This window comes from Streptomyces thermoalcalitolerans, assembly GCF_039525155.1.
Classification (GTDB): Bacteria; Actinomycetota; Actinomycetes; order Streptomycetales; family Streptomycetaceae; genus Streptomyces; species Streptomyces thermovulgaris.
Genome location: NZ_BAAAHG010000025.1, coordinates 1 through 57,179, shown reverse-complemented (window position 1 = coordinate 57,179; position 57,179 = coordinate 1). Strand labels below are relative to the sequence as shown.

At 71.5% G+C, this 57,179-nt stretch carries 51 protein-coding genes and 1 pseudogene (1 of these 52 running past the window's edge); 38 read left to right on the top strand and 14 right to left on the bottom strand.

Features of this window, described 5'->3' with window-relative positions; genetic code table 11:
• The 9 genes from lepB (ABD224_RS16260) to ABD224_RS16220 all read left to right on the top strand — a co-directional run.
• Window positions 1–598: the 3' portion of a signal peptidase I gene (lepB, locus tag ABD224_RS16260; protein WP_344050308.1), read on the top strand. The gene continues 413 nt to the left of window position 1, outside the view; only the last 598 of its 1,011 coding nucleotides appear in the window; its start codon lies off the left edge, out of view; its stop codon occupies window positions 596–598.
• Window positions 599–752: 154 nt separating this feature from the next.
• Window positions 753–1,544 (top strand): signal peptidase I, encoded by a 792-nt coding sequence (gene lepB, locus ABD224_RS16255; RefSeq protein WP_344050307.1) that lies wholly within the window; start codon window positions 753–755, stop codon window positions 1,542–1,544.
• Window positions 1,534–2,046 carry an NUDIX hydrolase gene (locus tag ABD224_RS16250; RefSeq protein WP_344050306.1) on the top strand — a complete coding sequence of 171 codons (513 nt, stop codon included), beginning with the start codon at window positions 1,534–1,536 and terminating at the stop codon, window positions 2,044–2,046. The genes lepB (ABD224_RS16255) and ABD224_RS16250 overlap by 11 nt, the downstream gene beginning before the upstream one ends.
• Before the next feature lie 56 nt (window positions 2,047–2,102).
• Window positions 2,103–2,411 carry a DUF2469 domain-containing protein gene (locus tag ABD224_RS16245; RefSeq protein ID WP_067395620.1) on the top strand — a complete coding sequence of 103 codons (309 nt, stop codon included), beginning with the start codon at window positions 2,103–2,105 and terminating at the stop codon, window positions 2,409–2,411.
• A 100-nt stretch (window positions 2,412–2,511) separates the two neighbouring features.
• On the top strand, window positions 2,512–2,913 hold the full coding sequence (locus ABD224_RS16240) for a YraN family protein (RefSeq protein WP_344050305.1): 402 nt from the start codon (window positions 2,512–2,514) through the stop codon (window positions 2,911–2,913).
• Window positions 2,913–4,523 carry a YifB family Mg chelatase-like AAA ATPase gene (locus ABD224_RS16235; protein ID WP_344050304.1) on the top strand — a complete coding sequence of 537 codons (1,611 nt, stop codon included), beginning with the start codon at window positions 2,913–2,915 and terminating at the stop codon, window positions 4,521–4,523. The genes ABD224_RS16240 and ABD224_RS16235 overlap by 1 nt, the downstream gene beginning before the upstream one ends.
• A complete protein-coding gene (dprA, locus tag ABD224_RS16230; protein ID WP_344050303.1) occupies window positions 4,520–5,680 on the top strand; it encodes a DNA-processing protein DprA in 1,161 nt (386 codons plus the stop codon). The genes ABD224_RS16235 and dprA overlap by 4 nt, the downstream gene beginning before the upstream one ends.
• Before the next feature lie 263 nt (window positions 5,681–5,943).
• Window positions 5,944–6,786, top strand: coding sequence for an RNA polymerase sigma factor WhiG (whiG, locus tag ABD224_RS16225; protein ID WP_344050302.1), 843 nt, complete (start codon window positions 5,944–5,946; stop codon window positions 6,784–6,786).
• A 75-nt stretch (window positions 6,787–6,861) separates the two neighbouring features.
• A complete protein-coding gene (locus tag ABD224_RS16220) occupies window positions 6,862–7,419 on the top strand; it encodes a TetR/AcrR family transcriptional regulator (RefSeq protein WP_344050329.1) in 558 nt (185 codons plus the stop codon).
• Between the two features lie 155 nt (window positions 7,420–7,574).
• Here the strand turns inward: ABD224_RS16220 and ABD224_RS16215 are convergent, their stop codons facing one another.
• Entirely contained in the window at window positions 7,575–8,255 is a 681-nt protein-coding gene (locus tag ABD224_RS16215; protein ID WP_344050327.1) for a murein hydrolase activator EnvC family protein, read from the bottom strand.
• 278 nt (window positions 8,256–8,533) lie between these two features.
• Here ABD224_RS16215 and rpsB point away from each other — a divergent pair, with 278 nt between their 5' ends.
• The 6 genes from rpsB (at window position 8,534) to ABD224_RS16185 (ending at window position 13,577) form a co-directional block, all read left to right on the top strand.
• Window positions 8,534–9,391 (top strand): 30S ribosomal protein S2, encoded by an 858-nt coding sequence (gene rpsB, locus ABD224_RS16210; protein WP_344050301.1) that lies wholly within the window; start codon window positions 8,534–8,536, stop codon window positions 9,389–9,391.
• 165 nt (window positions 9,392–9,556) lie between these two features.
• The gene (tsf, locus tag ABD224_RS16205) at window positions 9,557–10,393 is read left to right on the top strand and encodes a translation elongation factor Ts (protein ID WP_344050300.1); all 837 of its coding nucleotides are present in this window, start codon (window positions 9,557–9,559) and stop codon (window positions 10,391–10,393) included.
• Between the two features lie 205 nt (window positions 10,394–10,598).
• The gene (gene pyrH / locus ABD224_RS16200) at window positions 10,599–11,357 is read left to right on the top strand and encodes a UMP kinase (protein ID WP_344050299.1); all 759 of its coding nucleotides are present in this window, start codon (window positions 10,599–10,601) and stop codon (window positions 11,355–11,357) included.
• Between the two features lie 192 nt (window positions 11,358–11,549).
• On the top strand, window positions 11,550–12,107 hold the full coding sequence (gene frr, locus ABD224_RS16195; protein WP_067395824.1) for a ribosome recycling factor: 558 nt from the start codon (window positions 11,550–11,552) through the stop codon (window positions 12,105–12,107).
• A complete protein-coding gene (locus ABD224_RS16190; RefSeq protein WP_344050298.1) occupies window positions 12,107–13,297 on the top strand; it encodes a phosphatidate cytidylyltransferase in 1,191 nt (396 codons plus the stop codon). The genes frr and ABD224_RS16190 overlap by 1 nt, the downstream gene beginning before the upstream one ends.
• Window positions 13,298–13,400: 103 nt before the next feature.
• On the top strand, window positions 13,401–13,577 hold the full coding sequence (locus ABD224_RS16185) for a hypothetical protein (protein WP_344050297.1): 177 nt from the start codon (window positions 13,401–13,403) through the stop codon (window positions 13,575–13,577).
• A 345-nt stretch (window positions 13,578–13,922) separates the two neighbouring features.
• Here the strand turns inward: ABD224_RS16185 and ABD224_RS16180 are convergent, their stop codons facing one another.
• Window positions 13,923–14,081, bottom strand: coding sequence for a hypothetical protein (locus ABD224_RS16180; protein WP_344050296.1), 159 nt, complete (start codon window positions 14,079–14,081; stop codon window positions 13,923–13,925).
• A gap of 462 nt (window positions 14,082–14,543) precedes the next feature.
• A pseudogene (locus tag ABD224_RS16175) lies at window positions 14,544–15,062 on the bottom strand (HAD domain-containing protein).
• A gap of 172 nt (window positions 15,063–15,234) precedes the next feature.
• Between ABD224_RS16175 and rlmN the strand changes: the two are divergent.
• From rlmN to ABD224_RS16150, 5 genes are all read left to right on the top strand, one after another.
• Window positions 15,235–16,341, top strand: a complete 1,107-nt coding sequence (rlmN, locus tag ABD224_RS16170) for a dual-specificity RNA methyltransferase RlmN (protein ID WP_344050294.1) — start codon at window positions 15,235–15,237, stop codon at window positions 16,339–16,341.
• 244 nt (window positions 16,342–16,585) lie between these two features.
• Complete coding sequence (locus ABD224_RS16165; protein WP_425580985.1) at window positions 16,586–17,644, top strand: thiamine ABC transporter substrate-binding protein; 1,059 nt, start codon at window positions 16,586–16,588, stop codon at window positions 17,642–17,644.
• Between the two features lie 44 nt (window positions 17,645–17,688).
• On the top strand, window positions 17,689–19,362 hold the full coding sequence (locus tag ABD224_RS16160; RefSeq protein ID WP_344050292.1) for an ABC transporter permease: 1,674 nt from the start codon (window positions 17,689–17,691) through the stop codon (window positions 19,360–19,362).
• A complete protein-coding gene (locus ABD224_RS16155; RefSeq protein WP_344050291.1) occupies window positions 19,363–20,382 on the top strand; it encodes an ABC transporter ATP-binding protein in 1,020 nt (339 codons plus the stop codon).
• Between the two features lie 214 nt (window positions 20,383–20,596).
• Complete coding sequence (locus ABD224_RS16150) at window positions 20,597–21,394, top strand: maleylpyruvate isomerase family mycothiol-dependent enzyme (RefSeq protein WP_344050290.1); 798 nt, start codon at window positions 20,597–20,599, stop codon at window positions 21,392–21,394.
• 59 nt (window positions 21,395–21,453) lie between these two features.
• Here ABD224_RS16150 and ABD224_RS16145 read toward each other — a convergent pair whose 3' ends face one another.
• The 6 genes from ABD224_RS16145 to ABD224_RS16120 form a co-directional block, all read right to left on the bottom strand.
• Entirely contained in the window at window positions 21,454–22,197 is a 744-nt protein-coding gene (locus ABD224_RS16145) for an LAETG motif-containing sortase-dependent surface protein (RefSeq protein ID WP_344050289.1), read from the bottom strand.
• 234 nt (window positions 22,198–22,431) lie between these two features.
• Window positions 22,432–22,839, bottom strand: coding sequence for a VOC family protein (locus ABD224_RS16140; protein ID WP_344050288.1), 408 nt, complete (start codon window positions 22,837–22,839; stop codon window positions 22,432–22,434).
• Window positions 22,840–22,971: 132 nt separating this feature from the next.
• The gene (locus ABD224_RS16135) at window positions 22,972–24,396 is read right to left on the bottom strand and encodes a hypothetical protein (protein WP_344050287.1); all 1,425 of its coding nucleotides are present in this window, start codon (window positions 24,394–24,396) and stop codon (window positions 22,972–22,974) included.
• Window positions 24,378–25,121, bottom strand: coding sequence for an ABC transporter ATP-binding protein (locus ABD224_RS16130; RefSeq protein WP_344050286.1), 744 nt, complete (start codon window positions 25,119–25,121; stop codon window positions 24,378–24,380). Before ABD224_RS16130 ends, ABD224_RS16135 begins: the two co-directional genes overlap by 19 nt.
• 294 nt (window positions 25,122–25,415) lie before the next feature.
• The gene (locus ABD224_RS16125; protein WP_344050285.1) at window positions 25,416–26,795 is read right to left on the bottom strand and encodes an aspartate aminotransferase family protein; all 1,380 of its coding nucleotides are present in this window, start codon (window positions 26,793–26,795) and stop codon (window positions 25,416–25,418) included.
• Window positions 26,780–27,292 (bottom strand): Lrp/AsnC family transcriptional regulator, encoded by a 513-nt coding sequence (locus ABD224_RS16120; protein WP_344050284.1) that lies wholly within the window; start codon window positions 27,290–27,292, stop codon window positions 26,780–26,782. The genes ABD224_RS16125 and ABD224_RS16120 overlap by 16 nt, the downstream gene beginning before the upstream one ends.
• Window positions 27,293–27,463: 171 nt before the next feature.
• Between ABD224_RS16120 and ABD224_RS16115 the strand changes: the two genes are divergently transcribed.
• The 3 genes from ABD224_RS16115 (at window position 27,464) to ABD224_RS16105 (ending at window position 30,904) form a co-directional block, all read left to right on the top strand.
• Complete coding sequence (locus tag ABD224_RS16115) at window positions 27,464–28,903, top strand: gamma-aminobutyraldehyde dehydrogenase (RefSeq protein WP_344050283.1); 1,440 nt, start codon at window positions 27,464–27,466, stop codon at window positions 28,901–28,903.
• 222 nt (window positions 28,904–29,125) lie between these two features.
• Window positions 29,126–30,316, top strand: a complete 1,191-nt coding sequence (locus ABD224_RS16110) for a polyamine ABC transporter substrate-binding protein (protein WP_344050282.1) — start codon at window positions 29,126–29,128, stop codon at window positions 30,314–30,316.
• Between the two features lie 45 nt (window positions 30,317–30,361).
• A complete protein-coding gene (locus tag ABD224_RS16105) occupies window positions 30,362–30,904 on the top strand; it encodes an HXXEE domain-containing protein (protein WP_344050281.1) in 543 nt (180 codons plus the stop codon).
• Window positions 30,905–30,961: 57 nt separating this feature from the next.
• Here the strand turns inward: ABD224_RS16105 and ABD224_RS16100 are convergent, their stop codons facing one another.
• Both ABD224_RS16100 and ABD224_RS16095 read right to left on the bottom strand, forming a co-directional pair.
• Window positions 30,962–31,672, bottom strand: a complete 711-nt coding sequence (locus tag ABD224_RS16100; protein ID WP_344050280.1) for a glycerophosphodiester phosphodiesterase — start codon at window positions 31,670–31,672, stop codon at window positions 30,962–30,964.
• Window positions 31,669–32,745, bottom strand: coding sequence for an adenosine deaminase (locus tag ABD224_RS16095; RefSeq protein WP_344050279.1), 1,077 nt, complete (start codon window positions 32,743–32,745; stop codon window positions 31,669–31,671). The genes ABD224_RS16100 and ABD224_RS16095 overlap by 4 nt, the downstream gene beginning before the upstream one ends.
• A 170-nt stretch (window positions 32,746–32,915) precedes the next feature.
• Here ABD224_RS16095 and ABD224_RS16090 point away from each other — a divergent pair, with 170 nt between their 5' ends.
• Entirely contained in the window at window positions 32,916–33,650 is a 735-nt protein-coding gene (locus ABD224_RS16090; RefSeq protein ID WP_344050278.1) for a DUF4190 domain-containing protein, read from the top strand.
• A 236-nt stretch (window positions 33,651–33,886) separates the two neighbouring features.
• Window positions 33,887–34,342, top strand: a complete 456-nt coding sequence (locus ABD224_RS16085; RefSeq protein WP_344050277.1) for a DUF4190 domain-containing protein — start codon at window positions 33,887–33,889, stop codon at window positions 34,340–34,342.
• A gap of 134 nt (window positions 34,343–34,476) precedes the next feature.
• Here ABD224_RS16085 and ybiA read toward each other — a convergent pair whose 3' ends face one another.
• Entirely contained in the window at window positions 34,477–35,034 is a 558-nt protein-coding gene (ybiA, locus tag ABD224_RS16080) for a riboflavin biosynthesis intermediates N-glycosidase (RefSeq protein WP_344050276.1), read from the bottom strand.
• Between the two features lie 208 nt (window positions 35,035–35,242).
• Between ybiA and ABD224_RS16075 the strand changes: the two genes are divergently transcribed.
• The 6 genes from ABD224_RS16075 (at window position 35,243) to ABD224_RS16050 (ending at window position 42,467) form a co-directional block, all read left to right on the top strand.
• Window positions 35,243–36,775: a gamma-aminobutyraldehyde dehydrogenase gene (locus ABD224_RS16075; protein WP_344050275.1), complete on the top strand. Its 1,533-nt coding sequence runs from the start codon at window positions 35,243–35,245 to the stop codon at window positions 36,773–36,775.
• A 51-nt stretch (window positions 36,776–36,826) separates the two neighbouring features.
• Window positions 36,827–38,074 carry a polyamine ABC transporter substrate-binding protein gene (locus tag ABD224_RS16070; protein ID WP_344050274.1) on the top strand — a complete coding sequence of 416 codons (1,248 nt, stop codon included), beginning with the start codon at window positions 36,827–36,829 and terminating at the stop codon, window positions 38,072–38,074.
• Window positions 38,071–39,246, top strand: a complete 1,176-nt coding sequence (locus tag ABD224_RS16065; protein ID WP_344050272.1) for an ABC transporter ATP-binding protein — start codon at window positions 38,071–38,073, stop codon at window positions 39,244–39,246. Before ABD224_RS16070 ends, ABD224_RS16065 begins: the two co-directional genes overlap by 4 nt.
• Entirely contained in the window at window positions 39,246–40,175 is a 930-nt protein-coding gene (locus tag ABD224_RS16060) for an ABC transporter permease (RefSeq protein WP_344050271.1), read from the top strand. Before ABD224_RS16065 ends, ABD224_RS16060 begins: the two co-directional genes overlap by 1 nt.
• Window positions 40,176–40,976, top strand: coding sequence for an ABC transporter permease (locus ABD224_RS16055; RefSeq protein ID WP_344050270.1), 801 nt, complete (start codon window positions 40,176–40,178; stop codon window positions 40,974–40,976).
• A gap of 63 nt (window positions 40,977–41,039) precedes the next feature.
• The gene (locus ABD224_RS16050) at window positions 41,040–42,467 is read left to right on the top strand and encodes an NAD(P)/FAD-dependent oxidoreductase (protein ID WP_344050269.1); all 1,428 of its coding nucleotides are present in this window, start codon (window positions 41,040–41,042) and stop codon (window positions 42,465–42,467) included.
• A gap of 68 nt (window positions 42,468–42,535) precedes the next feature.
• Here ABD224_RS16050 and ABD224_RS16045 read toward each other — a convergent pair whose 3' ends face one another.
• Both ABD224_RS16045 and gabT read right to left on the bottom strand, forming a co-directional pair.
• The gene (locus ABD224_RS16045) at window positions 42,536–43,213 is read right to left on the bottom strand and encodes a phosphatase PAP2 family protein (protein ID WP_344050268.1); all 678 of its coding nucleotides are present in this window, start codon (window positions 43,211–43,213) and stop codon (window positions 42,536–42,538) included.
• A 494-nt stretch (window positions 43,214–43,707) separates the two neighbouring features.
• The gene (gabT, locus tag ABD224_RS16040; RefSeq protein ID WP_344050267.1) at window positions 43,708–45,042 is read right to left on the bottom strand and encodes a 4-aminobutyrate--2-oxoglutarate transaminase; all 1,335 of its coding nucleotides are present in this window, start codon (window positions 45,040–45,042) and stop codon (window positions 43,708–43,710) included.
• 338 nt (window positions 45,043–45,380) lie between these two features.
• Between gabT and ABD224_RS16035 the strand changes: the two genes are divergently transcribed.
• From ABD224_RS16035 to ABD224_RS16010, 7 genes are all read left to right on the top strand, one after another.
• Window positions 45,381–47,834 carry an ATP/GTP-binding protein gene (locus ABD224_RS16035; RefSeq protein ID WP_344050266.1) on the top strand — a complete coding sequence of 818 codons (2,454 nt, stop codon included), beginning with the start codon at window positions 45,381–45,383 and terminating at the stop codon, window positions 47,832–47,834.
• Window positions 47,835–47,991: 157 nt separating this feature from the next.
• On the top strand, window positions 47,992–49,695 hold the full coding sequence (locus ABD224_RS16030) for a PucR family transcriptional regulator (RefSeq protein WP_344050265.1): 1,704 nt from the start codon (window positions 47,992–47,994) through the stop codon (window positions 49,693–49,695).
• A gap of 258 nt (window positions 49,696–49,953) precedes the next feature.
• Window positions 49,954–51,399 carry an aldehyde dehydrogenase family protein gene (locus tag ABD224_RS16025; protein WP_344050264.1) on the top strand — a complete coding sequence of 482 codons (1,446 nt, stop codon included), beginning with the start codon at window positions 49,954–49,956 and terminating at the stop codon, window positions 51,397–51,399.
• Window positions 51,400–51,436: 37 nt separating this feature from the next.
• Window positions 51,437–51,883 (top strand): SAM-dependent methyltransferase, encoded by a 447-nt coding sequence (locus tag ABD224_RS29455; protein ID WP_425580984.1) that lies wholly within the window; start codon window positions 51,437–51,439, stop codon window positions 51,881–51,883.
• A 323-nt stretch (window positions 51,884–52,206) separates the two neighbouring features.
• Window positions 52,207–54,147, top strand: a complete 1,941-nt coding sequence (locus tag ABD224_RS16020; RefSeq protein WP_344050263.1) for an acyl-CoA dehydrogenase family protein — start codon at window positions 52,207–52,209, stop codon at window positions 54,145–54,147.
• Window positions 54,148–54,321: 174 nt separating this feature from the next.
• Window positions 54,322–55,584, top strand: a complete 1,263-nt coding sequence (dxr, locus tag ABD224_RS16015; protein WP_344050262.1) for a 1-deoxy-D-xylulose-5-phosphate reductoisomerase — start codon at window positions 54,322–54,324, stop codon at window positions 55,582–55,584.
• 8 nt (window positions 55,585–55,592) lie between these two features.
• A complete protein-coding gene (locus tag ABD224_RS16010) occupies window positions 55,593–56,885 on the top strand; it encodes a M50 family metallopeptidase (protein ID WP_344050325.1) in 1,293 nt (430 codons plus the stop codon).
• Window positions 56,886–57,179: the final 294 nt, after the last annotated feature.

Sequence of the window (57,179 nt, the reverse complement as noted above, 5' to 3'; positions counted from 1 at the left end):
CAACTGGCTGGCCGGAGAGCCGACGCCCAGCCCCAACGCGCTGCAGAAGGTGCTCACCTTCATCGGCCTGATGCCCTCCGCGGAGGAGAAGGACCTCATCAAGCGGGTCATCGGCGTGGGCGGCGACACCGTCGAGTGCAAGGGCACCGGCCCGCTGCTGGTCAACGGCCACGCGCTGAACGAGCCGTACGTCTACCCGGGCAACACGCCGTGCTCCATGGACGAGCAGGGCGGCCAGTTCAAGGTGAAGGTGCCCGAGGGATTCATCTGGGTCATGGGCGACCACCGGCAGAACTCACGGGACTCGCGCTACAACCAGGGCGACAAGAACCACGGCATGGTCCCGGTCGACAAGGTGGTCGGACGCGCCATCGTCAAGGCCTGGCCGATCAACCGCTGGGGCGCCCTGCCCGTTCCGGACACCTTCGACCAGCCGGGCATCGGCTCGCAGTCCTCGGCGGCCGGCTCCGTGGCGGTGGCCCCTTACGGCGTGGCCCTGACCGCGGTCGCGCCGGTGGCGCTGTGGCGGCGCAGGCGGGCCGCGAAGGTCCGGACGACCGGCAACGCGAGCACGACGACGGCCACGGGCAGCCGCTGAGCCACCGAGGAACCCTCCTCCAGCGGGGATTCACCACGGATCTCTCGTGCGGCTCCCGGCGGCGGCCGGGAGCACCGGGAGCACCGGGAACACCGGGGAACATCGGAAACGAGGACTGCCCCGTCCCCGGTACCGCCCGGTAGGGTGCGGGGCCATGGGTGGCGAGAGCACGACGGGCACGGCCCCGCGCGGGGACGGCACGGGCAGAAGCCCGGCGGGAGGCAGGACCGGGCAGTGGCTGTCCGGACTGGCCGTGGCGCTGGGCCTGCTGCTGTTCCTCGGCGGATTCGCCTGGGCGGCGGTGGTCTACCGGCCGTACATGGTGCCCACCGGTTCGATGGCGCCGACCATCGACAGGGGCGCCCGGGTGCTGGCCCAGCGGGTGGACGGCGACGAGGTGCGCCGCGGTGACGTCGTCGTCTTCCGGGACAGGACGTGGGCACAGGACACACCCGTGATCAAGCGGGTGGTCGCCGTCGGCGGGGACACGGTCTCCTGCTGCACACAGGGCAGGCTGACCGTCAACGGCCGGCAGATCGACGAGCCGTACCTGAAGGGCGGCGCCGCGGGGGCCGGCGGCTTCCCGGAGGTCCGGGTGCCGCAGGGGCGGCTGTTCCTGCTCGGCGACGAGCGCCGGGGCTCCCTGGACTCCACCGCCCATCTGACGGACGCGGCCGAGGGCACCGTCTCGCGCGACGCCGTGAGCGCCCGGGTCGATGCCGTGGTGTGGCCGATGAACGGCATGCTGGAGCGTCCCACCGGCTTCGAGCCGCTCGGCCCCCTGTCCCGGCCGGGCCCGCTGCGCACCATGGTCTTGATGATCGTCTCCGGTGCCGGCCTCGTCCTCGCCGGCGCCGCCTACGGCCCGGTCGCCCGGCTGCTGGGCGGCTCGCGCGCCCGCGCGAGGACCGCGAGGACGGGGACGGAGTCCGCCGGTGTCCGCTGAGACGGAGCAGACGCTCGGGGGCGGACTGCGCAAGGTGGCACGGGTGGTCCTGCTCGACCCCGAGGACCGCATCCTGCTGCTGCACGGCCACGAGCCGGACGACCCGGCCGACGACTGGTGGTTCACCCCCGGCGGCGGCCTGGAGGGCACCGAGACGCGCGAGGAAGCGGCCCTGAGGGAACTCGCGGAGGAGACCGGCATCACCGAGGTCGAGCTCGGCCCGGTGCTGTGGCGCCGCAGGTGCTCGTTCCCGTTCGCGGGCCGACGCTGGGAGCAGGACGAGTGGTACTACCTGGCCCGGACGGACCGGACGGCGACCGCGGCCACGGCCCTGACCGAGCTGGAGCGGCGCAGTGTCGCCGGAGCGCGCTGGTGGACGTGTCAGGAACTGATCCGGACACATGAGACGGTGTATCCGACCAGACTCGCCGAGCTGCTGCGCGCACTGCTCGACGAAGGCCCCCCGGCCAGGCCCGTGGAGCTGGGCACGGAGATTGCCTAGTGGGGCACGGGACTGGCGCACAATGGGGGGACCGCACGGCTGAAGGGGAACATGCCATGAGCGCCGAGGACCTCGAAAAGTACGAGACCGAGATGGAGCTCAAGCTCTACCGGGAGTACCGCGATGTCGTCGGTCTGTTCAAATACGTGATCGAGACCGAGCGGCGCTTCTATCTCACCAACGACTACGAGATGCAGGTCCACTCGGTCCAGGGCGAAGTATTTTTCGAGGTGTCGATGGCCGACGCCTGGGTGTGGGACATGTACCGGCCGGCCCGGTTCGTGAAGCAGGTCCGCGTCCTCACGTTCAAGGACGTGAACATCGAGGAGCTGAACAAGACCGATCTGGAGCTGCCCAGCGGATGAGAGCAGCCGTTCCCCGCTCTGCTGCACCACTCACATGGGTGACTGAAGTGTCCACAACCCGCGAGTAACCCACCAAGATCCACTCGATCGGGGCGGATGCGTGACCGTGGGCGCCGGAGGTGGTGCCGACATGAACACCCATCGGGCACGCAGCGCACTCGGCAGATACGGAGAGGGTCTGGCCGCCCGCCGGCTGTCCCAGGCGGGCATGACGGTCCTGGAGCGCAACTGGCGCTGCGGCAGGACCGGCGAGATCGACATCGTGGCCCAGGACGGCGACGTCCTGGTCGTCTGCGAGGTGAAGACCCGCAGGGAGGGACTCTTCGGGCATCCGGTGGCCGCGGTCACGCCGCGGAAGGCCGAGCGGCTGCGCGGCCTGGCCGAACGCTGGATCCAGTCCCACGGAGGAGCACCCCCCGGAGGCGTCCGCATCGACGTGATCGGTGTGCTGCTGCCCCGGCGCGGCGCACCCGTCGTCGATCACGTACGAGGGGCGGCCTGATGGGATTCGCGCGTACGTGCTCCGTGGCCCTCGTCGGCGTCGAGGGCGTGGTCGTCGAGGTCCAGGCCGACCTCGAACCGGGCGTCGCCACCTTCACCCTGGTGGGCCTGCCGGACAAGAGCCTGAGCGAGAGCCGGGACCGGGTGCGGGCGGCGGTGGTCAACTCCGGCGGCGCCTGGCCGCAGAAGAAGCTCACGGTGGGCCTCAGCCCGGCCTCGGTGCCCAAGGCCGGCAGCGGCTTCGACCTGGCCGTGGCCTGCGCGGTGCTCGGCGCCGCCGAGCGGATCGACCCCCGGGTGCTCGCCGACCTCGTCATGATCGGCGAACTCGGCCTGGACGGCCGGGTACGGCCCGTGCGGGGCGTCCTGCCGGCGGTACTGGCCGCCGCCGACGCCGGATACGACCAGGTGGTCGTGCCCGAGTGCGCCGCCGCCGAGGCCGCGCTGGTACCGGGCGTCTCCGTGCTCGGCATCCGCAGTCTGCGGCAGCTGATCGCCGTGCTGACCGACGAACCGGTCCCCGAGGAGCAGCCGGACGAGCACAGCCGCCCGGACCTTCTCCTCGCCGGCCTGCGCGTGCCCGGCACGGGCGCGGCCGCCGGCATGCACGGACACGACCAGGAACACGACCTCGCCGACGTCGTCGGCCAGCTCCCCGCCCGTACGGCGGTGGAGATCGCCGCGGCCGGCGGGCACCACCTGTTCCTCGAAGGACCGCCCGGCGCCGGCAAGACCATGCTCGCCGAGCGGCTGCCCGCCCTCCTGCCCCGGCTCACCCGGGAGGAGTCCCTGGAGGTCACGGCGATCCACTCGGTGGCCGGACTTCTGCCGCCGGGCGAGCCGCTCATCGACCGTGCCCCCTACTGCGCCCCGCACCACTCGGCCACCATGCAGGCCCTCGTCGGCGGCGGCCCCGGCATGGCACGGCCCGGCGCCGTCTCCCTCGCCCACAGAGGCGTGCTCTTCCTGGACGAAGTCCCCGAGTTCGGCAGCCATGCCCTCGACGCCCTGCGCCAGCCCCTGGAGTCGGGGCATGTGGTGATCGCCCGCAGTGCGGGGGTCGTGCGGTTCCCGGCCAGGTTCCTGATGGTCCTCGCCGCCAATCCGTGCCCCTGCGGCCGTTTCACGCGACGGGACACCCTGTGCGAGTGCCCGCCCTCGGCGATCCGCCGCTACCAGGCCCGGCTGTCCGGACCGCTGCTCGACCGGGTCGACCTGCGCGTCGAGGTCGACCCCGTCACCCGCTCCGAGCTCGCCCGGCGCGACGCCCGCGGCGAGACCACGGCGGCGGTCGCCGACCGGGTGCGGGCCGCCCGGGAACGCGCGGCGGCGCGCCTCGCGGGAACGCCGTGGCGGAGCAACAGCGAGGTCCCCGGCCGCGAGCTGCGCAGCCGCTGGCACGCGGCCCCCGGCGCGATGGAGGCGGCCGAGCGCGGCCTGGAGCGCGGTGTTCTCACCGCCCGCGGCCTCGACCGCGTCCTGCGGGTCGCCTGGACGGTCGCCGACCTCGCCGGCCACGACCGGCCCGACGCCACGGACGTCGCCCTGGCCCTGCAGCTGCGCACCGGAGTGCCGCACGGTGCGCCCATGGCCATCGGGTCCCCGGCATGAGCACCCCGGCCGGACCCGACCGCGATCTGCTCGCCCGGGTCTTCCTCAGCCGGGTCCTCGAGCCCGGGGACGAGACCGGCGGACGGTGGCTGCGGGAGTTCGGCGCCGAGGAGGTGGCCCGGCGGCTGCGGAACGGGACGCCGCGGCTCGCCGGGGTGTCGGACAAGCGGTGGGCGGGACTGTGCGCGCGGGCGGCCCGGGCCGAGCCCGAGAAGGACCTCGCCCTCGCCCGTGCGTCCGGGACGCGGTTCGTGCGCCCCGGCGACCTCGAGTGGCCCGCCCAGCTCGACGACCTCGGCGACGCCCGTCCCACGGGACTGTGGGTGCGCGGCCGGCCCAGCCTGCGGATGTGGGCCCTGCGCTCGGTCGCCCTCGTCGGCGCCCGCGCCTGCACCCCGTACGGCGCCCACATGGCCGCCGGCCTCGCCGCAGGCCTCGCCGAACACGGCTGGGTGGTGGTCTCCGGCGGCGCCTACGGAGTCGACGGCGCCGCCCACCGCGGTGCGCTCGGTGCGGGCGGCGCCACCGTCTCCGTCCTGGCCTGCGGGGTCGACCGGCCCTATCCGCGCGGGCACACCGAGCTGATCGCCAGGATCGCGCGGCAGGGCCTGGTCGTCGGGGAGCTGCCGCCCGGCGACCACCCCACACCGAGCAGGTTCCTCGTCCGCAACCGGGTCATCGCGGCGCTCACCCGGGGCACCGTGGTCGTCGAGGCCGCCTGCCGCAGCGGGGCGCTGGTCACCGCGCGGGCGGCGCAGCGGCTGGGCCGTCACACCATGGGGGTGCCCGGCCCGGCCACCAGTGCGCTCTCCGCCGGTGTCCACGACCTCCTGCGCGGTGGGGCCACGCTGGTCACCGATGCCGCGGAGATCGTCGAGCTGGTCGGCGCCATGGGCGAACTCGCCCCCGACCGGCGCGGCCCCGTCCTCCCGCGCGACCTGCTGGAACCCGACGCCCGGCAGGTCCTGGCCGCACTGCCCGCCCGCGGCACGGCGACACCGGCCGAGATTGCCCGTGACGCCCGGACGACCCCGGACGACGTGATCGCGAGGCTGTACGAACTCCAGTCGCTCGGTTACGTCGAACGACTCGGCGAGGGATGGAAGTTGACACGCCAGGCGGTGGTCTCGGCCCGGACGGGCCGGAACGGGTGCTGACCGAGCGTGATCGACCGTCCGGGGGAATCACGGACTGCTCCGGGGATTCCCGCAGTCGGGCGTTTTTCCTGTCACCGAGGGTGACGTGTGTGACCTGACGGGGCGCACAGCGGAACGAATCTGCGCACGCCCCACACCCCGCTGTTCGCGCACCGCGACGCCCCAGTCACGCTACGCTCACGTGGTTCCGACCAGAAGGACGACTCCGACCGACAGTTCACCCAGACGTCCGTACTCCACGGCAGAACGGCACAAGGCGACGAATGCCCCAGCACACCTCCGGACCCGACCGGGCGGCGATCCCCCCAGCCGCCCGTGACGGTGGCAGCGTGCGGCCGCCCGCTCCCTCGACGCTCGACGAGCTGTGGCGGTCGTACAAGGCGACGGGGGACGACCGGCTGCGGGAGCAGCTGATCCTGCACTACTCGCCGCTCGTCAAGTACGTCGCGGGCCGGGTGAGCGTCGGCCTGCCGTCCAACGTGGACCAGGCCGACTTCGTCTCCTCCGGGATCTTCGGGCTCATCGACGCGATCGAGAAGTTCGACATCGACCGGGAGATCAAGTTCGAGACCTATGCGATCACCCGGATCCGGGGCGCGATGATCGACGAGCTGCGGGCACTGGACTGGATCCCCCGGTCGGTGCGGCAGAAGGCGCGCAACGTCGAGCGGGCCTACGCGACCCTGGAGGCCCGGCTGCGGCGCACCCCGACCGAGAGCGAGGTGGCCGCCGAGCTGGGCATCCCGGTGGAGGAGCTGCACGCCGTCTTCAGCCAGCTGTCGCTGGCCAACGTGGTGGCGCTGGAGGACCTGCTGCACGTCGGCGGCGAGGGCGGGGACCGGCTGAGCCTCATGGACACGCTGGAGGACACCGCCGCCGACAACCCGGTGGAGGTGGCCGAGGACCGGGAACTGCGCCGGTTCCTGGCCCGGGCGATCAACACGCTGCCCGAGCGGGAGAAGACCGTCGTCACGCTGTACTACTACGAAGGTCTCACGCTGGCCGAGATCGGCAATGTGCTCGGGGTGACCGAGAGCCGGGTCAGCCAGATCCACACCAAGTCGGTGCTGCAGCTGCGCGCCAAGCTGGCGAGCTTCGGGCGCTGACCCGGGCGGAGAAGCTCCTTCGGCACGGGGTGCGTCCGTACAGTGGAGGACGTGCCAAGGATTCGAGCGGCCACCGTGGCCGAGCACCGGTCGATGCAGCGAGCCGCCCTGCTGGACGCGGCACGGACTCTGCTGTCCGAGGGCGGGACGGAGGCGCTGACCTTCCCCGCCCTGGCCGAGCGGACGGGGCTCGCACGGTCGTCGGTGTACGAGTACTTCCGGTCACGGGCCGCCGTGGTCGAGGAGCTGTGCGAGGTCGACTTCCCGGTGTGGGCCGCGGAGGTCTCGGCGGCCATGGAGGCCGTCGACGGACCGGAGGCCAAGGTCGAGGCGTACATCCGCAAGCAGCTGGAGCTGGTGGGGGACCGGCGGCACCGGGCCGTCGTGGCGATCTCCGCGAGCGAGCTGGACGCCGGCGCACGGGAGAAGATCCGGGCCGCCCACGGGGGGCTCGTCGCCATGATCGTCGAAGCGCTGGAGGAGCTGGGGCACCGGCAGCCGCGCCTCGCGGCGATGCTGGTGCAGGGGATCGTGGACGCGGCGGTGCGCAGGAGCGAGCTGGGGGCCGCGGAGGACCCCGGGCAGATCGCGGAGGCCGCGGTGGCGATGGCCCTGCGCGGGGTGCGCGGCTGAGACCACTCGGCTGAGACCGCTCGACCGCGGCCGATCCGTCCAGGCGTCCAGCGCCCGGGGCGGGGAGCCCCGGAGGGTCCCGGAGCCCGGGACGGCACAAGCGGACACAAGCGGACACGGAGACGCGGAGGTCTCCGTGCGCAGGGTGCGCGGGGCTACGGCGGCAGCGGCACCCCCGGCACCGGCAGCAGCCGCGTCGGACCGTTCAGCAGCCACGGCGGGAGCAGCAGCAGAGGGTTCAGATAGACCGTGCCGCGCAGCAGGCCCCAGTGGAGGCAGGCGCCCCCGCAGTGCGACCCCGTCGCCTGCACCGTGCCGACGATCCCGCCCGCGGCCACCCGGTCGCCCTTCCGCACCGACGCGCTCACCGGCTCGTACGTCGTCCGCAGGGGCGGGTCCCCCGTGCCCGTCAGCTCGATCGACACCACCCCCCTTCCGGCCACCGGGCCCGCGAAGAACACCCGCCCCACCGCCACCGCCCGTACGGGAGCGCCCGGCGGGGCGCCGAGGTCCACGCCCCGGTGCCCCGGGCCGTAGACCGTCGCCGGCGGTTCCCAGCCCCGCAGCACCGGCGGACGCACCCCCACCGGCCACGTCCGGCCCACGGCCGGCACCGGCGCCTGACCTTCCCCCGGTTCCCCGGCCGCTCCCGGCCTCCCCGGGTCCGCGCCGGCCGGCCCCGGGTCCGCGCCGGCCGGCGGAGCCGGCCCGCCGCCCTGTGCACCACCCGCCCATACCACCGGGGCCGCCGACAGCGCCAGAACTCCCGCCAGCAGCCCGAGCCGGACGGCCGCATCCCGCAGCACACCCCGCATCACGTCCCGCATCGCACGCATCCGCACCATGCGCCCACCGTCCCGCACGTGACCGAATCCGGCCGGGACCTGTGGACAACTCGCCGGTTGTGGACAGCGGCGTCACCCGGCGCCCTCCCGGTCCCGTACACTTCTGATGGCGACTCGGACCCCCGGGTCGACTTCGCACGCCCCGACACCGGCCGGCAACGTCCGGTGTCAGCGCCTCTCGGTCCCCCGTGGCACGGCGCACCGCGGGCGTCAGGCGCGGAGGCCGTCCGGCATCCGCGGTACAACCGAGAAACAAGGAGAGAACGGCCATGGCCGTCGTCACGATGCGGGAGCTGCTGGAGAGCGGCGTCCACTTCGGTCACCAGACCCGCCGTTGGAACCCGAAGATGAAGCGCTTCATCTTCACCGAGCGCAACGGCATCTACATCATCGACCTGCTCCAGTCGCTGTCGTACATCGACCGCGCCTACGAGTTCGTCAAGGAGACGGTCGCCCACGGCGGCACGATCCTGTTCGTCGGCACGAAGAAGCAGGCGCAGGAGGCCATCGCCGAGCAGGCCACCCGCGTCGGCATGCCCTACGTCAACCAGCGCTGGCTGGGCGGCATGCTCACCAACTTCTCGACCGTCTACAAGCGTCTGCAGCGCCTGAAGGAGCTCGAGCAGATCGACTTCGAGGACGTCGCGTCCTCCGGTCTGACCAAGAAGGAGCTCCTGGTCCTCTCCCGTGAGAAGGCCAAGCTGGAGAAGACCCTCGGCGGTATCCGCGACATGCAGAAGGTGCCGAGCGCCGTCTGGATCGTGGACACCAAGAAGGAGCACATCGCGGTCGGCGAGGCCCGCAAGCTCAACATCCCGGTCGTCGCCATCCTCGACACCAACTGCGACCCCGACGAGGTCGACTACAAGATCCCGGGCAACGACGACGCGATCCGCTCCGTCACCCTGCTCACCCGTGTGATCGCCGACGCCGTCGCCGAGGGCCTCATCGCCCGTTCCGGCGGTGCCGGCGAGGGCAAGGGCGAGAAGGCCGCAGGCGAGCCGCTCGCCGAGTGGGAGCGCGACCTGCTCGAGGGCGAGAAGAAGACCGCCGAGGCCGCCGCTCCGGCCGCCGAGGCCGAGAAGCCGGCCGAGGCCGCTCCGGCCGCCGAGGGCGAGAAGGCCTGACCCGTCAGCCTCAGCGTTGACGGCGGGAGCGGGGACATGAAACCGCTCCCGCCGTTCACCCGTGGGTCAGCGGTGTGTCGGCGACCCACGCTCCACGGGGCGGCCAGGGATCCGCAGACCCCCTGATCTTCGATCTTCCAGACTTCGAGAAAGACTCACAGACTCATGGCGAACTACACCGCCGCCGACGTCAAGAAGCTTCGTGAGCTCACCGGCGCCGGCATGATGGACTGCAAGAAGGCGCTGGACGAGGCCGACGGCAACATCGAGAAGGCCATCGAGGCGCTGCGCATCAAGGGCCAGAAGGGCGTCGCCAAGCGCGAGGGCCGCTCCGCCGAGAACGGCGCCGTGGTCTCGGTCATCGCCGACGACAACTCCTCCGGTGTCCTCCTCGAGCTGAAGTGCGAGACGGACTTCGTCGCCAAGGGCGAGAAGTTCCAGACCGTCGCCAAGAACATCGCCGAGCACATCGCCAAGACCTCCCCGGCCGACCTCGAGGCCCTGCTGAACTCCGAGATCGAGCCGGGCAAGACCGTTCAGGCGTACGTGGACGAGGCCAACGCCAACCTCGGCGAGAGGATCGTCCTGGACCGCTTCGCGCAGTTCTCCGACGGCTTCGTGACCGCGTACATGCACCGCACGATGCCCGACCTGCCCCCGCAGATCGGTGTCCTCGTCGAGTTCGACAAGCCGAACCCCGAGGTCGCCAAGGGCATCGCCCAGCACATCGCCGCCTTCGCGCCGAAGTACCTCTCCAAGGACGACGTGCCGGCCGACGTGGTCGAGTCCGAGCGCCGGATCGCCGAGGAGACCACCCGCGCCGAGGGCAAGCCCGAGGCCGCGATCCCCAAGATCGTCGAGGGGCGTCTGAACGGCTTCTTCAAGGAGGTCACGCTGCTCAACCAGATGTACGCGCTCGACCAGAAGAAGCCGGTCCAGAAGGTTCTGGACGAGGCCGGTGTCACCCTGAAGCGCTTCACGCGCATCAAGGTCGGCATCTGAGAGTCTCGGGTCCGTACCGCGACGGACACCCGACCCGGATAGGGTCGACAGCAGTCGTCCACGTCGCCCGCGTACGCCGCCAGGCACGTGGGTGACGGACGACAGCAGATCTGACGAGGAGGCCATTGCCGCTGCACGGGATGCGAAACGCCCCGCCGGCAGTGGCCTTCTTCGCATGTGCACCACGTAGCAGAGGCGGGATCTCATGACCACCAAGGCCCAGAAGAGCGACGACGGCAAAGTACCCGGCCGGTTTCTGCTGAAGCTGTCCGGAGAGGCCTTCTCAGGCGGCGGGGGCCTGGGTGTCGACCCGGACGTGGTGCACGCCATCGCCCGTGAGATCGCGGCCGTCGTACGGGACGGCGCGCAGATCGCGGTCGTGATCGGCGGCGGCAACTTCTTCCGCGGTGCCGAGCTCCAGCAGCGCGGCATGGACCGCGCCCGCTCGGACTACATGGGCATGCTCGGCACGGTGATGAACTGCCTCGCCCTGCAGGACTTCCTGGAGAAGGAGGGCATCGACAGCCGGGTCCAGACGGCCATCACCATGGGCCAGGTCGCCGAGCCGTACATCCCGCTGCGCGCGGTGCGCCACCTGGAGAAGGGCCGTGTGGTCATCTTCGGTGCCGGTATGGGCATGCCGTACTTCTCCACCGACACCACTGCCGCCCAGCGGGCCCTGGAGATCGACGCCGAGGCACTGCTGATGGGCAAGAACGGGGTGGACGGGGTTTACGACTCCGACCCGAAGGCCAACCCGGACGCAGTGAAGTTCGACTCGCTCGGCTACGGCGAGGTCATCACGCGCGACCTGAAGGTCGCCGACGCCACAGCGATCACACTGTGCCGCGACAACAAGCTTCCGATCGTCGTCTTCGAGCTCCTGAAGGAGGGCAATATCGCTCGCGCCGTCAGGGGTGAGAAGATCGGCACGCTTGTGGGTGGCCAAGGCAGCCGGGACTGACCGGCGTGCCCCGACCGGGGTACGCGGGGAAGGACACCTGTCCGGAAACGGACGGGAGGGACCCGGACCGGGGGATGGACAATGTCCCGCCGGTCGGGAACCGTGCAGACAAAAAGACGCGACGCAGCCGGCCGCCGGCCCCCGACAAGGAACCGCAGCCGGGCCTTACTTCAAGACACGCAGGAGCAAGTGGTGATCGAAGAGACCCTCCTCGAAGCCGAGGAGAAAATGGAGAAGGCCGTCGTGGTCGCCAAGGAGGACTTCGCCGCGATTCGCACCGGCCGTGCGCACCCGGCGATGTTCAACAAGATCGTGGCCGACTACTACGGCGCACTGACCCCGATCAACCAGCTGGCCTCGTTCTCCGTGCCGGAGCCGCGCATGGCCGTCGTGACTCCGTTCGACAAGAGCGCGCTGCGCAACATCGAGCAGGCGATCCGCGACTCCGACCTGGGCGTCAACCCGACCAACGACGGCAACGTCATCCGCGTGGTGTTCCCCGAGCTCACCGAGGAGCGCCGGCGGGAGTACATCAAGGTCGCCAAGAGCAAGGGCGAGGACGCCAAGGTGTCCATCCGCTCGGTGCGGCGCAAGGCCAAGGACGCCATCGACAAGCTGGTCAAGGACGGCGAGATCGGCGAGGACGAGGGCCGTCGCGCGGAGAAGGAGCTCGACGACACCACCGCGAAGTACGTGGCCCAGGTGGACGAGCTCCTGAAGCACAAGGAAGCGGAACTGCTCGAGATCTGATGAACAACTCTTCCTGGGGGCCGCGGCAGGCCGGGTACTGGGGGCCCGCGGACCGGCCACCTGCTCAGGGACCCGTTCCGGGGGCGGCCCCGGCGGGTCCCACGTACGATGCGCATGACGCCCAGGGGACCCGCCCCATGCCCATCGTGCCCGACGGGCCCGCCGATGGCGGACACCAGGATGACGACCGGGGGGCCGCTCGGTTGGGTGGTCCCTCGTTTCGCGACGGCATGCCTCAGCCGCCGCAGCAGCCCCACCACGCGCCGCAGCAGCGGCCCCACGACACACCGCGGACGCAGTCCCTCCACGGGGCGGCGCCGCAGAATCCGGAACCCATGCCCGACGCTCCGCAGCCGGCTCCCGCGCCGCAGAAGAAGAGCGCGGGGCGCGACCTGGGCGCCGCCATAGGTGTCGGGGTCGGGCTCGGCGCGGTGATCGTCGCGTCGCTGTTCATCGTCAAGACCGTGTTCGTGGGGGTCATCGCGATCGCGGTTGTGGTCGGGCTGTGGGAGCTCACCAAGCGGCTCGAGGAGCGCAAGGGCATCAAGGCGCCGCTCGTGCCGCTGGCGGTCGGCGGAGCGGCCATGGTGGTCGCCGGGTATGCCCGAGGGGCCGAGGGGGCCTGGGTGGCGGTGGCGCTGACCGCGCTCGCCGTCCTGGTCTGGCGGATGACACAGCCGCCGCAGGACTATCTCAAGGATGTCACGGCCGGTGTGTTCGCGGCGTTCTACGTGCCGTTCCTGGCCACGTTCGTGGCGATGATGCTGGCCGCGGACGACGGACCCCAGCGGGTGATGACCTTCCTCGTCCTCACGGTGGTCAGCGACACGGGCGCGTACGCCATCGGCTGGCGCTTCGGCCGGCACAAGCTCGCCCCGCGCATCAGCCCCGGCAAGACCCGCGAGGGCCTGCTCGGCGCAATCGTCTTCGCGATGGCGGCGGGCGCGCTGTGCATGCAGTTCCTGATCGAGGGCGGCACCTGGTGGCAGGGCCTCCTCCTCGGCCTCGCGGTCGCCACCAGCGCGACCCTGGGCGACCTCGGCGAGTCCATGATCAAACGCGACCTGGGCATCAAGGACATGGGCACCCTGCTTCCCGGCCACGGCGGCATCATGGACCGCCTGGACTCCCTGCTGCCGACGGCTCCGGTGGTCTGGCTCCTGCTGGAGGTCTTCGTCGGCTCCGGCTGACCCACCCGGCACACTTCCGCACGGGTCCCCGCCCCCACCGGGCGGGGACCCGTCGGCGTTCCGGGCGTCGGTCGTTCCCGAGGCCCGCCGATAAGATCACCGCATGGGGCGGGCTCGCTTGGGGGACGACGGCAGATACCACGGCGATCTTCCGTGCCGCTGGTGCAACGCCCTCATCAGTCAGGACGGACGGCGCAGACCACGGCTCTACTGCAACCTCTGGCACCGGACGAAGACGTATTTCTCCTGGTGCATCGCACTGATCACCGACCTCTTCTGACCCCGCCACGGGCTCTCCACGGCCGACCGGATCCACCCCGGCGGATCCACGGCACCGGTACCACCACGCCCAAGCCCGGGAACCGGCAACAGATCGGTCAAAGGGGAGTTGGCCGGCTGACATCAACGGCTGACACCGACAGGCGCGGACGGCACCGGCCAACGCCGAAGGCCAACGGACGATCAGACGAGGACACCGGCCGGCCGACGGTGCCGACGCCCCATGACCGATCCGGTAAGGCTGAGGCCGAACCCGACATCCGCAGCACGCACGGTGCGCCGTCCTCACCGCTGGACGGCGCACCGTCGAGTGCAAGCACTCGGGTCTGTCCGATTTATTGTCGGATCACGTGAAGGTTCCGCCGAGGGATTTCCAGCCCTGTTCGGGCTGCCACTTGCTCCCGTCCCAGTGCCTGTGGTGCATCTGGCTGTCGGTGCCGATTCCGAATACATCGAGTCGGTCTTCTCCCCAGGAAACGACGCTGATCATCTCTTTGACGGTCATGCCTCCATCTCTTCTGTGAATTCCGGGTTGCTTGTCCGACGGTCGATCATCAGAAAATGCCCGTGGTGGGTTGGGTGGCGCTTGATGACAGGTTCAAGCAGAACCTGGGAACTGGCGAACCGCGCGCGGTTGTTCAACCCTCAATGAAGTGCGTATTCCGTCGCTGGCGTGCCGACGCGTCAAGGAATCAGCTGAACACACTGCCTACTAGCAACGTTACGAGTCCCAGGTGGCTGTGCAAACGGAGAATCCGTACGACGCGCGGTACCGGTGCGAGGCGGGCCCCAGTCGGACCGGGTGGAAAACGAACTTCTGAAAAGTGATCATGTTACCACCGACGGCAGTGACGGCAACGACGGTGGATACCAACGGCATTCAGCGGCCTGGCCCGGCGCCGGCAGGGGCATTGGCTGACTGCCCATCACGGCGTGCCCGCCTCTTCTCATCGCCTGGCCTTGCGGCTCAGTGCGGCGCAGTGGCACGGAGCCAGTCGGCGAGCGCGGAGAAGTCGGCGTCGGTGAGGCCCCTGGCCGGGTCGACGCGGTGCGGCAGCGACGGCCCGGGATGCCGGGCGGCGACCCAGAGGCGGTCCATGGCGCCGATCTCGTCGTCGACCCGGATGAACGGCCGGCGGCCGGCCCATTTCGACGAGGTGGCGGGTCTTCCAGTGCAGGCCGCGCGGGCCGTCGTCGGCGCAGGCGTCCGGTCACTCCACGACGGGCAGCCTCGGCAGTCCGATGCGTGGGGCGACGGCCTCGCTCGCCTCCTCCATCCAGGTCGAGACCCATACGAGCCGGCAGCCCAGGGCCATGAGGCGCGGCCCGAGGCCGGGGTCGAGCCGTCCGAGCAGCGGGTTCTCCTGGCCGGGGGACGTCCGGGAGCCGGAAGCGGGGTTTGCGGGCGACCGGACGACGCCCCGAACGGTATGAGCGGGCCGTCGACGTCGAGGAAGAGGAGGGGGCGCTCCGCCGCGCTGGTCACGGCGGTACCGCAGCCCGGCGCGGCGGGGGAGTGACACCCTCTGTCGCCGGGCCGTCTCTGGGCCGTCCGAGGCGACCCAACGGCGACCGGCGACGACCACCGCGGCGCACCGGCAGCCGCACCGGGCGACGCCCGCAGGTCACCCGAGTGGATCTGCGACACTGGTACCACCATGCCCAAGCCCGGAGAACTCACTTTCGTCGCCCCGCGCGGAGCCAAGAAGCCGCCGCGGCACCTTGCCGATCTGTCCCCCGCCGAGCGCAAGGAGGCCGTGGCCGCGATCGGCGAGAAGCCGTTTCGCGCCAAGCAGCTCTCGCGGCACTACTTCGCGCGGTACGCGTACGACCCGGAGCAGTGGACCGACATCCCCGCCGGGTCGCGCGCCAAGCTGCGTGAGGCGCTGTTCCCGGAGCTGATGACGGTCGTACGGCATCTGTCGACCGATCAGGGCGCCACCCGCAAGACCCTGTGGCGGCTCTTCGACGGCACGCTCGTGGAGTCCGTGCTCATGCGCTACCCGGACCGGGTGACCATGTGCATCAGCTCACAGGCGGGCTGCGGCATGAACTGTCCGTTCTGCGCCACCGGACAGGCGGGCCTCGACCGCAATCTGTCGACCGCCGAGATCGTGCACCAGATCGTCGACGGCATGCGCGCCCTGCGTGACGGCGAGGTCCCCGGCGGGCCGGCCCGGCTGTCCAACGTCGTGTTCATGGGCATGGGCGAGCCGCTCGCCAACTACAACCGCGTCGTCGCCGCCATCCGCGCCCTGACCGCGCCCGAGCCGGACGGCCTCGGGCTGTCCCAGCGGGGGATCACCGTCTCGACGGTGGGTCTGGTCCCGGCGATCCACCGGTTCGCCGACGAGGGCTTCAAGTGCCGGCTCGCCATCTCCCTGCACGCCCCCGACGACGAGCTGCGCGACACCCTCGTCCCCGTCAACACGCGGTGGAAGGTGCGGGAGGTGCTGGACGCCGGCTTCGCGTACACCGCCAAGTCCGGACGCCGGCTCTCCATCGAGTACGCGCTGATCCGGGACATCAACGACCAGGCGTGGCGCGGCGACCGGCTCGGCCGGCTGCTCAAGGGCAAGCCGGCGCATGTCAACCTCATCCCGCTCAACCCGACCCCCGGCTCCCGGTGGACCGCCTCACGGCCCGAGGACGAGAAGGCGTTCGTCGAGGCCATCGCCGCCCACGGGGTGCCGGTGACCGTCCGGGACACCCGCGGCCAGGAGATCGACGGAGCATGCGGACAGCTGGCTGCAACCGCCCGATAGGCGAACGGTAGTCTTAAAGCCGTACACATCTTCATAGTCCGACAGGGGAGCGCCACAGCGCTGAGAGTGCGGCACGGGCCGCAGACCCTCTGAACCTCGTCCAGGTCATTCTGGATAGGGAGATCGGTCTTCACTCGAGCTGTTGCGCCCTGCCCGGCATCCCCCCCGGATCCCGGGCAGGGCCGCGCCTCTTCCTGGCCAACCCCAGGAGCAACATCCAGTGCACAGCAAGACGTTCGTCGCCATGGCGATCGGGCTCGGCCTGGTCACGCTGTCCGCGTGCGGGTCGTCGAACGGCAAGAGCACCTCGTCGTCCGCGGACACCAAGACGGTGACTCTGGTCAGCCACACCTCGTGGGCTGTCTCCAAGGACGTCATCGCGGACTTCGAGAAGCGGTCCGGCTACACCGTCAAGGTCCTCAAGTCCGGCGACGCCGGCGAGGCCGTCAACAAGGCCATCCTCACCAAGGACCACCCGCAGGGCGACGTCTTCTTCGGCGTCGACAACACCCTGCTGTCCCGGGCCCTGGACAACGGACTGTTCCAGTCGTACCGGCCCAAGGAGTTCGACCGGATCCGGCCAGAGTACCGGGCCGAGGAGGCCGGACACCGGGTCACCCCGATCGACTCCGGCGACATCTGCGTCAACTACGACAAGAAGTACTTCGCCGACCGCAAGCTGGCCCCGCCGGCCACCTTCGACGACCTCGTCAAGCCGCAGTACAAGAACCTCCTCGTCACCGAGAACGCCGCCACCTCCTCGCCCGGCCTCGGCTTCCTGCTCGGCACCGTCGCGAAGTACGGCGACGCCGGCTGGCAGGACTACTGGAAGAAGCTCAAGGCCAACGGCGTCAAGGTCGTCGACGGCTGGGACGTGGCCTACAACCAGGAGTTCTCCGGCTCCGCCGGCGGCAGGAAGGCCAAGGGCGACCGGCCGCTGGTCGTCTCCTACGCCTCCTCGCCGCCCGCCGAGGTCGTCTACGCCGATCCGCGGCCGAAGGACGCGCCCACCGGGGTCGCGTACGGCACCTGCTTCCGGCAGGTCGAGTACGCCGGGCTGCTCGGCAACGCCAGGAACCCCGAGGGCGGCAAGGCACTTCTGGACTTCCTGGTCACCAAGAGGTTCCAGGAGGACATGCCGCTGAACATGTTCGTCCACCCGGTGCGTGAGGACGCCCAGGTGCCGCCGGAGTTCGCCAAGTACGGTCCCCCGGCCGAGAACCCCGAGACCATGGCTCCCGACAAGATCGCCGGCAACCGCGACCAGTGGGTCAAGTCGTGGACCTCGCTCGTCCTGAAGTAGCTCCGCGCGGGCGCCGTACGGGGAACGCGGCGCGGCTCGGCCTCATGGCCGTGCCCGCCGCGTTCTTCGCGGTGTTCTTCGCCTACCCCGTGGCCGCGATCGTCCGGCGCGGCCTCGAGGCCGACGGGGTCTGGCAGGTGGGGCGGATCGCCGAGGTGCTCCTCCGGTCCGACACCCGGCATGTGCTGTGGTTCACCACCTGGCAGGCGCTCGCCTCCACCGCGCTCACCCTGCTGGTCGCCCTGCCCGGCGCGTATGTCTTCGCCCGCCTCGACTTCCCCGGCCGTCAGGTCCTCAGAGCCGTCGTCACCGTGCCGTTCGTGCTGCCCACGGTCGTCGTCGGCACCGCGTTCCTCGCCCTCGTCGGGCGCGGCGGCCTGCTCGACGAGCTGTGGGGCGTCCGCCTGGACACCACGGTGTGGGCGATCCTGCTCGCCCATGTCTTCTTCAACTACGCCGTCGTCGTACGGACCGTGGGCGGCCTGTGGGCGGGGCTCGACCCCCGGCAGGAGGAGGCGGCCCGGATGCTCGGCGCCTCACCGGCGGCCGCCTGGCGCACGGTGACCCTGCCCGCGCTCGCGCCCGCGGTGGCCGCCGCCGCGCTGATGGTCTTTCTGTTCACCTTCACCTCCTTCGGTGTGGTGCAGATCCTCGGCGGCCCCACCTTCTCCACCCTGGAGGTGGAGATCTACCGGCAGACGGCCCAGATCTTCGACCTGTCCACCGCGGCGGTCCTGACGATCATCCAGTTCCTGGCGGTGGGCGCGATCCTCGCCGTGCACGCCTGGACGGTACGGCGCCGGGAGAGCACGCTGAAACTGGTGGACCCCGCCCTCACCGCCCGCCGGCCGCGGGGCGTGGGACAGTGGACGCTTCTCATCGGCGTCCTCGTCACCATCGCGCTGCTGCTCGTCCTGCCGCCGGCCGTGCTGGTGCAGCGTTCGCTCACCGCGCCCGGCTTCGGCTACTACCGGGCGCTGACCGACCCCGACGGCGGCGTCTTCCTGGTCGCGCCGGTCAACGCCGTCGGCACCTCCCTGTCGTACGCCGCCGCCGCGACTGCCATCGCCGTGGTGATCGGCGGTCTGGCCGCCGCCGCACTCACCCGCCTCCCCCGTGCCCGCTCCCGCTCCGACGGACGGGCCTCCTTCGCGGAACGGCTCGTACGGGGCTTCGACGCGCTGCTGATGCTGCCCCTCGGGATCTCCGCGGTGACCGTCGGCTTCGGCTTCCTGATCGCCCTCGACCGGCCGCCGCTGGACCTCAGACAGTCCTGGATCCTGGTCCCGCTCGCACAGGCCCTGGTCGGCGTGCCCTTCGTCGTACGGACCATGCTGCCCGTGCTGCGCGCGGTGGACGAACGGCTGAGGGAGGCGGCGGCCGTGCTCGGGGCCTCGCCGTGGCGGGTGTGGCGGGAGGTCGACCTGCCCATGGTGCGGCGGGCGCTGCTGGTCGCCGCCGGTTTCGCCTTCGCGGTGTCCCTGGGGGAGTTCGGGGCGACCGTGTTCATCGCACGGCCCGACAACCCCACGCTGCCGGTCGCCGTGGCACGGCTGATCGGCCGGCCCGGCGACCTCAACTACGGCCAGGCGATGGCCCTGTCGACGATTCTGATGGTGGTGTGCGTGGTGGCGCTGTTGATCCTTGAACGGCTGCTTCCCCGGTCCGGGGCAGGCCCGGCCGGGGGAACTCCCGTCGGCCGGGGCGGGGAGTTCTAGATGCTGCTGACTCTTCGGGCCGCGACCGTACGCTTCGACGGGCGTACGGTGCTCGACGCGGTGGACCTCGATGTCGCCGAGCACGAGATCGTGTGCGTGCTCGGCCCCAGCGGCAGCGGCAAGTCCACCCTGCTGCGGGCGGTCGCCGGGCTGCAGCCGCTGGACTCCGGGCGGGTGCTGCTGGACGGGCGCGACCAGGCGGCGGTACCGGTGCACCGGCGCGGGGTCGGCCTGATGTTCCAGGACCACCAGCTGTTCCCGCAGCGGGACGTGGCCGGAAACGTCGCCTTCGGCCTGCGGATGCACGGCATGGCGAAGAACGAACGGGCCGCACGGGTCGGGGAACTGCTGGACCTGGTCGGTCTCCCCGGCGCCGAGCGGCGCGCCGTGGCCTCGCTCTCCGGCGGCGAACAGCAGCGGGTGGCCCTGGCCCGGGCTCTGGCCCCCCGCCCCCGTCTGCTGATGCTGGACGAGCCGCTCGGCCAGCTCGACCGTTCGCTGCGGGAACGCCTCGTCGTCGAACTGCGGGAGCTGTTCGGCAGGCTGGGCACCACCGTGCTCGCCGTCACCCACGACCAGGGCGAGGCCTTCGCGCTCGCCGACCGGGTCGTGGTGATGCGGAACGGCCGGATCGCCCAGACCGGTACCCCGCTCGAGGTGTGGCAGCACCCGGCCGACGCCTTCGTCGCCCGCTTCCTCGGCTTCGAGAACGTCGTGGAGGCCACCGTCGACGGCGAGGCCGCGATCACCCCCTGGGGCAAGGTGCCCGTTCCCGGCGGCTCCCCCCAGGGCACGCGCACCCTCCTCGTCCGCCCCGCCGGTGTCCGTCTCGTTCCCCCCACCGAGGGCCTGCGCTGCACGGTCGCCGCCCGCACCTTCAAGGGCACCCACGTCACCCTCCACCTCCAGCCCCGCAACGCCCCCCGCCTCGAAGCGGCCTGCCCCCTGCGCACGGCACCGGAGGTCGGCGCCGAGACCGGCGTGGAGTTCGATCCGGCCGAGACCGTGGTGCTGACCTGAGCCGCGGAGCCCAGGCGGTGCCGTACGGGCCGGGCGGCCGGCTCCGGCGGGCGATGCCGTGCGGCCGGGGTGAGCGGGGGCCGGCGCGTGCGATCGCACGGCGGGGGAGGGAGCCGGCGCGGGGCACCGGCGGGTGACGACCACACGGCGGACGGGCGTGCCGGACCCCGTAATTCCCGGCACGACACGAACGGCACCCCCTAGGGTGCGGGGCATGACGCGACTCGCCTACGACCGCTACTGCGACGAAATCTCCCACCAGGTAGGCCAGTTGTCGGAGATCCTCACCTCCGGCGCCGACCTGTCCACCACCGTGCCGACCTGCCCCGACTGGTCGCTGGAGGAGCTGGTGCGGCACACGGGAGGCGCCCTGCGCTGGGTGGAGGCACTGGTCAGGACCCGTGCGCAGGAGAACATCCCCGCAGAGCGGATCCCGCTCGTGAAAGGACCCGAGGCACAGGGCGACCCCGCCGCCCTGAACGCCTGGCTGCTGGAGACCGGCCGGATCACCGTCGCCGCCCTCCGCGAGGCCGGCCCGGACACCGTGGTGTGGACCTGGGCCGGGATCCGGGACACCGGTTTCTGGGCCCGCCGGATGACCCACGAGGTCACCATCCACCGCGCCGACGCCGCGCTCACCGCCAAGCTGCCCTACGAGGTCGCTCCCGAGGTGGCCGTCGACGCCCTCGACGAGTGGCTGGAGATCGTGGAGTTCGTGCAGCGGAGCAAGGCGGTCCCGGCGGCTGCGGAGCTGCGCGGAGAGGGGCGCAGCATCCATCTGCACGCCACCGACACCGGGCCGGAGCTGAACGCCGAGTGGGTCGTGGAACTCACCGAGGAGGGCGTCGTCTGGCGGCGCGGGCACGAGAAGGCGACCGTGGCTCTGCGGGGGCCGCTCACCTCCGTGCTGCTGGCGTTCTACCGCCGGCTTCCCCTGGACAGCCCGGGGCTGGACGTGCTGGGCGAGCGGGAACTGCTGGAGTTCTGGCTCGAGCGGGCGACCTTCGGATGAACGGCTGTGGCCCGCCCCCGGGGACGGAGGCGGGCCACGGACGGTGAGCCGCGGGAGCGTCAGCGGTTGCTGTTGTCGTTGCTCGCTCCCCGGCGGCGCAGGCCGAAGAAGACCGCACCGCCGCCGATGACGACCAGAGCGGCCGCGATACCGGCGATCAGACCGGTGTTGGAGTTGGCACCGGTCTCGGCGAGGTTGGATTCACCGATCGCGGGCGACGGGGCGTTGTCCGAGCCGCCGGCGGAAGCGGCGGTGCTCTCCGAGGCGGACGGCGCCGGGGACGCGGACTCCGTCGCCGGCTCCGACTCGGATGCCGTCGGCTCCGGCTCGGACGCCGACGGCGTCGAGGTCTCCGGCTCCGCCGGCGAGGCCGGGGTGCTCGGGGCCTTCGCCGCGCAGGCCGTGGACGGAGCGGTCAGGTTCGGCTCGATGTCCTTGTCGACGAGAACCTTTCCGTTCTTGCCGACGGCCTTGATGTGGACGCGGTAGACGGCGTTCGGCTCCCAGTCCTCGGCGAAGGTGACCGTGGTGCCCTGGCGGGAACCCTTGACCTCCTGCTCGCCGACCATCCGCTCGTCGGCGTTGTTGTTCTGGAGGAACACGGTGACCGTCGCCGGAGTGCCGGAGGGGTCCACGTCCTTGACGGTGATGATCCCCTTCTCCCCGTCGCACTTGGCTTCGGCGGAGAAGTCCTTGATGCTGCAGGCGAACGCGTTGCCCGCGACGCCGAGAGCGAGAGCGGCGGACGCGGAGGCGACACCGAGGATGCGCACAGTGCGCGCGGTACGGCGGGATATGGACACGGTGGTCACTTTTCCCTTCACGGGATGTGGCGATTGCGGGGGGTGGAGGGGGCGTTGGGGTGACGACGGACCGAGGTCCCAGCACCCCCAGAGGGCTCAGATGTATAAGCGCTCCATAAGGAGTGTCAATGAGCAAGCCACCTGCCGACGTTCACTTTACCTATTTGTTAACCGCCAGTAGGTTTCAACCCGTCGGCAGGCGGCAAGAAGGGGTGCCCGCCGCACCCCGTGGGCTCAGCCCCGCACGACCGCCGGGTCCATCCACACGACTTCCCAGGTGTGGCCGTCGAGGTCGTCGAAGGCCCGGCTGTACATGTGGCCGTGGTCCTGCGGCTTGCCGGTCGCCGTGCCGCCGGCCGCGACGGCCTTCTCGACCAGCTCGTCGACCTTCTCGCGGCTCTCCGCGCTCAGACCGATCAGCACCTCGCTGGTCTTCGTCGAGTCCGCGATCTCCTTCTTGGTGAACTCGGCGTAGCGCTGCCTGCTGAGCAGCATCACGACGATCGTGTCGCTGATGACGACGCAGGAGCAGTCGTCGGTCGAGAACTGCGGGTCGATCGTGCAGCCGAGGTCGGTGAAGAACTTCCCGGAGGCGGCCACGTCGTTCGTCGCCAGGTTCACGAAGATCATCTGCTGGTGCACGGTGGGTCTCTCCCTTCGCTTCGTCGCCGTTCACAGGGGTGGACCCGGGGGCCGCGCGGAACTCATCGGTGGGAGCGGAAGTTTTTCCCACGGCCCGTCGACGGGTGGCGGTCGCCGGCAGATGACGCTCCGTCAACGGGCGAGGGGCAGCGTGGAGAGACCGGCGACCAGCAGGGTCAGCGGGGCGAACAGGAGCAGAAGGGCGCCGGCGCGCAGCAGGACGGCGGCGCGCAGCGTCGTGGCGGGTGCGCCGAGGCGTCGCAGGGCGGCGACGGCGCCGGCACGGGCCTGCCGCGCCTCGACGGCCGCGGTCAGCAAGACCGTCACGGCGCACCCGACGACGAGCGACACGCCCAAGGCGGTCAGCGGGCCGAGGGGCCGCGTGGTTCCGCCGTACGACGCGGTGACGGCGTACGCCCCCGACGCCACCGCGCACATCACCCCCAGGGGGCGGCCGACGCGCCCGGCCTCCGCCATCAGGCCCCGGCCGGCCAGCAGCCGCAGGGCGCCCGGACGCACCGACTGGAGCAGGAGACCGCACAGATGGGTCAGGCCGGGTCCGGCGAGGGCGAGGCCGAGGGCGGTCAGCAGCCAGCCGAGCAGCACGGGGACATCGGCCGTGAGGCCGCCGGGGAGGGCACTTCCGGAGGAGGACCGGCCGGTGTACGACTCCACGGTCAGACCGACGGTGAGGACGGCGATGCCCCAGGGAAGTCCGGCGGGAGGATGCCGGGGAGCCGGGGGAAGGTGAGGGACGGCGGTGTCGTGCGTGCGTTCCTGCCCGGAGGCGGGACGGGCGTCGGACCGGTCGGCCGGGCCGTCGGCCGGAGCAGGGGCCGGACCGTCGGCGGAAACGTCGACGGAAACGTCGGCGGAAACGCCGGCGGAAACGCCGGCAGGGCCGTCGGAGGAGACCTGTGCCGGGCCGCCGGCGGGAACGTGGGCCAGGGCGTCGACACGTGGGTGTGCCGTATGGCCGGCGTGCGCGGACGCCGGAGCCTCGGCCGTACCGCCGCCCGCGGACCGGCGCGGCGGCCGTGCGCGGTCCTCCCGCGGCCGCAGCACCAGCCCCACCGCCCCCGAGGCGAGCACCGGGACGACGGCCAGCAGGGTCAGCGCCCCCGCCACCGGCAACGGGTGCCCCACGGCCAGGGCGTCCGACCCCGCGCCGTCGTACGGCAGGCCCGTCAGGTCACCGCGCAGACGCAGGAAGGCCAGCAGCGCGAGCAGGGAGCCGAACCCGCAGGACAGGGCCGTCGTGGCCATCGAGACGGCCATCAGACGGCCGGGGCCGAGCCCGAGCGCCGACAGTCCGGGCCGGGGGCGGGTGCCGGGGTCGGTGCGGGCCACCGCGATCGCGAGATACACCGTCGCGGCCAGAGGCATCACGCACCAGGACAGGCGTCGCACCGCGGCGGCCGACTGCTCCGGGTGGCCCAGGGCGTAGCCGAGGCAGCACAGCAGCAGGAAGCCCGTGCCCGCCGACGCCACCGCCACGGCCAGACGGCGCAGCTGGACGGCCGGGCGGGCGAGGTGGATCAGGCGGAGAGCGAGCACGTGGCCCGGCCTTCCGTCGCGTCGTCCACCGGGGGCAGATGCACGCTCTGCACGCGTCGCCCGTCGAGCAGCGCCACCGTGCGCTCGGCGAAGGCCGCGGTCTCCGGGTCGTGCGTGGCGAGCACGACGGTGATGTTGTGCGAACGGGCCGCCGTGGTGAGCGTGCGCAGCACATGGACGCGGTCGGCCCGGTGCAGCGGGGCCGCCGGCTCGTCGGCGAACAGCACCGCGGGGGCCGGGGCGAGCGCGCGGGCGATGCAGGCGCGCTGCCGCTCGGCCTGACGCAGCCGGTGCGGGCGCTTGCGGGCCAGGTCGCCGATGTCGAGGCGGTCCAGCCACTCCTGGGCGGTCGCCTTGGCCTGGCGCCGGCCGGCACCGCGCAGCATCAGGGGCAGGGCCGTGTTCTCCCAGACGGTCAGCTCCGGTACGAGCACCGGAACGGGGTCGATCCAGCCGAACCGGGTGCGGCGCAGCCGCTCGCGGGCCAGCGGACCGAGGGTGTGCACGGGAGTGCCGTCGAACCAGACCTCGCCCCGCCGCACCCGCACCATCCCGGACAGGCACCGCAGCAGAGTCGTTTTGCCGCTGCCGCGCGGTCCGGCGACGGCGAGGATCTCGCCCTGCCGGACGCCGAGCGAGACGTCCTCCAGGCCGGGCGAGCCGTCCTGGTGGGTGTAGTGCAGGGCGCGCGCCCAGAGCACGTCGTTGTCCGGTGGGGCGTCCATGGCGTACACCTCGGTTCGGAGCTGGAATGCCGCGCGGACTGTCGCGCGGATGCCGCGGGGATGGCCGCGCGGGTCCGTGGGATCCTCCTGCGCATCCCCCGTCCGGGGGAACGAAGGCGGAGCCGATCGGTTACCGGAACGCTAGGCAGCCGACACCGGGAGGCCGGACAGCACACGGCCCCGGGCCGCCGTTTCTCACACGAACGGCGGACACCGGGGCCGTGATCATCATCTGATCGGAGGTGTCTGCCCGACTGCCTCCGGCAGACACATGTGCCGGAAGAGGCACGCCGGTCACAGCTTGGTCCATGCCTCCGTCAGGGTCGCGCGCAGGATCTGCTCGATCTCGTCGAAGGTCTCCTGGGTGGAGATCAGCGGCGGGGCGAGCTGGACGACCGGGTCGCCGCGGTCGTCGGCACGGCAGTACAGGCCGTTGTCGAACAGCGCCTTGGACAGGAAGCCGTACAGGATCCGCTCGGTCTCCTCCTCGTTGAAGGTCTCCTTGGTGTTCTTGTCCTTCACCAGCTCGATGCCGTAGAAGAAGCCGTTGCCGCGGACGTCGCCGACGATCGGCAGGTCGTGCAGCTTCCGCAGGGTGGAGAAGAAGGCGGCCTCGTTGTCCAGCACGTGCTGGTTGAGGTTCTCCCGTTCGAACAGGTCGAGGTTGGCCAGGGCCACCGCCGCGGAGACCGGGTGGCCGCCGAAGGTGTAGCCGTGCAGGAAGACGTTGCCGTCCCGGTAGAACGGCTCGGCCAGGCGGTCGGAGACGATGCAGGCGCCGAGCGGGGAGTAGCCCGAGGTCAGGCCCTTGGCGCAGGTGATCATGTCCGGGACGTAGCCGAACTTGTCGCAGCCGAACATCGTGCCCAGGCGGCCGAAGGCGCAGATGACCTCGTCCGAGACGAGCAGGACCTCGTACCTGTCGCAGATCTCGCGGACCCGCTGGAAGTAGCCGGGCGGGGGCGGGAAGCAGCCGCCGGCGTTCTGCACCGGCTCCAGGAAGACCGCGGCGACCGTGTCCGGGCCCTCGAAGAGGATCTGCTGCTCGATCTGGTCGGCGGCCCAGCGGCCGAAGGCCTCGGGGTCGTCGCCGTGGACCGGGGCGCGGTAGATGTTGGTGTTCGGGACCTTGTGCGCGCCCGGCACCAGCGGCTCGAACGGCGTCCTCAGGCCCGGCAGGCCGGTGATGGACAGGGCGCCCTGCGGGGTGCCGTGGTAGGCGACCGCGCGGGATATGACCTTGTGCTTGGTGGGCTTGCCGATCAGCTTGAAGTACTGCTTGGCGAGCTTCCAGGCGGTCTCCACCGCCTCGCCGCCGCCGGTGGTGAAGAAGACCTTGTTCAGGTCGCCCGGTGCGTAGCCGGCCAGGCGTTCCGCGAGTTCCACGGCCTTGGGGTGGGCGTAGGACCAGACGGGGAAGAACGCCAGCTCCTGCGCCTGCTTGGCCGCCGTCTCGGCCAGTTCCGCGCGGCCGTGACCGGCCTGGACCACGAACAGCCCCGCGAGGCCGTCGATGTAGCGCTTGCCCTTGTCGTCGTAGATGTAGGCGCCCTCACCGCGCACGATCGTCGGCACGGGGGAGTTCTCGTACGAGGACATGCGGGTGAAGTGCATCCACAGGTGGTCGTACGCGGTACGGCTGAGATCCTTGCTCACGGTTATCGGGTTCCCCACATGTAGGTCTGCTTCTTGAGCTTGAGGTAGACGAAGCTCTCGGTGGAACGCACGCCGGGCAGGGCCCGGATGCGTTTGTTGACGACCTCCAGCAGCTGGTCGTCGTCCTCGCAGACGATCTCGGCGAGGATGTCGAACGAGCCCGCGGTCATCACCACGTACTCGACTTCCGGCATGTCGGTCAGCGCGTCCGCCACGACCTCCGAGTCGCCCTCGACGTTGATCCCGACCATCGCCTGTCTGCGGAAGCCCACGGTGAGCGGGTCCGTGACGGCGACGATCTGCATCACGCCCTGCTCGAGCAGTTTCTGGACGCGCTGGCGCACGGCCGCCTCGGACAGGCCGACGGCCTTGCCGATCGCGGCGTACGGCCGGCGGCCGTCCTCCTGCAACTGCTCGATGATGGCGAGGGAAACGGCGTCCAGGTGGTGGCCGTTCCGCGGTTCACGGGAGTCCTTGGAGTCTGCGCTTCGACTGGGCACGACCCCACTGTGCACGAGGTCTCGTCAGTTTCGCAAGGCTGATGCGATGAAATCCGTTGTTTATGAGACTGAGACTTGCGGATTTCGCAGAACTTCTGGTGACAGTGCTGTTGAAAACGTCGGAGCGCGGGCTAGGGTGGATGTCTCAGCCACTGGACAGCTTGAACAGGATCAGGAGGGCCGGCAGTGAGCACCGAGCTGCGTCGTCTGCGCAACTACATCGACGGTGAGTTCCGGGACGCCGCCGACGGACGGACCACCGAGGTGGTGAACCCTGCGACGGGCGAGGCGTACGCGACCGCGCCGCTGTCCGGACAGGCGGATGTGGACGCCGCCATGGCCGCCGCCGCGGCAGCCTTCCCGGGCTGGCGCGACACCACCCCGGCCGAGCGCCAGAAGGCCCTGCTGAAGATCGCGGACGCCTTCGAGGAGCGCGCCGAGGACCTGATCGCGGCCGAGGTGGAGAACACGGGCAAGCCGATCGGGCTGACCCGCACCGAGGAGATCCCGCCGATGGTCGACCAGATCCGCTTCTTCGCGGGTGCGGCGCGGATGCTCGAGGGCCGCTCGGCCGGCGAGTACATGGAGGGGATGACCTCGATCATCCGTCGTGAGCCGGTCGGTGTCTGTGCCCAGGTCGCGCCGTGGAACTACCCGATGATGATGGCCGTGTGGAAGTTCGCCCCGGCGATCGCGGCGGGCAACACGGTCGTGCTGAAGCCCTCGGACACCACCCCGGCCTCCACGGTGCTGATCGCCGAGATCCTCGGGTCGATCCTGCCCAAGGGCGTCTTCAACGTCATCTGCGGCGACCGCGAGACCGGCCGCATGATGGTCGAGCACCCGATCCCGGCGATGGCGTCCATCACCGGCTCCGTACGCGCCGGCATGCAGGTCGCCGCGTCCGCCGCCAAGGACCTCAAGCGGGTCCACCTGGAGCTCGGCGGCAAGGCCCCGGTCGTGGTCTTCGAGGACGTCGACATCGACAAGGCCGTCGAGGAGATCGCGGTCGCCGGCTTCTTCAACGCCGGCCAGGACTGCACGGCCGCCACCCGGGTGCTGGTCCACGAGTCCATCCACGACGATTTCGTCGCCGCGCTCGCCAAGGCCGCCTCCGAGACCAAGACCGGGCAGCCGGACGACGAGGACGTCCTCTACGGCCCGCTGAACAACCCCAACCAGCTCAAGCAGGTCGCCGGCTTCATCGAGCGGCTGCCCGCCCACGCCAAGGTCGAGACCGGCGGCCACCGGGTCGGCGACAAGGGCTTCTTCTACGCCCCGACCGTCGTCTCGGGCCTCAAGCAGGACGACGAGATCATCCAGAACGAGGTCTTCGGCCCGGTCATCACCGTCCAGTCCTTCTCGGACGAGGAGCAGGCCGTCGAGATGGCCAACGGCGTTGACTACGCCCTGGCCTCCTCGGTGTGGACCAAGGACCACGCCCGCGCCATGCGGATGTCCAAGAAGCTCGACTTCGGCTGTGTGTGGATCAACACCCACATCCCGCTGGTCGCCGAGATGCCGCACGGCGGCTTCAAGAAGTCCGGCTACGGCAAGGACCTGTCGGCGTACGGCTTCGAGGACTACACGCGGATCAAGCACGTCATGACGTCGCTGAACGCCTGACCCGCCGGTGAACCGGCCGGCCGGTGACCGTGCGACCGGCCGGCCGCACCGGAACGCGGACCCGCGGCCCCGGACGGAGACGGACCGTCCGGGGCCGCGCCCGTGTCCTCGCACCGCGGATGACCGGACACCGCGGGTGATCGACAGGCTGTCGGCTTCGCCCGGGCCCGCTGGACGCCGCGTCCATTGTCCGAACGCGAACAAGAACGTCATGCTGACGGCGTGCCCCGGACTTCGAAGACGCCCGTGCCCACCCGCCGCTCCCTGCTGCGCGCCCTGGGCAGAGCGGCCGCCCTCGGCGCGCTCGCCGGATGCGGTGTGCCCTCCGCCTACGTCGAACCCGGTGACCGCACGGTCCCGGACGTCTCCGCCACCGACCGCCGGCTGGTCTGGGCGAACTGGCCGCTGTACATCGACACCGACGACGACAACCCGGCCAGGCGGCCCACCCTCGAGGCCTTCGAGAAGCGCACGGGCATCTCCGTCGGCTACATCGAGGAGATCAACGACAACGACGAGTACTTCGGCAAGATCAGCCCTTCGCTGATGAACCGCCGGCAGACGGGCCGCGACCTCATCGTGGTCAGCGACCACATGTGCGCCCGCTATGTCCGGCTGGGCTGGGTGCTGGAGATGGACCGCGCCCGCCAGCCGCACGTGGCCCGCCACCTCGACCCGCTGCTGCGCTCGCCCGCCTTCGACCCGGGCCGCAGGTTCACCGTGCCCTACCAGTCGGGCATCACCGGCATCGCCTACAACCGCCGCGGACTCGGCCGCGAGATCCGCCAGGTCTCCGACCTGTGGGCGAGCGACCTCAAGGGCCGGGTCACCCTGCTCTCCGGCGTCGACGAGGCGTTCGCCCTGCTCATGCAGGGCAACGGCGTGGACATCACCCGGTGGACGGCCGACGACTTCCACACCGTCTGCGACCAGGTGGAACGGCAGGTCCGCAAGGGCCAGATCCGCCGCTTCACCGGCAACGACTACACCAAGGACCTGGTCAGCGGCGACGTCCTGGCCTGCCAGGCCTACTCGGGCGACGTGATCCAGCTCCAGGCGGACGACCCCGACATCCGCTTCGTCGTGCCCGAGGAGGGCGCCGAACTGTGGTCGGACTCCCTGATGATCCCCAACCGGGCCCGCCACAAGGCCAACGCGGAACGTCTGATCGACTACTACTACGAGCCCGAGGTCGCCGCGGAGCTCGCCGCCTGGGTGAACTACATCTGCCCGGTCCCGGCGGCCCAGGACGTGCTCGCCGACTCCAAGGACGAGGAGACGGCGGCCCTGGCCGAGAACCCGCTGATCTTCCCCGACGCCGCCCTGCGCAGGCGTCTCGCCGTCGCCCGGAACATCACCCCCGGGGAACGCAGGGAGTTCACCAAGCGCTGGAACGGGATCGTGGGCATGTAGGCCGTTGCGGGCCCGCGGGCCGGGAAACTGCTGCAGACTCGCCCCATGACGCACAAGCCGAGCGATCACCACGTGGGCCCCGCCGTCACCTTAGGGCTGCTGGCGGCCTGGGCCCTGCACGACATAGAGGAGCTGGCCGCCATGCCGGGGTGGCTGCGGCGCAATGCGCCGGTGCTGCGGGAGCGGTTCCCGGGGGTGCCGGAGGCGGTGTGGCGGCGGGCCGAGTCCGTGGACGGGCGGCAGTTCGCGGCGGCCGTGGGCGTGATGGGCGCGATCGTCGCCGCCGCGTCCGCCGCCGGAGCGGCGACCGGCGGCCGGTCCGCCTTCTTCCAGACGGCCCTGGACGGCTTCGGACTGCACGGCCTGGCCCACCTGGCCCAGGCCGCCGCGTTCCGCGGCTACACACCCGGATCGGCCACCTCGCCCGTCGTGGTCGTCCCCTTCACCCTCTGGGCCCGGTCCCGGCTGCGCCGTGCCGGGGTCCTGCGCCCCACCCGCGCCCGGGACCTGGCTCTCGGCCTCGGCCTGGCGGGCGCGGCCACCGTGGCGTCGCACGCGGTGGCACACCGGGTGCTCCGCGGACGCTGAGGACCGGTGCGGTGCGCGACCGGGTGGCCGTGCCCGCCGGTCCGGGGCAGGCCGCCGTCAGGAAGACCTCGCGGCCGGCTTCCGGAGGAGCGCGCACAGCAGGTCGACCCGGTTGGTGGTGATCGCGTCGACGCCGAGGCCGAGAAGGCGCCGCAGGGAGCGGCGGGTGTCGGGGGTCCAGACGGACAGCAGATAGCCGTCGCGGTGGACACGGGCCGCGAGGTCGCGGGTCACCAGGCCGAAGCGGTAGTTCAGCCACCTCGGGCGCACCGCGTCCAGCAGCCCGGCCCGCGGGGGCGCGAGCGTGGTCCAGGTCAGGGCGAGCTCGGCACGAGGGTCGGCGGCACGCACCGCGAGCATCGTCTCGGCGCCCGCGCAGTAGTACACCCGCTCCTGTGCCCCGCACGCGTGGACCACGTCGACGACTTGCCGCAGCGCCCGCGGACGGACCGGGCCCGGCAGATCGATCAGCACCCGGCTGCCGTCCGTCGCGGCGAGCGCCTCCTCGAGCGTGGGCACCCGGCCGCCGGTCAGCTCGCGCACCTGCTGCGCGGACAGCGCCCCCAGTGGCCGGTCGTGCCCCCACAGCCGCTTCAGCGACGCGTCGTGCAGCAGGACGGGAACGCCGTCCCGGGTCGGGCGTACGTCGATCTCGACCGCGTCCGCGCCCCGGTCGAGCGCGGAGCGCAGCGAGTCGAGCGTGTTCTCGGGGAAGCGGTAGGGGTCGCCGCGGTGCGCCACGGCCGTCACGGTCCGCGCGGGGCTCATGGGGTTTGAGGGGCGGCCGCGAGCCACTGCGCGGTGTAGGCGTCGATCTCCTCCACGATGCGCGCCTTGCCGGCCTCGTCGAGGAAGGAGGCGTGCACCGCGTTCTTGGCGAGCTCGGCGATGCCCCGCTCGTCGAGGCCGAGGAGGCGGGCGGCCACGGCGTACTCGTTGTTGAGGTCGGTGCCGAACATCGGCGGGTCGTCGGAGTTGATCGTGACGAGGAGCCCGGCCCGGACGAACTCCTTGAGGGGGTGCTCGTCGAGGGTGCGCACGGCCCGGGTGGCGATGTTGGAGGTCGGGCACACCTCCAGCGGGATCCGGTGCTCGGCGAGATACGCGAGCAGCTTCGGGTCCTGCGCGGCACTGGTGCCGTGGCCGATGCGCTCGGCGCGCAGCTCGTGCAGCGCGTCCCACACCGTCTGGGGGCCGGTGGTCTCGCCGGCGTGCGGGACCGAGTGCAGCCCGGCGGCCAGGGCGCGGTCGAAGTAGGGCTTGAACTGCGGCCGCGGTACACCGATCTCGGGCCCGCCGAGCCCGAACGACACCAGCCCCTCGGGGCGCAGCCGGTCGTCGGTGGCGAGCCGGACGGTCTCCTCGGCCGACTCCAGCCCGGCCTCCCCGGGGATGTCGAAGCACCAGCGCAGCACGGTCCCGAACTCGGCCTCGGCCGCCTTGCGGGCGTCCTCTATCGCGTCCATGAAGGCGCGCTCGTCGATGCCGCGGCGGGTGGAGGAGAACGGCGTGACGGTCAGCTCGGCGTAGCGCACCTGCCGGCGGGCCAGGTCACGGGCCACCTCGTAGGTCAGCAGCCGGACGTCCTCCGGGGTGCGGATCAGGTCCACGACGGACAGGTACACATCGACGAAGTGGGCGAAGTCCGTGAAGGTGAAGTACTCGGCCAGGGCCTCGGGGTCGGAGGGGACCTTGGAGTCGGGGTGACGGGCGGCCAGCTCCGAGACGATGCGGGGGGAGGCGGAGCCGACGTGGTGCACGTGCAGTTCGGCCTTCGGCAGCCCGGCGATGAAGGTGCTCAGGTCGCGCGGGACGCGCGGCTCGACGAGATGGTCGGTCAAGGGGTCCTCCCCACAGGCGGCGTCCCCGGGCCGCTGGGCGGCGGGACGCGGGTGATCGGCTGATCGGTGACTCGCGGTCATCGTAGGCGGTCCGTCGAAGGGCCGGGCGACGGCGGTCGGCGGGCGGGCCGTAGCATGGCGGGACGATCGACGCAGGGGGGGAACTCCAGATGACGGACGCGACGCAGCCGGGCGGGCCCAACTCGGGGAACCGCGACCCCTGGGCGCCTCCGGAGCGCGGGACCTCGCTGAACAAGAACGACACGCCCCCGCCCGCCGGACCCGCGCAGCCGTCGGGCACGCCCACCGTCGCGGACGGGGTGGCCGGGCCGCAGGGACCGTCCGTGCACGACCAGCCCACCATCGCCTCCATGCCCGGCGCCGGGTTCGCGCCGCCGCACTCGCCGCCGCCACCGCACGGGGCCACGCCCCCGGCCGGCAGTGCGCCGTTCGACGGCTCGGGCTCCGCGGTGCCTCCGCCGCCCGTCGCCCCCACCGGTCCCGGAGTGCCGGGCGGATACGGCTACCCCGGCTACCCCTCGGGCTACGGCTGGCCCGGCCTGCCGGCCCAGCCGCAGAACGGCATGGGCATCGCCGCGATGGTGCTCGGCATCCTCGCCTGCTGTCTGTTCTGCCTGTACGGCGTGGTCTCCGTCGTCCTCGGCGTCCTCGCCATCGTCTTCGGCGTCAAGGGCCGCCGCAAGGCCGAACAGGGTCTCGCCGACAACCACGGTCAGGCCCAGGCCGGCCTGGTCATGGGCGTCATCGGGCTCGTCCTCGGCCTCGTCGTGGTGGTGCTGATAGCGATCGGCATCACGGCGGCCATCAACAGCGAGGAGGACGGCTGGAAGGACGACTACTACGGCGCTGTCCGCCCGGCGGCCGCCGCTCCCGCCTTCCACTGAGGCACGCGCCGAGGAGCCGCGGCTGTACCGGGACGCGCCGCCGCGCCGAGGCGCCCGCAGCGGTACCGAGGAGCCGCGCCGCCGCGCCCGAGGCAGCCGCATCGCGTGACACCGCATGACGATGTGCTCGCTTCCGGCGCATCACCGGTCCGGGCGACAGGATCCGGAACTCCCGGCGAGGGGGAGCGCATCACTAGGATGGCGAGGGTCGTTCAACGGAGGGGAGATCGTTTCTCATGTCCGGCACCAATCCGACGCCTGGCGGGTTCGGGCCGCCGTCCCAGCCCCCGCAGCAGCCGGCCCCGGGCTATGGCTATCCGCAGTCCAACCCCCCGTCCTACGGCTACCCCGCCGCTCCCGGCCAGCAGGGCATGCCCCCGGCGTCCTATCCGCAGGCGGGCGGCTACGGGATGCCGGCCCAGCCGAGCAACGGCATGGGCACCACCGGGCTGGTGCTGGGCATCATCGGCGTGGTCTGCAGTCTCACCTTCTTCCTGTGGTTCTTCGGCGTGATCCTGGGCATCCTCGGGATCATCTTCGGCGCCATCGGCCGCGGGAAGGCCAACCGGGGTGAGGCGACCAACAAGGGAGCGGCCACGGCGGGGCTCGTCTGCGGCATCATCGCCACCGTGGTCCTGCCGCTGCTCGGCCTCCTGCTCTTCGCGAGCCTCATGAGCGTCATGGGCCCATGAGTGCCATGGGCTGAGGGAGAGTGACCCGTGTCGTCCGGGCCGGGGCCCGTGCGGACACCACCGGGAGGTCCGCACAGGCCCCGGCCCTTTCCGCCACCGGGCCCGGAGCCCGTGTCACCGAGTCCCGACGCGCCTCAGCCGCCGCGCAGCCGCCGACGCGCCTCCATCAGCGCGAAGCCCAGCAGATTCGGGCCGCGCCAGCGCTCCGGGTCCATCGCTCCGTCGTCGGTCGCCGCGAGACCGATGCCCCACACCCGGTCCACGGGGCTCGCCTCCACCAGGATGCGCTCGCCCGTGTTCAGCAGGAACTCCCGCAGATCGTCGTGGGCCGCGAACTTGTGGACGCTGCCCTCCACCACGATGCCGAAGCGTTCCTCGCGCCACACCGCCTCGTCGAAGCCGCGCACCAGGCGCCCCGCCTTCTTCGCCTCCGCGGGATGCTTCGCCGCCAGGACGCGCCGCTCGGCCTCCCGGTCCCGGAAGAGACGGGCCTTCGCCGCCATCATCCAGTGCTCGGCCGTCGCGTACTCCACACCGTCCACCGTGAACGGCGACGGCCACCACTGGCTCAGACAGCTCGCTCCCAGCCGGCCGTCCGGGCGCGGCCGATGACCCCAGAAGTGCAGATACTTGACTCGTCTCCCGGCGCGGACCGCCCTGACCAGGGCCTCCCTGGAATCGATCTCTGCCATGCACGCGAGTGTGGCACGCGCCACTGACAATCCGTCTCTCCTTTCCCGCCCCTGCTCGACACCTGGTCGACAGATTCCGTCGCGTAATCAAAAGGAAACAACGGAATCCCTTGTTGGAGTCCCCTGATTCTGTCAGGATCGGCACTCACATTGAGCTGGAGCTACGCCACCCACCCTCAAAGGCGAGGGTACGGCGGAGGGGAGCGACATGCACAACCCGGGCACCGCCCAGGACCGGTTTCCGGCGCAGGAACGTTTCGCGGACGGCGCGCAGTACATCGCCGGCAGACTGACCAGGGGAACCTCGGGCCGCACCCACGCGGTCGTCGACCCGGCCACCGGCGAGGAGATCTGCACCTACGAACTGGCCGGTACCGACGACGTCGACGCCGCGGTCGCCGCCGCGCGCGAGGCGTTCCCCGACTGGGCCGGCGCCACCCCCGGCGACCGCTCGGATGCACTGCACCGCTTCGCCGCCGTGCTCGCCGAGCGGGCCGAGGACTTCGCCCGCGCCGAGTCCCTCCAGTGCGGCAAGCCCCTGAAACTGACCCGCGAGTTCGACGTACCCGGCACGATCGACAACACCGCCTTCTTCGCGGGCGCCGCCCGGCATCTGCAGGGCCAGTCGGCCGGCGAGTACTCCGGCGACCACACCTCCTACATCCGCCGGGAGCCCATCGGGGTCGTCGGTTCCATCGCCCCCTGGAACTACCCCCTGCAGATGGCCGCCTGGAAGATCCTCCCGGCCGTCGCCGCGGGCAACACCATCGTGCTCAAGCCTTCCGAGCTGACCCCGCTGACCTCGCTGATGTTCGCCCAGGCCGCCACGGACGCGGGCATCCCCGACGGCGTCATCAACATCGTCACCGGCACCGGCAAGGAGGCCGGCGAGCACCTGGTCGGCCACCCCGATGTGGCCATGACCTCCTTCACCGGCTCCACCGCCGTCGGCAAGCGCGTCGCCGAGATCGCCACCGCCACCGTCAAGCGCCTCCACCTGGAGCTCGGCGGCAAGGCCCCGTTCGTGGTCTTCGACGACGCCGACCTGGAGGCCGCCGTCAACGGAGCGGTCGCCGGCGCCCTGATCAACACCGGGCAGGACTGCACGGCCGCCACGCGCGCGTATGTGCAGCGCCCCCTGTACGAGGAGTTCGTCGAGCGGACCGCCGCCCTGATGGAGACCGTCCGGCTGGGCGACCCCTTCGCCCCCGGCACCGACCTCGGCCCTCTCGTCTCGTACGCCCAGCGCGACCGCGTCGCCGGTTTCGTCGACCGCGCACGTGCCTACGCGCGCGTGGTCACCGGCGGCGAGGCGCCCCAGGGCGAGCTGAGGAACGGGGCGTACTACCGCCCCACCCTCATCGTGGACGCCGCCCAGGACAGCGAGATCGTCCAGTCGGAGGTCTTCGGTCCCGTCCTCGTCGTCCTCCCCTTCGACACCGACGACGAGGGGATCCGGCTGGCCAACGACATCCCCTACGGTCTGGCCGCCTCGGCCTGGAGCCGGGACGTCTACCGGGCGAACCGGGCGACACGGGAGCTGAGGGCGGGGTGCGTGTGGATCAACGACCACATCCCGATCATCAGCGAGATGCCGCACGGCGGGTACAAGCAGTCCGGCTTCGGCAAGGACATGTCCTCGTACTCGTTCGAGGAATACACGCAGATCAAGCACGTCATGTTCGACAACACGGCGGTGGCCCGCAAGGACTGGCACCGCACCGTTTTCGGGGACCGGTAGCAACGACCCTGGCCCGTGACCGGGCCACCTTCCCGAAAGGGCACCACGCGCATGGAGCAGTACGAGTCCGACCGCCTCACCCCGGCCCGGACGGCCGCCGCACGGCGCGGCCCCCGAGGCGGCAGGGCCTTCCTCAGCCGCCGCTCGCTGCTGCGCGCCTCCGCGGGCGGCGCGCTCGCGGCCGGCGGAATCGGGGCGCTGAGCGCCTGCGGAATCCCTCCGGCCGACCGGACGGCGGGAGGCGTCTCCGCCGAGGACCACTCGACGGAGGAGAAGATCGTCAACTTCTCCAACTGGCCCGTCTACATCGACGTCGACGACAGCGGCAAGAGGCACCCCACGCTCGAGGACTTCACCCGGCAGACCGGCATCAAGGTCAAGTACACCGAGGACGTCAACGACAACACCGAGTTCTTCGGCAAGATCAAGCCGCAGCTCGCCGCCGGACAGGACACCGGCCGGGACCTCATCGTCGTCACCGACTGGCTGGCCGCACGGCTGATCCGGCTGGGCTGGGTGCAGAAACTCGACCCGGCGAACCTGCCGCACGCCTTCGCCAACCTCGCCGATCACCTCCGCAGCCCGGACTGGGACCCGGGGCGCGCCTACTCCTACCCCTGGCAGGGCGTCTCGGCCGTCATCGCCTACAACAAGAAGGCCCTGGACGGCATCGAGGTGAAGTCGGTCTCCGACCTGCTGGACAACCCCAGGCTCAAGGGCCGGGTCTCCTTCCTGTCCGAGATGCGCGACAGCATCGGCCTGACCCTGCTCGACATGGGCAAGGACCCGGCCAAGGTCACCGACGACGACTACGACGCGGCGATCGCCCGCCTGCAGAAGGCCGTCGACAAGGGACAGATACGGCGCTTCACCGGCAACGACTACACCTCCGACCTCACCAAGGGCGACATCGCCGCCTGTGTCGCCTGGGGCGGTGACATCGTCCAGCTCCAGCAGGACAGCCCCGACGTCGACTACGTCATCCCGGAGGCCGGCTGGATGCTGTCCACCGACAACCTGCTGATCCCGAACAAGGCCCGCCACAAGACCAACGCCGAACGGCTGATTGACTTCTACTACCAGCCGAGGCAGGCCGCCCGGCTCGCCGCCTATGTCGCCTTCATCAGTCCCGTCAACGGCGCACGGGAGGAGCTGGCCAGGATCGACAAGGAGGCGGCGGAGAACCCGCTGATCGTCCCCACCAAGGACGTGGCGGCCAGAGCCCACTCCTTCCGCGCCCTGAGCGACAAGGAAGAAGCGGCCTACGAAGCGAAATTCGCGAAGCTCACAGGGGCGTGACGACGATGAGGACCACCCACGACCACGGCGGCGACGTCCGCCTCACCCAGATCAGCAAGACCTACGGCAACTTCACCGCCGTGCACCCGCTGGACCTGACCGTGCCGCAGGGCACCTTCTTCGCCCTGCTCGGTGCCTCCGGCTGCGGCAAGACCACCACCCTGCGCATGATCGCCGGCCTGGAGGAGCCCACACAGGGCACCGTCCACCTCGGCGACCAGGACGTGACGCACCTGCCGCCCTACAAACGCCCGGTCAACACCGTCTTCCAGTCCTACGCCCTCTTCCCCCACCTCGACATCTTCGAGAACGTCGCCTTCGGTCTGCGCCGGCGCGGCATCAAGAACGTGCGCAAGCAGGTCGAGGAGATGCTGGAGCTGGTGCAGCTGGGCGAGCACGCCCGCAAGAAGCCGCACCAGCTCTCCGGCGGCCAGCAGCAGCGCGTCGCGGTCGCCCGCGCGCTGATCAACCACCCCAAGGTGCTGCTGCTCGACGAGCCGCTCGGCGCCCTGGACCTGAAACTGCGCCGCCAGATGCAGCTGGAGCTCAAGCGCATCCAGACCGAGGTCGGCATCACCTTCATCCATGTCACGCACGACCAGGAGGAGGCCATGACCATGGCCGACACCGTCGCCGTGATGAACGCCGGCCGCGTCGAGCAGCTCGGCTCGCCCACCGACCTCTACGAGAACCCGAAGAGCACGTTCGTCGCGAACTTCCTCGGCACCTCCAACCTGATCGAGGCCGAGGTCGACACCCGCGGCGGCGACGAGATCGTCCTGAAGGCGGGCGGCTGCACGCTCTCCCTGCCCCGGGCACGGTGCTCGGCCCCGGCGACGGCCGGCGGCAAGCTGCTCGTCGGCATCCGCCCGGAGAAGATCTCCCTCACCCACGCCGATGACGCGGGCCGGGTCCCCGAGGGCCGCAACCGCCTCACCGGCAGGATCACCGCCTCCAGTTTCATCGGCGTCTCCACGCAGTACGTGATCGACAGCCCGGCCTGTCCCGGCCTCGAGGTCTACGTCCAGAACCTCGACCGCGACGCCCGCCTGGTGCCCGGTGCCGAGGTCGTCCTGCACTGGGACCCGGCCCACACCTTCGGCCTGGACGCCGCCCAGGACATCGACGCCGGCGTGGAGACCGTGGAGTCGGACGAGGGGGTGGCCGCCTGATGGCCGCAGTCACCCGGGCGCCCGCCCCGCCGGCGCCCGCCGGCCCCGAGCAGAGACCACCGCGCAGACGGGGCCGCCTCACGCCGTACTGGCTGCTGCTGCCCGGCCTGCTGTGGCTGGTGCTCTTCTTCGTCCTGCCGATGGTCTACCAGGCCTCCACCTCCGTGCAGACGGGCTCCCTGGAGGAGGGCTACAAGGTCACCTGGCACTTCGTGACCTACTGGGAGGCGGTGTCCGAGTACTGGCCGCAGTTCGTCCGCTCGGTCCTCTACGCGGCCTCCGCGACGGTCCTGTGCCTGCTGCTCGGCTACCCGCTCGCCTATCTGCTCGCCTTCCGCGCGGGCCGCTGGCGCAATCTGCTCCTGGTCCTGGTGATTGCGCCGTTCTTCACCAGCTTCCTGATCCGCACCCTGGCCTGGAAGACCATCCTCGCGGACAACGGCCCGCTCGTCGGCGCCCTCGACGCCCTGCACGTCCTGGACGTCACCAACTGGCTCGGCTGGACCTCCGGCGACCGTGTGCTGGCCACCCCGCTCGCGGTGGTGTGCGGTCTGACGTACAACTTCCTGCCGTTCATGATCCTGCCGCTGTACACCTCGCTGGACCGCATCGACCCGCGGCTGCACGAGGCGGCGGGCGACCTGTACGCCACGCCCCTCACCACCTTCCGCAAGGTCACCTTCCCGCTGTCGATGCCGGGCGTGGTCTCCGGCACGCTGCTGACCTTCATCCCCGCCGCCGGCGACTACGTCAACGCCGATCTGCTCGGCTCCACCGACACCCGCATGATCGGCAACGTCATCCAGACACAGTTCCTGCGGATCCTCGACTACCCGACGGCCGCGGCCCTGTCCTTCATCCTCATGGCCGCGATCCTCGTCATGGTCACCGTCTACATCCGCAGGTCCGGCACGGAGGATCTGGTGTAAATGGCCTTCGTCAACTGGCTCAAGCGCAACCTCGTCGTCATCGCCGGACTGCTGACGCTCGGCTATCTGCTCCTGCCGAACGTCGTCGTCATGGTGTTCTCCTTCAACAAACCGAAGGGGCGCTTCAACTACCAGTGGCAGGAGTTCTCCACGGACGCCTGGAAGGACCCGTGCGGCGTCGCCGACATGTGCGGATCGCTGGCGCTCAGCCTCCAGATCGCCGTCTGGGCCATGATCGGCGCCACCCTCCTCGGCACGATGATCGCCTTCGCGCTGGTCCGCTACCGCTTCCGTGCCCGCGGCGTGGTGAACTCGCTGATCTTCCTGCCGATGGCGATGCCCGAGGTGGTCATGGCGGCCTCGCTGCTCACCCTGTTCCTCAACATGGGGGCCCAGCTCGGCTTCTGGACCATCCTGATCGCGCACATCATGTTCTGCCTCAGCTTCGTCGTCGTCGCCGTCAAGGCGCGCGTGATGTCGATGGACCCGAGGCTGGAGCAGGCCGCGCAGGACCTGTACGCCGGACCGTTCCAGACGTTCCTCCGCGTCACCCTGCCGATCGCGGCCCCCGGAATCGCCGCCGGAGCGCTGCTCGCCTTCGCGCTCTCCTTCGACGACTTCATCATCACCAACTTCAACTCCGGTTCGACCGTCACCTTCCCCATGTTCGTCTGGGGCGCGGCACAGCGCGGCACCCCCGTCCAGATCAATGTCATCGGTACGGCCATGTCCGTCATCGCCGTCCTGCTCGTCGTGACCGCCATGGTCATCAGCAACCGCCGCGCCCGGCAGAAGGCGTGAGAAGCCGGACACGGACGTCGTCTCGCCGGAGCAGCGGAACCGACTCTGTAGGGAGTTGAAATCATGGCCACAAGCGCCATGAGCCGTGAGAACAAGTGGATCACCGCTCTCGCCGACGCCCAGCCGGTCCCGTACTGGCTGGACGACCCCGGCAGGCCCCGCCCGGAGCCCGCGCTCACCGGGGACGAGAGCTGCGACCTGCTGGTCGTGGGCGGCGGCTACAGCGGACTGTGGACCGCGCTGATCGCCAAGGAGCGCGATCCCGGCACGGATGTGGTGCTGGTGGAGGGCCACGAGGTGGGCTGGGCCGCCTCCGGCCGCAACGGCGGCTTCTGCGCCGCCTCCCTCACCCACGGCCTGCCCAACGGACTGACCCGCTGGCCCCGTGAGATCCACAAGCTGGAGGAACTGGGCGCCCGCAACCTCGACGCCATCGAGGAGACGGTCGCCCGCCACTCCATCGACTGCGAGTTCGAACGCACCGGTGAGATCGACGTCGCCACCGAGCCGTACCAGGCCTGGGAACTGAAGGAGTGGTACGCGCAGGCACGACGGAAAGGACTCGCCGACGGCATCGAGTACCTCGACCGGGACGCGGTGCGCGCACAGGTCGCCTCACCCATCTTCGAAGCCGGCCTGTGGAACCGCCGCGGGGTCGCCATGCTCCACCCGGCCAAGCTCGCCTGGGGCCTGAAACAGGCATGCCTGCGGCTCGGCGTGCGCCTCTACGAGCACACCCCCGCCCTGACCCTGAAGCAGTACGGCATCGGCATGGAGGTCCGCACCCCCTACGGCCGGGTCCGCGCCCACCGGGTCGCCCTCGGCACCAACGTCTTCCCCAGCCTGGTCAGACGGGTCCGCCCCTACACCATCCCGGTCTACGACTACGCCCTGATGACCGAGCCGCTGACCGACGACCAGATGGCGTCGATCGGCTGGAGGAACCGCCAGGGCCTCGCGGACAGCGCCAACCAGTTCCACTACTTCCGCCTCTCCGCGGACAACCGCATCCTGTGGGGCGGCTACGACGCGGTCTACCCCTACGGCGGCCGGGTGCGCGCCGAGTACGACCACCGCCCGGAGACCTACGCCAGGCTCGCCGGCCACTTCTTCACCTGCTTCCCGCAGCTGGAGGGCATCCGCTTCACCCACGCCTGGGGCGGCGCGATCGACACCTGCTCACGTTTCTCGGCCTTCTTCGGCACCGCCCACCAGGGCCGGGTCGCCTACGCGGCCGGCTACACGGGCCTCGGCGTCGGCGCCACCCGCTTCGGCGCCGAGGTGATGCTCGACCTGCTGGCCGGGGAGCGCACCGAGCGCACCGAACTGGAGATGGTCCGCACCAAGCCCCTGCCCTTCCCGCCCGAGCCGTTCGCCTGGACCGGCATCGCCCTCACCAAATGGTCCCTGGCCCGCGCCGACGCCAACGGCGGCCGCCGCAACCTGTGGCTGCGCACCATGGACCGCCTGGGCCTGGGCTTCGACAGCTGACACCGGGGGGGAAGGGCTTCTGGAAGCCCTTCCCCCCTTCTTCTCCCGCCGGGCGTTCGCGGCGGTTCTCACGGCGGCCTTCGCGAGGTCCGGCGCACGCAGGACACGGACCGGGTCGGCGGGGCGGCTGCGACCTCGAGCAGCAGCCACAGCGCGGCGAGCAGCACCGTGCCCAGGCACCAGCCGGCCACGACGTCCAGGGGCCAGTGGTAGCCGCGCCGCACGAGCCCGTACGACACGCCGAGGACGAGGGCGGCGCACACGCCGACGACCACGCACCGGGCGAGGACGGTCCGCAGCCAGGGAAGGAGCACCAGGGCCACGCCCCCGTAGGCGACGGAGGCGGTGACCGTGTGCCCGGAGGGGAAGTAACCCGTCCCGGGCGGCACGGCCGTCGTGCCGGGCCGGGCCGTCCACGCCTTGAGCGGCAGGACGAGCACCGGCACCAGCAGCATCAGCCCCGCCGCCCCGAGCGGCGCCGACCACCACCGCTCCCTGCCCGCGGCCCGTCCCCGCCAGGCCACGTATCCGAGCACGGCCGCCAGCACGGGAACCGCGACCTGCACGTTCCCGAGGTCCGCGAGCAGTTCGGAGCCCCGGTCCGGACGCAGCAGAGCGTCGCTGACGTCCCGGTCCACGCCCAGCAGCGGACCGTGGCTGACGACCTGCCAGGTGATCAGCGAGAACAGCAGGACCGGAAGCCCGACGAACCAGACGAGAAGCAAGGAGACCCGCGAGGACGACACGCGCACAGCTTCGCAGGTGCGGCGACGAGTGGCGGGTGTGGGCCACGGCCGCGTCTCCTGACTGGGCGTTCGGCTCGGACATGTGGCCCAAAGCCGCCACATGTGCCCGCCATCCCGCGCGAAGGGCCGGCGCGAGGAGGAGGGGGGAGAGCTGCGCCGGCCCTGCGGGAACGGCCCGTTCGGCGGCCGTTCGGACCGGGACGTCGCGCGCCCCGGGGGGTGTGGGGCGGGCGACGTCCCGATCGGTGAGGAGGTTTCGGAGCCTGCCGGCTCCGGGTGTGCGCGCGAGGTACGACCAGGTCGAAGCCGGGAGGCAACGGCCTGTCGCCCACAGTTCCCCGTGGGCGGGTGTCTTTCTCATCCGACGAGGAGAAGCTACGGCAGCGGGGGGACGCAGAACAGCCGGAACGGCGCCCTGCCATCCACCCCGCACACCTTCTTCACAGGCTCTGCCGCCGACTGGGGCAGGCGTGCGGACGCACCGCTCAGATGTCTCAGATGCGGGCGAACGCCTGCTCGATGATGTCCAGGCCCTCGTTCAGAAGGTTCTCGCCGATCACCAGCGGGGGCAGGAAGCGCAGCACGTTGCCGTAGGTGCCACAGGTCAGGACCAGCAGGCCCTCGGCGTGGCAGGCCTTGGCGAGGGCGGCCGTCGCCTCCGGGTTCGGCTCCTTGGTCGTCCGGTCCTTGACCAGCTCGATGGCGATCATGGCGCCGCGGCCGCGGACGTCGCCGATGACGTCGAACTTCTCGGCCATGGCGGTGAGGCGGGACTTCATGATCGCCTCGATGTTCTTCGCCTTGGCGTTGAGGTTCAGCTCCTTCATCGTCTCGATCGCGCCGAGCGCACCCGCGCAGGCCACCGGGTTGCCGCCGTAGGTGCCGCCCAGGCCGCCCACGTGGGCGGCGTCCATGATCTCGGCGCGGCCGGTGACGGCCGACAGGGGCAGACCGCCGGCGATGCCCTTCGCGGTGGTGATCAGGTCCGGGACGATGCCCTCGTCCTCGCACGCGAACCACTGGCCCGTGCGGCAGAAGCCGGACTGGATCTCGTCCGCCACGAACACGATGCCGTTGTCGGCGGCGAACCGGCGGATCGCCGGCAGGAAGCCCTTGGCCGGCTCGATGAAGCCGCCCTCACCGAGCACCGGCTCGATGATGATCGCGGCCACGTTGTCGGCGCCGACCTGCTTGCTGATCTGGTCGATGGCCATCGCGGCGGCCTCGGGGCCGGCGTTCTCCGGGCCGGTCGGCCAGCGGTAGGGGTAGGCGACCGGGACGCGGTAGACCTCGGGGGCGAAGGGGCCGAAGCCGTGCTTGTACGGCATGTTCTTCGCGGTCAGCGCCATGGTGAGGTTGGTACGGCCGTGGTAGCCGTGGTCGAAGACCACCACCGCCTGGCGCCTGGTGTACGCGCGGGCGATCTTGACGGCGTTCTCCACGGCCTCGGCGCCGCTGTTGAACAGGGCCGACTTCTTGGCGTGGTCGCCCGGCGTGAGCTCGGCCAGCGCCTCGGCGACGGCCACGTAGCCCTCGTACGGCGTGACCATGAAACACGTGTGGGTGAAGTCGGCGAGCTGGGCGGAGGCGCGGCGCACGACGGCCTCGGCGGACGCGCCGACCGAGGTCACCGCGATACCGGAGGCGAAGTCGATGAGGCGGTTGCCGTCGACGTCCTCGATGATGCCGCCGTCGGCCCGGGTGACGAAGACCGGCAGCACGGAGCCCACGCCCTGCGCGACCGCGGCGGTACGGCGGGCCTGCAGCTCCTGCGACTTCGGGCCGGGGATGGCGGTGACGACGCGGCGCTCCTGCTCGAGTGCGGTCATGGGGGCTCCTGATGATCGTGCGTGGGTGAAGGGAAGCGACGGATGGGTGCGGTGAACCACCTGGCGGACGCTGTCTTCTTTTCTCGCAGGTTAGGGCGGCGGGGAAGAGGGGGGCATGCTCCATGTGGGCGTTGTCGGCGGCCGCGGTTGTCCGCGATGGATAGAGAGACGGATAGAGAGAGGGGGAGGGAAAGAGCGGGAGAGGGCGCGGCCGGAAAAGGAGGGAAACGCCGGCGCCAAGGCGCGCGCCTTGGCGCGCAATCGGTGAACTCCCCTTGCCCGGACGTTAGATTGACTCGCTGACGGTGGACGGAACGGCTGGCCAGGGGGCGAGGTCGATGGACGACGGGACGCAGGACGCCCTGGGCGCGCATCCGAAGCACGCCGGCCCGGTGCCGCGCCCGGCGGTACCGCCGGACGCTCCCGCGATGCCACCGCGGCCGAGCCGGCCCCCGAGTGCCCCGGACACGTCCGGGCATCCCCCGCAGGGGCGGCTTCCGCGTTCCGCCGTGGCCGACTGGCTCGACACCCCCCGTCCGGCCGCCGCCCCGGGCATCTGGCGCCTCGGGTACCGGATGCCCGAGGAGCCGGTGCGGAAGGAGCGGCTCAACCCGCTGACCATCGCCGGGATGCTCATCCCGCTCGCACTGGCCGTCGTGGTGTGGTCGCTGTGGCGGCAGGGCGTCATCCCGTACCAGTACACACTGCTGCGGCTGTTCACCCCCGACGAGTGGTGGTGGGGCGGCACCCTGGCCACGCCCAAGAAGTTCCCCGGCCGCTCCCTTGAGGTCCCGGGCACAGAGGCCCGGATCGTCTACGACGGCCTGTTCTTCGCCCTGCTCGTCTACGCGGTCGGCCGCCTCGGCAGCTGGCCCGACGTCGTACGGCACTTCGTGGGCCGTCGGCCGCAGCCCGCCCGCGCCCTGTGGGCGGCGGGCGGCGCCCTGATCACGCTGAGCCTGGTCTTCCCCGAGGCTTTCCCGCTCGTCGGCTGGGACCCCCTGCCGGTCGTCGACCCCGTGTTCTCCCTGGTCGTGCTCGTCTCCGGCGGCTACGACCTGTTCACCTCCCCGCTGTTCACCACCACGCTGTACGCGCTCATCACCCTGCTGGTCGTCTGGCCGTTCGCCCGGCTCGGCGGCTGGCGGGCGTACGCCAGGGAGCTGGCCGCCCGCCGCCGGGCCGCCGCGGAGCCCGTCGCCCCGCTCCCGGCGGAGCCGTCCCGCTCGCAGTGGCCCGCACTGCGCCACGCCGGGCAGCACCAGGCGGCCGACCGGCTGACCGCCGAGGTGGCCGGAGGCCGGATGAACGACGTGGACTGCGCCCGCATCGAGCGGATGTGGGAGGAGGCCCGGCGGGAGGGCCGCACGGCCGCCTTCACCGACACCGTGCTGCGGCAGGGCGGCGCCGCCTGGACCCACCCCTCCGGGGATCGTGACCTGCCCGGCCGCACCGCGCGTCACGACCTGCTCCAGGGGCAGGTGCTCCTGGGGCGCTGGGTGCCGGGGGAGCGGTGCCCGCGCGCCTACCAGGGCGCCGGTGCCGCCGTGGACCCGGACACCCTCGGCACCTCGCTGCTGGTGGTCGGCCCGCCCGGCTCCGGCAAGACCCGGCACGTCACCAGGCCGGTCACCGAGGCGCTGGCGCTGCAGGCGCTGACCGGCCGGTGCGCGGTCGTCGCCGTCTGCGCCGCCGGGACCCCGCTCGGCCCCGACGCGGCGTACGACGTGGTGGTGCGGATCGGCGACCCCGCCTCCCTGCACGACCTCGATCCCTACGCCGGGTCCGACGACCCCGACGAGGCCGCCGCCGTCCTCGCCGAGGCCCTGGCCGGAGACCTCGGCACCGTCGGCAACCAGAGCGCCGCCACCGCGCTCGCCCAGCTGCTCGGCCCCTACCGGGCGGTGCACGGGCACTTCCCGCCGCTGCCGGTGCTGCGCGAGCTGCTGGAGGGCGAGCCGGGCGCGCTGGCGTCGCTGCGGGCGGGGCTCGCGGCCGACGAGCACGCCGTGATGCGGCGTGAGCTGGACGCCCGGATGCGGCAGGCGGGCTCCGCCGCCGACGCCGGCCCGGTGCTCGCCGACCGGCTCGCGCTCCTCGACCGGCCGGCCTTCGCCGAGTTCTTCGGCGGAGGCACCGGCGGCGCCGGCGGCGACAGGCCGTTCTCGCTGCGCGCCGTGGTCCACCATCCGCTGCGGGTCCGCATCGACCTGCCCGAGCAGGGACACGAGGAGGCGTCCCGGCTGATCGCCCGGCTGGTCCTGGCCCAGTTCCACACCGTCGTCCGGGACACCCGGCGCCCGCACTTCGCCTGCCTGGTCCTCGACGACGCCACCGGGACCGTCACCGCCGAGTCGGTGCGCCGTCTCCAGCGGCTGCGCGCGCAGAACGCGGGAGTCGTCCTCGCGCTCCGCTCGGTCGCCGACGTGCCCGAGGCGCTGCACGGCCCGCTGCTGGGGGCCGTCGGCTGCCGTATGGCGCTCTCCGGGGTCACCACCTGGGACGGCAGCCGGTTCTCACAGGCCTGGGGCACCGAGTGGGTGGAGACCACGGAGACGGCCCAGCACACCGTCTTCGCCCACCAGCCGATGACCCGTGCCATCCACGCCCTGCGCAAGCTGGTGACCGGACGGGCCGTGACCACGGACTCGGTGACGACCCGCCGGGTCGAGCGGGAGCGCTGGTCCGCCTCCCAGCTGGCCCACGAGGTCCCGCCGGGACACGCCGTGCTGTCGCTGACCAGTGTGCGGGGCGACCAGGCACCGCCTCTGCTGGTGGATCTGAGAGGCTGAACGAGTCGGACATCTGTACGTGTGGTCACACGTTTCGTCGGATGTCGCTCCTACGGTGAGGCAGAATTGACACGGGCCGTTCATACACGGCGGCAAAAATTCATCACCGATTCACCACCGTCGGCCAGAAGCAGATCTCCGCAGACCAGAAGGCCTCATGCCCCTGACGCTCGCCTCGCTCGTCCAGCACTCCGCGCTCAAGCTGACCGTGCGGGCGGGCGGGGACCGCCTGGACGTGCCCGTCCGCTGGGCCCATGTCAGCGAACTCGCCGACCCCGTGCCGTACATGGAGGGCGGGGAGCTGCTGCTGATCACCGCGCTCCAGCTGGACGCGGAGAACCCCCAGGCCATGCGCCGCTATGTGAAGCGGCTGGCCGAGGCCGGCGTCGTCGGGATCGGCTTCGCCGTCGGCGTCAACTACGACGAGATCCCCGAGGCGCTCGTCGAGGCGGCCGAGGAGGAGGGGCTGCCGCTGCTGGAGGTGCCCCGCCGCACCCCGTTCCTCGCCATCAGCAAGGCGGTCTCGGCGGCCCTCGCGGCCGACCAGTACCGGGCGGTCACGGCGGGCTTCGCCGCCCAGCGGGAGCTGACCAGGCAGGCCCTGAGCGCCGGGCCCGAGGGGCTGCTCGCCGCGCTCGCCGCCCAGGTCGACGGCTGGACGGCGCTCTACGACGCCTCGGGCGCCGTCGTCGCCACCGCACCGGAGTGGGCGGGCCGCAGGGCCGCCCGTCTCACCGCGGAGGTCGAACGGCTGCGGGACCGCCCGGCGCCCGCGTCGGCCGTGGTGGGCGGACCGGAGACCGGGGACCGTGTGGAGCTGCACTCCCTCGGCACCGGCCGCCGCCCGCGCGCCGCGCTCGCCGTCGGCACGGCCGCCGCCCTCGGCACCGCCGAGCGGTACGCCGTCCACTCCGCCATCGCCCTGCTGACCCTCATCACGGAACGCTCCCGCTCGCTGCACGCCGCCGAGCAGCGGATCGGCGCCGCCGTTCTGCGCATGCTGCTCGCCGGCCAGCCGGACCACGCCCGGGCCGTCGCCGGGGACCTGTACGGCGGTCTGCTGGACGCCCCCTTCCGGATGATCGTCGCCGAGTCCGCCCCGGCGTCCGCCACGCGGGCGCACGCCGACGCCCACGCGCGCGTGCGGACCGCCACGCCACCCGTGGCCGCGATGCCGCCCCCGGCCGCGACCGTGAGGTCCGCGGCCGCCGTGCCGGCCGCGGCCGAGGACGACGGTCCGCTCGCCGGGCTCGCCGAGGTCGTGGAGACGGCCGCCGCACGGTCCGGGGAGGCGGTGCTGATCGTGCCCGAGGGGGAGCGGCTTGTGGTGCTGGCCGCCGACGGGGGCGCGGCCCTGGCGGCGTGCGGGGAGTACGCGGAGGCGCTGGAGGCGGCGCGGACCAAGGCCGTGGGCGAGCAGACCGGCGGCGAGGGAGGCGAACTGGTCGTGGGCCTGTCCGCACCGACCGGGCCCGTCGCGACCGCCGTCGCGTACAAGCAGGCCGAACAGGCGCTGTCGGTGGCACGGAGGCGTGGACGCGTCCTCGTCGAGCACGAGCAGCTCGCGTCCGGTTCGGTGCTGCCGCTGCTCGCGGACGACGCGGTCAGGGCGTTCGCCGACGGGCTGCTGCGCCCCCTGCACGAGCACGACGCCACCGGCCGCGGCAACCTCGTGGCCTCGCTGCGGGCCTGGCTGTCACGGCACGGCCAGTGGGACGCGGCCGCCGCCGACCTCGGCGTGCACCGGCACACCCTGCGCTACCGGATGCGCAGGGTCGAGGAGATCCTCGGCCGCTCCCTGGACGACGCGGACGTACGGATGGAGCTGTGGCTGGCCCTGAAGGCGACCTCCCACGAATAGCCCCGGACGCCCCGGGCACCCGGACCCCAGGTGTCCCCGGACACCGCCGGACACCCCGGCTCCCGCCCTCCCGCCCTCCTGCCCTCCCGCTTCCTGCCGTCCTGCCCCGCCGCACCCCCTGTCGCACCGGCCCTGCGCCAATCCGGCGCACGCACGGGGGCCACTGCTCCACCTCGGCCAAGCGCCGACGGCCCGCCCCGGCCCTACCGTTGACGACGCAAGCAGACCCCTCGACGCGGAAGGGCCGGGAACCTCACGATGACTTCCCCACACGCCTTCTGGCTCGCCGGCCGCCAGGCCACCGGCGAGGACACCTTCGACGTCACCTCCCCGTGGGACGGACGGCTGGTCGGCACGGTGAGCGTGCCGACCGACGCCCAGGTGGAGGAGGCCGTGGCCGCCGCGTACGCCGTGCGGGACGAGTTCGCCGCCACCCCGGCGCATGTGCGTGCCGCCGCCCTGGACCACGTCAGCAAGCGGCTGGCCGAGCGTGCCGAGGAGATCGCGCAGCTGATCTCCGCCGAGAACGGCAAGCCGATCAAGTGGGCGCGCGGTGAGGTCGGCCGTGCCGTGTCCGTGTTCCGCTTCGCCGCGGAGGAGGCCCGCCGGTTCAACAGCGGTGAGGCGCAGCGTCTGGACACCGACGCCGGCGGCCAGGGGCGGCTGGCGTTCACCCGCCGCTTCCCCAAGGGTGTCGTCCTCGGCATCGCGCCGTTCAACTTCCCGCTGAACCTGTGCGCCCACAAGGTCGCCCCGGCCATCGCCGCCGGCGCCCCGATCATCCTCAAGCCGGCCCCCGCCACCCCGCTGTCCGGGCTGATCCTCGGTGGGCTGCTGGCCGAGACCGATCTGCCCGCCGGCTCCTGGTCGGTCCTCCCGGTCCCCAACGACAGGATGCCCGCCCTGGTCCAGGACGAGCGGCTGCCGGTCATCTCCTTCACCGGTTCGGAGAAGGTCGGCTACTCGATCATGGAGTCGGTGCCGGGCAAGCACTGCACCCTGGAGCTCGGCGGCAACGCCGCGGCCGTCGTCCTCGCCGACTGGGCGAGCGACGAGGACCTGGACTGGGCCGCGAACCGCATCGCCACCTTCTCCAACTACCAGGGCGGCCAGTCCTGCATCTCCGTGCAGCGCGTGATCGCCGACGCCTCCGTGTACGAGCGTCTGCTGCCGCGGATCGTCGCCGCCGTCGAGGCCCAGGTCACCGGCGACCCCTCCGACCCCGCGACCGATGTCGGCCCGCTGATCAGCGAGGACGCGGCCAAGCGCGTGGAGTCCTGGGTGCAGGAGGCCGTCGAGGCCGGCGCCACCCTCCTCACCGGCGGCAAGCGCGACGGCGCCTCCTACGCGCCGACCGTCCTGACCGACGTGCCGGCCGATGTGACGATCTCCTGCGAGGAGGTCTTCGGACCGGTTCTGACCGTGCAGAAGGTGAACGGCGAGACCGAGGCCTTCGCCGCGGTCAACGACTCCAGGTACGGCCTTCAGGCGGGCGTCTTCACCCACGACCTCCAGGCCGCCTTCCGTGCCCACCGCGCCCTGGAGGTCGGCGGCGTGGTCATCGGCGACGTCCCCTCCTACCGCGCCGACCAGATGCCCTACGGCGGCGCCAAGCGGTCCGGTGTGGGCCGCGAGGGCGTGAAGTTCGCGATGGACGACTACACCTACGAGCGCGTCCTGGTCCTGACCGGACTGGCCCTGTAGGCCGGACGCCCCGGCAGCCGACGACGGCCGGAGCCCGCTGTGCGGGGGCTCCGGCCGTCATTCGTGCGCAACGGGGCCTGTCCGGTGCGAGGTCCGGTGCGAGCGGCGCGGTTCCTGGTGGCGCAGATGGCGTACGACGCGGGGGATCCGCCGGTTCCCCGGCATCGGTTCCGGGCTGCCCACCGTCGCCGGCATCCACGAGACCGCCCGGGGCGTCGTGCCCGAGAGCAGGGGTGTCCACATGGACGACGACCCCGTCGCCCCGGCCGACACCGACGCGTTGCCGCGCGGTCGCCCGAGGGAACAGTCCGTCCGAGGGACGGTCCGCCTGCCTCGGCGTTTCACGCCGATGTGCGCGATCCACGGGAGATCCCTGCCCGAAGGGGACTCACGCGCTGGACTTTGTGGCTCCGTCTTGTCTGCCTCGTTGCGGGTGACCGGAGCCCCTGCCGTATGCGCCCGGCGACGGGAGCCGGGTACGTGACCGTCCGAGGGCCCGCCTCCGCGCACACAAGGGGCCTTCTCGCCGGTGCGCGGCAGCGTGTCGTGGCCGTGGCCGGCGCACAGGGACGGCGAAGCCGGCGGGGCGGGCGGGGCGCCGGTGAGCCATCCGAATGGAGCACACAACTGGTCGCCGCGCCGTGCTCCCCCGATGCTGGGTGACACCGCCCCGAAACAGAACGGTGGACTGCGAGCGTCCGTGCACGAGGGGTGGTGGGCCCGCCCGGTATCGGGTACATACGGTCCAGTAGCACCGGTCAGTAACGGACTGCCCTCACAATCCCTATTCGCGGCGAGGTGAGCCTCATGTCCGCACCAACGTCCAGCAAGCCCGTCGTCACCGAGCGCGAGGCGCGCGAGGTGGCGGAGGCCGCCCGGGAGCAGGACTGGCGCAAGCCCAGCTTCGCCAAGGAGCTGTTCCTCGGCCGGTTCCGGCTCGGCCTCATCCATCCGCACCCGCTCCCGGCCGAGGAGGACGTCCAGCGCGGTGAGGAGTTCCTCGCCAAGCTCCGCGACTTCTGCGAGACGAAGATCGACTCGGCCCGGATCGAGCGGGACGCGCGGATCCCGGACGAGGTCATCACCGGCCTCAAGGAGCTCGGCGCCCTCGGCATGAAGATCGACACCAAGTACGGCGGGCTCGGCCTGACCCAGGTCTACTACAACAAGGCCCTCGCCCTGGCCGGCTCCGCCAGCCCCGCGGTCGGCGCGCTGCTCTCCGCGCACCAGTCGATCGGTGTACCGCAGCCGGTGAAGCTCTTCGGCACCCAGGAGCAGAAGGACACCTTCCTGCCGCGCTGCGCCCGCACGGACATCTCCGCCTTCCTGCTGACCGAGCCGGACGTGGGCTCCGATCCGGCGCGCCTGGCGACCACGGCGGTCCCCGACGGCGACGACTACATCCTCGACGGGGTCAAGCTGTGGACGACCAACGGGGTGGTCGCCGACCTCCTCGTCGTCATGGCGCGCGTGCCGAAGTGCGAGGGCCACCGCGGCGGCATCACCGCCTTCGTCGTCGAGGCCGCCTCCGAGGGCATCACGGTGGAGAACCGCAACGCCTTCATGGGCCTGCGCGGCATCGAGAACGGCGTCACCCGCTTCCACCGGGTGCGCGTCCCGGCCGCCAACCGCATCGGCGAGGAGGGCCAGGGACTGAAGATCGCCCTGACCACCCTCAACACCGGCCGGCTGTCCCTGCCCGCGATGTGCGCGGGCGCGGGCAAGTGGTGCCTGAAGATCGCCCGCGAGTGGTCGGCGGCCCGCGAGCAGTGGGGCAAGCCGATCGCGCTGCACGAGGCGATCGGTTCGAAGATCTCCTTCATCGCGGCCACCACCTTCGCGCTGGAGGCGGTGCTCGACCTGTCCTCCCAGATGGCCGACGAGGACCGCAACGACATCCGCATCGAGGCCGCCCTCGCCAAGCTCTACGGCTCGGAGATGGCCTGGAGGATGGCGGACGAGCTGGTCCAGATCCGCGGCGGCCGCGGCTTCGAGACGGCCGCGTCCCTCGCCGCCCGCGGCGAACGCGCGGTCCCCGTCGAGCAGTTGCTGCGCGACCTGCGCATCAACCGCATCTTCGAGGGGTCCACCGAGATCATGCACCTGCTGATCGCCCGTGAGGCCGTCGACGCCCATCTCGCGGTCGCCGGCGACCTCATCGACCCCGACAAGTCCCTGCCGGACAAGGCGAAGGCGGGCGTGAACGCCGGTGCCTTCTACGCCAAGTGGCTGCCGAAGCTGGTCGCCGGCCCCGGACAGCTCCCGCGGTCGTACGCCGAGTTCCACCCGCCCGGCCACCGCGACCTCTCGACCCACCTGCGCTACGTCGAACGCCACGCCCGCAAGCTCGCCCGCTGCACCTTCTACGCCATGTCCCGCTGGCAGGGCCGGCTGGAGACCAAGCAGGGCTTCCTCGGCCGGATCGTCGACATCGGCGCCGAACTGTTCGCGATGAGCGCGGCCTGCGTCCGCGCCGAACTCCTGCGCACCCGGGGCGACCACGGCCGCGAGGCCTACCAGCTCGCCGACGCCTTCTGCCACCAGGCCCGCATCCGCGTCGACGAACTCTTCGGCCGTCTGTGGACCAACACCGACGACCTGGACCGCAAGGTCGTCAAGGGCGTCCTCAACGGCCTCTACACCTGGCTGGAGGAGGGCGTCATCGACCCCTCGGACGACGGACCGTGGATCGCCGAGGCGGAACCCGGTCCCTCCCGCCGGAAGAACGTGCACCGGCCGATCCGCTGACGCCGGGCACAGGTACGGCGTGACGAGCCCCGAAGCCCGGCGGTCGCGGTGACGAGCGGACCGGCCGTGCCCGCCGGGCGGCGCGGACCCCTGGGGAGCGTGATGTCCGGCCCTGCACCCCGGCTCGGGGGACGTGCTGCCCTGCCGGACATCCGCTGCCGCCACAATGGGGGAATGAGCGACAGTCCAGCCCCCCTCGCCGATCCGCATCTCGTCTTCGACCCCGTGACCGGGGACGGACCCAGGGATGTGGTGATCCTCGGATCCACCGGGTCCATCGGCACCCAGGCCATCGACCTCGTGCTGCGCAACCCGGACCGTTTCAGGGTGACCGGGCTCTCCGCCAACGGCGGACGGGTCGGACTCCTCGCCGAGCAGGCGCACCGGCTCCGGGTGCGGACCGTCGCGGTGGCTCGCGAGGACGTCGTACCGGCGCTGAGCGAGGCGCTGTCCGCCCAGTACGGGGCGGGGGAGCCGCTGCCCGAGATCCTCGCCGGGCCCGACGCCGCCACCCAGCTCGCCGCCTCCGACTGCCACACCGTTCTCAACGGGATCACCGGTTCCATCGGCCTCGCCCCGACCCTTGCCGCCCTGGAGGCGGGCCGTACGCTCGCGCTCGCCAACAAGGAGTCGCTCATCGTCGGCGGCCCGCTGGTCAAGGCCCTCGCCAAGCCGGGTCAGATCATCCCCGTGGACTCCGAGCACGCCGCCCTCTTCCAGGCGCTGGCCGCCGGGACGAGAGCCGATGTGCGCAAGCTCATCGTCACCGCCTCCGGCGGGCCCTTCCGGGGCCGTACCAAGGAGGAACTCACGAACGTCACCGTCGAGGACGCCCTCGCCCACCCCACCTGGGCCATGGGACCGGTGATCACCGTCAACTCCGCCACCCTGGTCAACAAGGGCCTGGAGGTCATCGAGGCACACCTGCTGTACGACATCTCCTTCGACCGCATTGAGGTGGTCGTGCATCCGCAGTCGTATGTCCACTCGATGATCGAGTTCACTGACGGATCCACCCTCGCCCAGGCGACGCCCCCCGATATGCGCGGGCCCATCGCCATCGGTCTCGGCTGGCCCGAACGCGTCCCCGACGCCGCCCCCGCCTTCGACTGGAGCACCGCGTCGACCTGGGAGTTCTTCCCCCTCGACAACGACGCCTTCCCCGCCGTCGAGCTCGCCCGGCACGTGGGCCGGCTCGGCGGCACCGCCCCGGCCGTGTTCAACGCCGCCAACGAGGAGTGCGTCGACGCGTTTCTGCGCGGCACACTGCCCTTCAACGGGATCATGGAGACCGTGACACGAGTGGTCGAGGAACACGGCACCCCCCGTGCGGGAACCGCGCTCACCGTGCCGGACGTCCTCGAGGCGGAGACCTGGGCCCGCGCCCGGGCCCGGGAACTGACAGCGCAGACGGCGACCGCGGAGGCGCGCGCATGACGTCCCTGATGATGATCCTCGGCATAGTCGTCTTCGTGGTCGGCCTGCTGGTCTCGATCGCCTGGCACGAGCTGGGGCATCTGTCCACCGCCAAGTTCTTCGGCATCCGTGTGCCGCAGTACATGGTGGGTTTCGGCCCGACCCTGTGGTCGCGGCGGAAGGGCGAGACGGAGTACGGCATCAAGGCCATTCCGCTCGGCGGCTACATCCGCATGATCGGCATGTTCCCGCCGGGCGACGACGGCCGGATCACCGCACGGTCCACCTCGCCCTGGCGCGGCATGATCGAGGACGCCCGCGCGGCGGCCTTCGAGGAGCTGGAGCCCGGGGACGAGAAGCGCCTGTTCTACACGCGTGCTCCGTGGAAGCGGATCATCGTGATGTTCGCGGGGCCCTTCATGAACCTGGTCCTCGCGTTCGTGCTGTTCCTGGTCGTCCTCATGGGCTTCGGCATCTCGCAGCAGACGACCACCGTCAGCTCGGTCTCCCAGTGCGTCATCGCGCAGAGCGAGAACCGTGACACCTGCCGGAAGACCGACCCCCTCTCCCCGGCCGCAGCCGCGGGCCTGAAGGCCGGCGACACGATCGTCTCCTTCAACGGGGTGAGGACCGACAACTGGGACCAGCTCTCCGACCTCATCCGCGCCAACCCCGGCAAGAAGGTGCCGATCGTCGTCGAGCGGGACGGCCGGGACGTCACCCTGCACGCGAAGATCGCCACGAACCAGGTCGCCAAGAAGGACTCCCGCGGCCAGATCGTCCCGGGCGAGTACGTCGAAGCCGGCTTCCTCGGCTTCAGCGCCGCCAACGGCATCGTCCGCCAGGACTTCGGCCAGTCCCTGACCTGGATGGGCGACCGCCTCGGCGAGGCCGCCCACTCCATCGCGAGCCTGCCCGCCAAGGTGCCCGCCCTGTGGAACGCGGCCTTCGACGGCGCCCCCCGCCAGCCCGACTCCCCGATGGGCGTGGTCGGCGCGGCCCGCGTCGGCGGCGAGATCTTCACCCTGGACATCCCGCCCACCCAGCAGCTGGCCATGGCCCTGATGCTGGTCGCCGGCTTCAACCTCTCCCTGTTCCTGTTCAACATGCTCCCGCTGCTGCCGCTCGACGGCGGCCATATCGCGGGCGCCCTGTGGGAGTCGCTGCGCCGGCATCTGGCGCGGCTGCTGCGCCGCCCGGACCCGGGCCCCTTCGACGTGGCGAAGCTGATGCCGGTGGCCTATGTGGTGGCGGGTGTGTTCATCTGCTTCACCCTGCTCGTCCTCATCGCCGACGTCGTCAACCCCGTCAGAATCTCCTAGCCACCCACGGTGCGGAAGGGGGCCGGGCGGATCCTCCGCCCGGCCCCCTTCCCGCGCTCCCCTCCCCATGAGTGGTTTGACGGGTGGGATGTGCCGCCGCGCACGGCCGTGCCGTAACCTCAAGGCCTGAAGCCCCCGCCGCTGACCGGGGCCGGACCTTGATCCACGACTTGGGGTTGCACAGCAGATGACTGCGATTTCTCTCGGCATGCCGTCCGTTCCGACCAGGCTCGCAAAGCGGCGCAAGAGCCGGCGGATTCAGGTCGGGTCGGTGGCGGTGGGCGGGGACGCGCC

What these genes read in the sequence shown, in the direction of transcription:
- lepB (WP_344050307.1), top strand. Translation starts at nt 753, where the DNA reads ATGGGTGGCGAGAGCACGACGGGCACGGCCCCGCGCGGGGACGGCACG.
- ABD224_RS16245 (WP_067395620.1), top strand. Translation starts at nt 2,103, where the DNA reads ATGAGCGCCGAGGACCTCGAAAAGTACGAGACCGAGATGGAGCTCAAG.
- ABD224_RS16235 (WP_344050304.1), top strand. Translation starts at nt 2,913, where the DNA reads ATGGGATTCGCGCGTACGTGCTCCGTGGCCCTCGTCGGCGTCGAGGGC.
- dprA (WP_344050303.1), top strand. Translation starts at nt 4,520, where the DNA reads ATGAGCACCCCGGCCGGACCCGACCGCGATCTGCTCGCCCGGGTCTTC.
- whiG (WP_344050302.1), top strand. Translation starts at nt 5,944, where the DNA reads ATGCCCCAGCACACCTCCGGACCCGACCGGGCGGCGATCCCCCCAGCC.
- ABD224_RS16215 (WP_344050327.1), bottom strand. Translation starts at nt 8,255, where the DNA reads ATGCGTGCGATGCGGGACGTGATGCGGGGTGTGCTGCGGGATGCGGCC.
- rpsB (WP_344050301.1), top strand. Translation starts at nt 8,534, where the DNA reads ATGGCCGTCGTCACGATGCGGGAGCTGCTGGAGAGCGGCGTCCACTTC.
- tsf (WP_344050300.1), top strand. Translation starts at nt 9,557, where the DNA reads ATGGCGAACTACACCGCCGCCGACGTCAAGAAGCTTCGTGAGCTCACC.
- pyrH (WP_344050299.1), top strand. Translation starts at nt 10,599, where the DNA reads ATGACCACCAAGGCCCAGAAGAGCGACGACGGCAAAGTACCCGGCCGG.
- ABD224_RS16190 (WP_344050298.1), top strand. Translation starts at nt 12,107, where the DNA reads ATGAACAACTCTTCCTGGGGGCCGCGGCAGGCCGGGTACTGGGGGCCC.
- ABD224_RS16185 (WP_344050297.1), top strand. Translation starts at nt 13,401, where the DNA reads ATGGGGCGGGCTCGCTTGGGGGACGACGGCAGATACCACGGCGATCTT.
- ABD224_RS16180 (WP_344050296.1), bottom strand. Translation starts at nt 14,081, where the DNA reads ATGACCGTCAAAGAGATGATCAGCGTCGTTTCCTGGGGAGAAGACCGA.
- rlmN (WP_344050294.1), top strand. Translation starts at nt 15,235, where the DNA reads ATGCCCAAGCCCGGAGAACTCACTTTCGTCGCCCCGCGCGGAGCCAAG.
- ABD224_RS16165 (WP_425580985.1), top strand. Translation starts at nt 16,586, where the DNA reads ATGGCGATCGGGCTCGGCCTGGTCACGCTGTCCGCGTGCGGGTCGTCG.
- ABD224_RS16160 (WP_344050292.1), top strand. Translation starts at nt 17,689, where the DNA reads ATGGCCGTGCCCGCCGCGTTCTTCGCGGTGTTCTTCGCCTACCCCGTG.
- ABD224_RS16155 (WP_344050291.1), top strand. Translation starts at nt 19,363, where the DNA reads ATGCTGCTGACTCTTCGGGCCGCGACCGTACGCTTCGACGGGCGTACG.
- ABD224_RS16150 (WP_344050290.1), top strand. Translation starts at nt 20,597, where the DNA reads ATGACGCGACTCGCCTACGACCGCTACTGCGACGAAATCTCCCACCAG.
- ABD224_RS16130 (WP_344050286.1), bottom strand. Translation starts at nt 25,121, where the DNA reads ATGGACGCCCCACCGGACAACGACGTGCTCTGGGCGCGCGCCCTGCAC.
- ABD224_RS16105 (WP_344050281.1), top strand. Translation starts at nt 30,362, where the DNA reads ATGACGCACAAGCCGAGCGATCACCACGTGGGCCCCGCCGTCACCTTA.
- ABD224_RS16100 (WP_344050280.1), bottom strand. Translation starts at nt 31,672, where the DNA reads ATGAGCCCCGCGCGGACCGTGACGGCCGTGGCGCACCGCGGCGACCCC.
- ABD224_RS16090 (WP_344050278.1), top strand. Translation starts at nt 32,916, where the DNA reads ATGACGGACGCGACGCAGCCGGGCGGGCCCAACTCGGGGAACCGCGAC.
- ABD224_RS16085 (WP_344050277.1), top strand. Translation starts at nt 33,887, where the DNA reads ATGTCCGGCACCAATCCGACGCCTGGCGGGTTCGGGCCGCCGTCCCAG.
- ybiA (WP_344050276.1), bottom strand. Translation starts at nt 35,034, where the DNA reads ATGGCAGAGATCGATTCCAGGGAGGCCCTGGTCAGGGCGGTCCGCGCC.
- ABD224_RS16075 (WP_344050275.1), top strand. Translation starts at nt 35,243, where the DNA reads ATGCACAACCCGGGCACCGCCCAGGACCGGTTTCCGGCGCAGGAACGT.
- ABD224_RS16070 (WP_344050274.1), top strand. Translation starts at nt 36,827, where the DNA reads ATGGAGCAGTACGAGTCCGACCGCCTCACCCCGGCCCGGACGGCCGCC.
- ABD224_RS16060 (WP_344050271.1), top strand. Translation starts at nt 39,246, where the DNA reads ATGGCCGCAGTCACCCGGGCGCCCGCCCCGCCGGCGCCCGCCGGCCCC.
- ABD224_RS16055 (WP_344050270.1), top strand. Translation starts at nt 40,176, where the DNA reads ATGGCCTTCGTCAACTGGCTCAAGCGCAACCTCGTCGTCATCGCCGGA.
- ABD224_RS16050 (WP_344050269.1), top strand. Translation starts at nt 41,040, where the DNA reads ATGGCCACAAGCGCCATGAGCCGTGAGAACAAGTGGATCACCGCTCTC.
- gabT (WP_344050267.1), bottom strand. Translation starts at nt 45,042, where the DNA reads ATGACCGCACTCGAGCAGGAGCGCCGCGTCGTCACCGCCATCCCCGGC.
- ABD224_RS16035 (WP_344050266.1), top strand. Translation starts at nt 45,381, where the DNA reads ATGGACGACGGGACGCAGGACGCCCTGGGCGCGCATCCGAAGCACGCC.
- ABD224_RS16030 (WP_344050265.1), top strand. Translation starts at nt 47,992, where the DNA reads ATGCCCCTGACGCTCGCCTCGCTCGTCCAGCACTCCGCGCTCAAGCTG.
- ABD224_RS16025 (WP_344050264.1), top strand. Translation starts at nt 49,954, where the DNA reads ATGACTTCCCCACACGCCTTCTGGCTCGCCGGCCGCCAGGCCACCGGC.
- ABD224_RS16020 (WP_344050263.1), top strand. Translation starts at nt 52,207, where the DNA reads ATGTCCGCACCAACGTCCAGCAAGCCCGTCGTCACCGAGCGCGAGGCG.
- dxr (WP_344050262.1), top strand. Translation starts at nt 54,322, where the DNA reads ATGAGCGACAGTCCAGCCCCCCTCGCCGATCCGCATCTCGTCTTCGAC.
- ABD224_RS16010 (WP_344050325.1), top strand. Translation starts at nt 55,593, where the DNA reads ATGATGATCCTCGGCATAGTCGTCTTCGTGGTCGGCCTGCTGGTCTCG.